51 protein-coding genes, 1 tRNA gene, 1 other RNA gene and 1 pseudogene (2 of these 54 running past the window's edge) are annotated in these 56,866 nt (G+C 64.7%); 41 read left to right on the top strand and 13 right to left on the bottom strand.

The annotated features are described in order from the left end of the window. Both P9228_RS04630 and ffs read right to left on the bottom strand, forming a co-directional pair. Positions 1-1,774: the 5' portion of a DNA polymerase III subunit gamma/tau gene (locus tag P9228_RS04630; RefSeq protein WP_278052524.1), read on the bottom strand. The gene continues 38 nt to the left of window position 1, outside the view; the window shows 1,774 of its 1,812 coding nt (coding positions 1-1,774); its start codon is at positions 1,772-1,774; the stop codon falls past the left edge of the window. Positions 1,775-1,880: 106 nt separating this feature from the next. Next, positions 1,881-1,977: signal recognition particle sRNA small type (gene ffs / locus P9228_RS04625), an RNA gene on the bottom strand. Between the two features lie 180 nt (positions 1,978-2,157). Here ffs and P9228_RS04620 point away from each other — a divergent pair. From P9228_RS04620 to P9228_RS04610, 3 genes are read left to right on the top strand one after another with little or no spacing between them, the layout of a single operon-like run. Then, the gene (locus tag P9228_RS04620) at positions 2,158-2,577 is read left to right on the top strand and encodes an HIT family protein (protein WP_066996253.1); all 420 of its coding nucleotides are present in this window, start codon (positions 2,158-2,160) and stop codon (positions 2,575-2,577) included. 39 nt (positions 2,578-2,616) lie between these two features. Beyond that, positions 2,617-3,558 (top strand): NAD(+) diphosphatase, encoded by a 942-nt coding sequence (nudC, locus tag P9228_RS04615; RefSeq protein WP_095824247.1) that lies wholly within the window; start codon positions 2,617-2,619, stop codon positions 3,556-3,558. Positions 3,559-3,568: 10 nt separating this feature from the next. Next, positions 3,569-3,871: a Dabb family protein gene (locus P9228_RS04610; RefSeq protein ID WP_095777526.1), complete on the top strand. Its 303-nt coding sequence runs from the start codon at positions 3,569-3,571 to the stop codon at positions 3,869-3,871. A gap of 269 nt (positions 3,872-4,140) precedes the next feature. Here P9228_RS04610 and P9228_RS04605 read toward each other — a convergent pair whose 3' ends face one another. Both P9228_RS04605 and P9228_RS04600 read right to left on the bottom strand, forming a co-directional pair. Beyond that, a complete protein-coding gene (locus P9228_RS04605; RefSeq protein WP_278052523.1) occupies positions 4,141-5,004 on the bottom strand; it encodes a prephenate dehydratase in 864 nt (287 codons plus the stop codon). Between the two features lie 26 nt (positions 5,005-5,030). Further along, entirely contained in the window at positions 5,031-5,759 is a 729-nt protein-coding gene (locus P9228_RS04600) for a 3-deoxy-manno-octulosonate cytidylyltransferase (protein WP_278052522.1), read from the bottom strand. 192 nt (positions 5,760-5,951) lie between these two features. Between P9228_RS04600 and P9228_RS04595 the strand changes: the two genes are divergently transcribed. The 8 genes from P9228_RS04595 (at position 5,952) to P9228_RS04560 (ending at position 15,673) form a co-directional block, all read left to right on the top strand. Continuing rightward, positions 5,952-6,653, top strand: a complete 702-nt coding sequence (locus P9228_RS04595) for a cytochrome c family protein (protein WP_278052521.1) — start codon at positions 5,952-5,954, stop codon at positions 6,651-6,653. A 156-nt stretch (positions 6,654-6,809) separates the two neighbouring features. After that, positions 6,810-8,687 (top strand): extracellular solute-binding protein, encoded by a 1,878-nt coding sequence (locus P9228_RS04590; RefSeq protein WP_067324474.1) that lies wholly within the window; start codon positions 6,810-6,812, stop codon positions 8,685-8,687. Beyond that, positions 8,687-10,564 carry an extracellular solute-binding protein gene (locus tag P9228_RS04585; protein WP_067324472.1) on the top strand — a complete coding sequence of 626 codons (1,878 nt, stop codon included), beginning with the start codon at positions 8,687-8,689 and terminating at the stop codon, positions 10,562-10,564. The genes P9228_RS04590 and P9228_RS04585 overlap by 1 nt, the downstream gene beginning before the upstream one ends. Continuing rightward, positions 10,551-10,844 (top strand): hypothetical protein, encoded by a 294-nt coding sequence (locus P9228_RS04580; protein WP_067324470.1) that lies wholly within the window; start codon positions 10,551-10,553, stop codon positions 10,842-10,844. Before P9228_RS04585 ends, P9228_RS04580 begins: the two co-directional genes overlap by 14 nt. Beyond that, positions 10,844-11,938 carry a microcin C ABC transporter permease YejB gene (locus P9228_RS04575; protein WP_066996227.1) on the top strand — a complete coding sequence of 365 codons (1,095 nt, stop codon included), beginning with the start codon at positions 10,844-10,846 and terminating at the stop codon, positions 11,936-11,938. Before P9228_RS04580 ends, P9228_RS04575 begins: the two co-directional genes overlap by 1 nt. Continuing rightward, positions 11,938-13,077: an ABC transporter permease gene (locus P9228_RS04570; RefSeq protein ID WP_095824249.1), complete on the top strand. Its 1,140-nt coding sequence runs from the start codon at positions 11,938-11,940 to the stop codon at positions 13,075-13,077. Before P9228_RS04575 ends, P9228_RS04570 begins: the two co-directional genes overlap by 1 nt. Continuing rightward, a complete protein-coding gene (locus P9228_RS04565; protein WP_278052520.1) occupies positions 13,074-14,702 on the top strand; it encodes an ABC transporter ATP-binding protein in 1,629 nt (542 codons plus the stop codon). The genes P9228_RS04570 and P9228_RS04565 overlap by 4 nt, the downstream gene beginning before the upstream one ends. Before the next feature lie 29 nt (positions 14,703-14,731). Next, a complete protein-coding gene (locus tag P9228_RS04560; protein WP_067324464.1) occupies positions 14,732-15,673 on the top strand; it encodes a glyoxylate/hydroxypyruvate reductase A in 942 nt (313 codons plus the stop codon). Here P9228_RS04560 and P9228_RS04555 read toward each other — a convergent pair. Continuing rightward, positions 15,667-16,050: a hypothetical protein gene (locus tag P9228_RS04555; RefSeq protein ID WP_067324462.1), complete on the bottom strand. Its 384-nt coding sequence runs from the start codon at positions 16,048-16,050 to the stop codon at positions 15,667-15,669. The two genes, P9228_RS04560 and P9228_RS04555, sit on opposite strands and share 7 nt — an antisense overlap. Before the next feature lie 75 nt (positions 16,051-16,125). Next, positions 16,126-17,043, bottom strand: a complete 918-nt coding sequence (locus P9228_RS04550; protein WP_278052519.1) for a methyltransferase domain-containing protein — start codon at positions 17,041-17,043, stop codon at positions 16,126-16,128. 108 nt (positions 17,044-17,151) lie between these two features. Here P9228_RS04550 and P9228_RS04545 point away from each other — a divergent pair, with 108 nt between their 5' ends. Further along, on the top strand, positions 17,152-18,162 hold the full coding sequence (locus P9228_RS04545; protein ID WP_278052884.1) for a ligase-associated DNA damage response exonuclease: 1,011 nt from the start codon (positions 17,152-17,154) through the stop codon (positions 18,160-18,162). 232 nt (positions 18,163-18,394) lie between these two features. Further along, a complete protein-coding gene (locus P9228_RS04540; RefSeq protein WP_278052518.1) occupies positions 18,395-19,996 on the top strand; it encodes a cisplatin damage response ATP-dependent DNA ligase in 1,602 nt (533 codons plus the stop codon). 104 nt (positions 19,997-20,100) lie between these two features. Here the strand turns inward: P9228_RS04540 and P9228_RS04535 are convergent, their stop codons facing one another. Beyond that, complete coding sequence (locus P9228_RS04535) at positions 20,101-21,303, bottom strand: hypothetical protein (protein ID WP_278052517.1); 1,203 nt, start codon at positions 21,301-21,303, stop codon at positions 20,101-20,103. 346 nt (positions 21,304-21,649) lie between these two features. Here P9228_RS04535 and P9228_RS04530 point away from each other — a divergent pair. The 10 genes and pseudogenes from P9228_RS04530 (at position 21,650) to P9228_RS04485 (ending at position 29,619) form a co-directional block, all read left to right on the top strand. Then, positions 21,650-21,725, top strand: a tRNA-Thr gene (locus P9228_RS04530). 389 nt (positions 21,726-22,114) lie between these two features. Further along, on the top strand, positions 22,115-23,947 hold the full coding sequence (locus tag P9228_RS04525) for an adenylate/guanylate cyclase domain-containing protein (RefSeq protein WP_278052516.1): 1,833 nt from the start codon (positions 22,115-22,117) through the stop codon (positions 23,945-23,947). Between the two features lie 172 nt (positions 23,948-24,119). Beyond that, the gene (locus P9228_RS04520) at positions 24,120-24,308 is read left to right on the top strand and encodes a DUF2158 domain-containing protein (RefSeq protein ID WP_067324751.1); all 189 of its coding nucleotides are present in this window, start codon (positions 24,120-24,122) and stop codon (positions 24,306-24,308) included. A gap of 155 nt (positions 24,309-24,463) precedes the next feature. Beyond that, positions 24,464-24,889 carry an acid-shock protein gene (locus tag P9228_RS04515; protein ID WP_278052515.1) on the top strand — a complete coding sequence of 142 codons (426 nt, stop codon included), beginning with the start codon at positions 24,464-24,466 and terminating at the stop codon, positions 24,887-24,889. Between the two features lie 45 nt (positions 24,890-24,934). Then, complete coding sequence (locus P9228_RS04510) at positions 24,935-25,468, top strand: RNA polymerase sigma factor (RefSeq protein WP_067324453.1); 534 nt, start codon at positions 24,935-24,937, stop codon at positions 25,466-25,468. 59 nt (positions 25,469-25,527) lie between these two features. Next, a complete protein-coding gene (locus P9228_RS04505) occupies positions 25,528-25,977 on the top strand; it encodes a hypothetical protein (protein ID WP_067324451.1) in 450 nt (149 codons plus the stop codon). Beyond that, positions 25,974-26,420, top strand: coding sequence for a periplasmic heavy metal sensor (locus tag P9228_RS04500; RefSeq protein ID WP_067003693.1), 447 nt, complete (start codon positions 25,974-25,976; stop codon positions 26,418-26,420). The genes P9228_RS04505 and P9228_RS04500 overlap by 4 nt, the downstream gene beginning before the upstream one ends. A gap of 109 nt (positions 26,421-26,529) precedes the next feature. After that, positions 26,530-26,814 carry a hypothetical protein gene (locus tag P9228_RS04495; RefSeq protein WP_067003691.1) on the top strand — a complete coding sequence of 95 codons (285 nt, stop codon included), beginning with the start codon at positions 26,530-26,532 and terminating at the stop codon, positions 26,812-26,814. A gap of 99 nt (positions 26,815-26,913) precedes the next feature. After that, a pseudogene (locus P9228_RS04490) lies at positions 26,914-28,364 on the top strand (DUF1800 family protein). Between the two features lie 16 nt (positions 28,365-28,380). After that, on the top strand, positions 28,381-29,619 hold the full coding sequence (locus P9228_RS04485) for a DUF1501 domain-containing protein (protein ID WP_278052513.1): 1,239 nt from the start codon (positions 28,381-28,383) through the stop codon (positions 29,617-29,619). A 154-nt stretch (positions 29,620-29,773) separates the two neighbouring features. Here the strand turns inward: P9228_RS04485 and P9228_RS04480 are convergent, their stop codons facing one another. The 5 genes from P9228_RS04480 to P9228_RS04460 form a co-directional block, all read right to left on the bottom strand. Beyond that, a complete protein-coding gene (locus P9228_RS04480) occupies positions 29,774-31,357 on the bottom strand; it encodes an indolepyruvate oxidoreductase subunit beta family protein (RefSeq protein WP_278052512.1) in 1,584 nt (527 codons plus the stop codon). After that, positions 31,350-33,503: an indolepyruvate ferredoxin oxidoreductase subunit alpha gene (locus tag P9228_RS04475; RefSeq protein ID WP_278052511.1), complete on the bottom strand. Its 2,154-nt coding sequence runs from the start codon at positions 33,501-33,503 to the stop codon at positions 31,350-31,352. The genes P9228_RS04480 and P9228_RS04475 overlap by 8 nt, the downstream gene beginning before the upstream one ends. Before the next feature lie 50 nt (positions 33,504-33,553). Further along, positions 33,554-34,036: a MarR family transcriptional regulator gene (locus tag P9228_RS04470; protein WP_278052510.1), complete on the bottom strand. Its 483-nt coding sequence runs from the start codon at positions 34,034-34,036 to the stop codon at positions 33,554-33,556. Continuing rightward, positions 34,036-35,607: an NAD(P)/FAD-dependent oxidoreductase gene (locus P9228_RS04465; protein WP_278052509.1), complete on the bottom strand. Its 1,572-nt coding sequence runs from the start codon at positions 35,605-35,607 to the stop codon at positions 34,036-34,038. The genes P9228_RS04470 and P9228_RS04465 overlap by 1 nt, the downstream gene beginning before the upstream one ends. A gap of 301 nt (positions 35,608-35,908) precedes the next feature. After that, on the bottom strand, positions 35,909-36,700 hold the full coding sequence (locus P9228_RS04460) for a cyclase family protein (RefSeq protein WP_278052507.1): 792 nt from the start codon (positions 36,698-36,700) through the stop codon (positions 35,909-35,911). A gap of 119 nt (positions 36,701-36,819) precedes the next feature. On the opposite strand from P9228_RS04460, the gene P9228_RS04455 reads away from it, so the two are divergent. The 18 genes from P9228_RS04455 to P9228_RS04370 all read left to right on the top strand — a co-directional run bounded on the left by P9228_RS04455 (position 36,820) and on the right by P9228_RS04370 (position 56,093). After that, on the top strand, positions 36,820-38,394 hold the full coding sequence (locus P9228_RS04455; RefSeq protein WP_278052506.1) for an NAD(P)/FAD-dependent oxidoreductase: 1,575 nt from the start codon (positions 36,820-36,822) through the stop codon (positions 38,392-38,394). 108 nt (positions 38,395-38,502) lie between these two features. After that, positions 38,503-40,029, top strand: a complete 1,527-nt coding sequence (locus P9228_RS04450; protein ID WP_278052504.1) for an ABC transporter substrate-binding protein — start codon at positions 38,503-38,505, stop codon at positions 40,027-40,029. Positions 40,030-40,128: 99 nt separating this feature from the next. After that, positions 40,129-41,136: an ABC transporter permease gene (locus P9228_RS04445; RefSeq protein ID WP_127241716.1), complete on the top strand. Its 1,008-nt coding sequence runs from the start codon at positions 40,129-40,131 to the stop codon at positions 41,134-41,136. Beyond that, complete coding sequence (locus P9228_RS04440; RefSeq protein WP_127241715.1) at positions 41,129-41,977, top strand: ABC transporter permease; 849 nt, start codon at positions 41,129-41,131, stop codon at positions 41,975-41,977. The genes P9228_RS04445 and P9228_RS04440 overlap by 8 nt, the downstream gene beginning before the upstream one ends. Positions 41,978-41,985: 8 nt before the next feature. Then, complete coding sequence (locus P9228_RS04435; protein ID WP_278052501.1) at positions 41,986-42,864, top strand: ABC transporter ATP-binding protein; 879 nt, start codon at positions 41,986-41,988, stop codon at positions 42,862-42,864. Next, on the top strand, positions 42,857-43,687 hold the full coding sequence (locus tag P9228_RS04430) for an ATP-binding cassette domain-containing protein (RefSeq protein WP_278052500.1): 831 nt from the start codon (positions 42,857-42,859) through the stop codon (positions 43,685-43,687). Before P9228_RS04435 ends, P9228_RS04430 begins: the two co-directional genes overlap by 8 nt. An 82-nt stretch (positions 43,688-43,769) precedes the next feature. Then, complete coding sequence (locus tag P9228_RS04425) at positions 43,770-44,369, top strand: VOC family protein (RefSeq protein ID WP_245460783.1); 600 nt, start codon at positions 43,770-43,772, stop codon at positions 44,367-44,369. 187 nt (positions 44,370-44,556) lie between these two features. After that, the gene (locus P9228_RS04420) at positions 44,557-46,851 is read left to right on the top strand and encodes a bifunctional salicylyl-CoA 5-hydroxylase/oxidoreductase (RefSeq protein WP_278052499.1); all 2,295 of its coding nucleotides are present in this window, start codon (positions 44,557-44,559) and stop codon (positions 46,849-46,851) included. Between the two features lie 169 nt (positions 46,852-47,020). Continuing rightward, a complete protein-coding gene (locus P9228_RS04415) occupies positions 47,021-47,779 on the top strand; it encodes an SDR family NAD(P)-dependent oxidoreductase (protein ID WP_278052498.1) in 759 nt (252 codons plus the stop codon). Beyond that, positions 47,773-48,237, top strand: coding sequence for a MarR family transcriptional regulator (locus P9228_RS04410; protein WP_278052497.1), 465 nt, complete (start codon positions 47,773-47,775; stop codon positions 48,235-48,237). The genes P9228_RS04415 and P9228_RS04410 overlap by 7 nt, the downstream gene beginning before the upstream one ends. Then, entirely contained in the window at positions 48,234-49,046 is an 813-nt protein-coding gene (locus P9228_RS04405) for an enoyl-CoA hydratase family protein (protein WP_278052496.1), read from the top strand. The genes P9228_RS04410 and P9228_RS04405 overlap by 4 nt, the downstream gene beginning before the upstream one ends. Positions 49,047-49,277: 231 nt before the next feature. Continuing rightward, the gene (locus P9228_RS04400; RefSeq protein WP_278052495.1) at positions 49,278-50,426 is read left to right on the top strand and encodes an acyl-CoA dehydrogenase family protein; all 1,149 of its coding nucleotides are present in this window, start codon (positions 49,278-49,280) and stop codon (positions 50,424-50,426) included. A 42-nt stretch (positions 50,427-50,468) separates the two neighbouring features. After that, on the top strand, positions 50,469-50,864 hold the full coding sequence (locus P9228_RS04395) for a RidA family protein (protein WP_067003651.1): 396 nt from the start codon (positions 50,469-50,471) through the stop codon (positions 50,862-50,864). 229 nt (positions 50,865-51,093) lie between these two features. Beyond that, a complete protein-coding gene (locus tag P9228_RS04390; protein ID WP_278052494.1) occupies positions 51,094-51,822 on the top strand; it encodes a GntR family transcriptional regulator in 729 nt (242 codons plus the stop codon). A gap of 159 nt (positions 51,823-51,981) precedes the next feature. Then, positions 51,982-53,121, top strand: a complete 1,140-nt coding sequence (locus tag P9228_RS04385) for an aminotransferase class V-fold PLP-dependent enzyme (protein ID WP_278052493.1) — start codon at positions 51,982-51,984, stop codon at positions 53,119-53,121. A gap of 83 nt (positions 53,122-53,204) precedes the next feature. Next, the gene (locus tag P9228_RS04380; protein ID WP_067003647.1) at positions 53,205-53,990 is read left to right on the top strand and encodes an ABC transporter substrate-binding protein; all 786 of its coding nucleotides are present in this window, start codon (positions 53,205-53,207) and stop codon (positions 53,988-53,990) included. Positions 53,991-54,098: 108 nt separating this feature from the next. Continuing rightward, complete coding sequence (locus tag P9228_RS04375) at positions 54,099-54,773, top strand: amino acid ABC transporter permease (protein ID WP_095824273.1); 675 nt, start codon at positions 54,099-54,101, stop codon at positions 54,771-54,773. A 39-nt stretch (positions 54,774-54,812) separates the two neighbouring features. Continuing rightward, positions 54,813-56,093: a cysteine desulfurase-like protein gene (locus P9228_RS04370; protein WP_278052492.1), complete on the top strand. Its 1,281-nt coding sequence runs from the start codon at positions 54,813-54,815 to the stop codon at positions 56,091-56,093. 21 nt (positions 56,094-56,114) lie between these two features. On the opposite strand, the gene P9228_RS04365 is transcribed toward P9228_RS04370, so the two are convergent. After that, positions 56,115-56,866: the 3' portion of a dipeptide ABC transporter ATP-binding protein gene (locus tag P9228_RS04365; protein ID WP_067003757.1), read on the bottom strand. Its footprint extends 73 nt past the window's final position; 752 of the gene's 825 nt are visible here — the last part of the coding sequence; its start codon lies beyond the right edge, outside the window; it ends in the stop codon at positions 56,115-56,117.

Raw genomic sequence — 56,866 nt, 5'->3', positions numbered from 1 at the left:
GGTCGGCGTCAGCGCCTTCCGCTTCCGGCACATCGGGAATGCGCACGTCGATGATCTTGGCGCCGGGAAAGCGGGCGAGGATGGCGGCGACGGTCGGATCGCTCCTGGCATCGGAGAAGGCGTTCTCGCGCTTTGTCGTCTCCATCTCGGCCAGCGTCTTGCTACCCTCTTCCTTCGACAGCGAGACCAGCCAGTTGCGGCCGGTCCAGGCACGCAGCTTGGAGGTCAGGTCGTTGAGCAGCATCTTGGGCGCATCGTCGGTCAGGCTGACGTCGATGCGGCCAGGCTCGATGCGCACCAGCCGCACGCAGCGCTTGACCAACACCTTGAAGGCGATGTCGCGGTTGGCATCGGCCAGGGCCGCGATGTCGGCCAGCGACTTCACCGGAACGGCCGGTGTTTCGATGACCGGTTCGGGCGCCGGGACGAAGGCGGCGGGCGCGGGCTGCATCTCGACCAGCCGCATGGTCTGCCCTCCGCCGTTAGAGGCCGGCATCCGCGCCGGCGCCACGGCATTTGTGCCGCCGCCACTGCTTGCCGGCGCTCCATTGGCGCGCGGAGCGCCATTCGGCACAGGGGCCGCCCCCTCGAGCGATTTCAGCGCTTCGTCCAGCGTCGGCAGGTCGGCGGCATGCGCCAGCCGGATCAGCACCATCTCGCCGGCGCTGACTGGACGGTTGGAGGACTGCACCTCGGGAATGCCTTTCAAGAGCATCTGCCAGGTTCGCGAGAGCACGCGCACCGACAGCGTGCTCGCAAATTCGGCGCCGCGCCGCCGCTCGTCCTCGGAGAGCGAGGCATCATTGGCCGCGGCCGGCACGAACCGCAGACGCGTAACGAGGTGGTTGAATTCCGCCAGGTCGGTGAGCACCGCGGCCGGATCGGCGCCGGTATCGTATTGCGCGCGGAATTCGGACAAAGCCGCTGCAACATCACCCTTCATGACGTGCTCGAACAGGTCGATGATACGGGCGCGGTCGGCCAAGCCCAGCATGGCGCGAACAGCGTCGGCGCTGACGGTGCCGCTGCCATGGGCGATCGCCTGATCGAGGATGGAGAGCGAATCGCGTGCCGAGCCCTCGGCGGCCCGCGCAATCATCGCCAAAGCCTCATCATCGACGGAAATACCTTCCTTCGCGGCAATCGAGGAAAGATGCGCGACGAGCGCGCTGGCATCGATGCGCCTCAGGTCGAAGCGCTGACAGCGCGATAGAACCGTGATCGGCACCTTGCGGATCTCGGTGGTGGCGAAGATGAATTTGACATGCGGCGGCGGCTCTTCCAGCGTCTTCAACAGGCCGTTGAAGGCCTGGGTGGAGAGCATGTGCACTTCGTCGATGATGTAGACCTTGTAGCGGGCCGAGACCGGCGCGTAGCGGACGCGGTCGATGATGTCCCTGATGTCGTCGATGCCGGTATGGGAAGCCGCGTCCATCTCGATGACGTCGACATGGCGGCCTTCCATGATCGCCTGGCAATGCTCGCCGGGGGTCGAAAGGTCGACGGAGGGCTGGTCGACAGTGGCGGTTTTATAGTTCAGGGCGCGTGCGAGAATGCGCGCCGTCGTCGTCTTGCCGACACCGCGCACGCCGGTCAGCATCCAGGCCTGGGCGATGCGGCCAGTGGCGAAGGCATTGGTGAGCGTGCGGACCATCGGCTCCTGGCCGATCAGTTCGGAGAAATTGGAGGGGCGGTATTTGCGCGCCAGCACGCGATAGGCGCCGGCCTTACCTGTCTCCAGGCTTTCTGGCCCCGAATTTCCGGCTTCGCTCATTCGCCGTCAAAAGCTCCAAGGACCGCGACGGAAGGCGGCCGATTCCTGCGCACAGTCTCGCCCGCACGGCTCGGCGCCGTCAATGTCGCGGGAGTAAGGCGAAGAGGCGGGAGGCTGGAACAATGACCCGTTCCGGGCTCGTTAGGGCTGCTTCCTTCCGGACCTGACCCGGTTGGCGAGTGGATCGTCCACCACCAACCTCCCAAGCTCCATATCGGCAATTCAGCGGCGAAATGCAAGGGTCGTTGTGGATCACCGGCCAGGCCATGCGGTGCAGACGACCTTCAAATCCGCAGGAGCGGTCAATGATTCGCTTGCAGCCACCTTGCCGTCGCTCTAGCGTTCAGGGTTTGAAGCATTCTCGAAAAGTGAGGGAAACGCCCATGCTGCCTGGCCTAAAGGCCGGTTTCACACTGGACGCCCGATTGGAGGCGGACAGTGAGCAGCTCATGTGGCTCGGCCTGTGCGAGCTCCGGCTGATGAACGATCGCCGCTGGCCGTGGCTGGTCCTGGTGCCGCAGCGGCCGGGCGTGGAGGAAATCCACGACCTGACGCCGCTCGACCAGACGATGCTGACCTTCGAGACCAATATGGTGGCGCACGCGCTGAAGCGGGTGACCGGCTGCACCAAGATCAACACCGGGGCGCTCGGCAACATCGTGCGCCAGCTGCACGTCCATGTCATCGCCCGCAGCGAGAGCGACCCCGGCTGGCCAGGGCCGGTCTGGGGGCATGGCATGCGCGAGCCGTATGAGCGCTCCGACATCCGCCGGTTTGCCGAAAAGATCAAGGCAGCGCTATAAAGCCATCAGTGTCCATTCCTGCCCCTCCTCGAGTCTCCTATGAACTTTCGTCTGTTTGACGCGCCTTTGCGCGAGCCGAGCCAATTCGTCGGTTTCGCCGGCAACCGGATCGACCGGCAATCGGAAAACCGCGCCGACGACGCGGTCGAGAAGGCGCTTGGCGAGCGATCGGCGCGGCTGATGCTGATGCATGGCGGCAGGCTTTATCTGAAGCTCGACGACGGCAAATTCGACCCATGGTTCGAAGCGGCGGAAAGCCAGGCCTTCGAGGTTTCGCTCGACGGCGGCGTGCTGCTCGGCCTTTCGGAGAGCGGCCCGGTGCTGGCCGTGCCCGCCGGCATCGAACCGGAAAATCTGCCGGAAACGGTGAAGGCGATCGACTACCGCTCCGTCTATATGCAGGGGCTGATAGACGAAGCGGCGGCCGGCGCGCTGGCGCAGGGCGCTGCGCTGCTCGCCTGGCATGCCAGCCACGCTTTCTGCAGCAAATGCGGCAATCGCTCGGAGATGCGCGCCGGCGGCTACAGGCGGCATTGCCCGGCCTGCGGCACCGACCATTTCCCGCGCACCGATCCGGTGGCGATCATGCTCACGGCGACGCGCGAGAAATGCCTGCTCGGGCGCGGCCGGCATTTCGGGCCCGGCATGTATTCGGCCCTTGCCGGCTTCATCGAGCCCGGCGAGACGATAGAGGCGGCGGTGCGCCGCGAGACGCTGGAGGAGGCCGGAATCCGGCTCGGCCGCGTCGTCTACCACGCCAGCCAGCCTTGGCCGTTCCCCTATTCGCTGATGATCGGCTGCTTCGGCGAGCCGCTCAACGAGGACATCCAGGCCGACCTGAACGAGCTCGAAGACTGCCGCTGGTTCTTCCGCGATGAGGTGCGCTCGATGCTGGAGAGGACGCACCCGGGCGGCCTGATCACGCCGCCGAAAGGGGCGATCGCCCACCACCTCATCCGCGCCTGGGTCGACAGCGAATAGGAGCCGAGAAATGATCCGTCATACCGTCGTGTTCACGCTGAAGCATCCGCCGCATTCGTTGGAGGCGAAGCGGTTCCTCCACGATGCCAAGAAGATCCTGACCGCGATCAAGGGTGTGACGCATTTCGAGCAGCTGCGCCAAGTGAGCCCCAAGAACGACTATCAGTTCGGCTTCTCGATGGAGTTCGCCGACCAGGCTGCCTACACCAGATACAACGAGCATCCCGACCACGTCGCGTTCGTGCGCGACCGCTGGCTGCCTGAGGTCGAGAAATTTCTCGAGATCGACTATGTCCCGCTCGGCTTTGGCTGAGATTGGATCGAGCGCCGGCGTCTAAGATTGACGCGGACCTCCATGAGGTCGTTATCCCAGGGCGGAGCGACGCGAAGCGGAGCGCAGACCCTGGGATCCATGCCGTTACCTCAGTCGAGGGGCGCAGCGGAGCAGAATCTGGACCGTCCTAACGCGTTGAAGTCCCGGCATGGATCCTCGGGTCTGCGCCGCGTCGCTTCGCTCCTTGCTTCGCCCGTGGATGACGAAGCATCAAGGCCTTTGCCAATCTCGAAGGTCCTAGGAACCACCTAATCGGCGACCTTCCACTGCTCGCGCGACGCGCTTGCCGGATAGACGCCGAGAATGCGCATTTCGCGCGAGAAGAAGCGCAATTCGTCGAGCGCCAGCTTGACCAGCGGATCATCGGGGTGGCCCTCGATGTCGGCATAGAACAGCGTCGCTGTGAAGGCGCCGAGCTGGTAGCTCTCGAGCTTGGTCATGTTGATGCCGTTGGTGGCGAAGCCGCCCATGGCCTTGTAGAGCGCGGCCGGCACGTTGCGGACACGGAAGATGAAGGTGGTCATCATCCTGGCTTCCAGCGACGGGCGCTCGGCCCATTGCTTGTTCTTGGTCAGCACGACGAAGCGGGTGACGTTCGAGTCGGTGTCCTCGACATTCTTCTCGATGATGTCGAGGCCGTAGAGCTCGGCGGCAAGCGCAGGCGCAAGCGCCGCCATCGTGCGGTCCTTGACCTCGGAGACCATCTTGGCCGATCCCGCCGTGTCGCCGGCGACCACCGGCTTCCAGCCATTCTTGCGGATGTATTTGCGGCATTGGCCAAGGGCATGGATATGGCTGTGCACGCTTCTGATCTCTTCGCGTTTCACGCCCGGCAGCACCATCAGCTGGAAATGGATGGGCAGGAAATACTCGCCGACGATGTGCAGGCGCGATTCCGGCAAAAGATGATGGATGTCGGCGACGCGCCCGGCAATCGTGTTCTCGATCGGGATCATGGCGAGCTCGGCCTTGCCGGTCTCGACCGCGTTGAAGGCGTCTTCGAAGGTGGGACAGGGCAACGGCTCCATCGAGGGGAACATGTTGCGGCAAGCGGTATCGGAATTGGCGCCCGGCTCGCCCTGGAAGGATATTCTGTTGGTCTTTTCAGGCATGCGCCAAGGTCTCGCTTACGGATGTCTCAGTTTGAAAGAATTTGCCTGGCGCGCTCGAGATCGTCGGGCGTGTCGACGCCGAGCGGCAGCGACCGGACGATCTCGGCATCGATGCGCATGCCGGCTTCCAGCGCCCGCAGCTGCTCCAGCCGCTCACGGCGTTCGAGCGGCGACGGCTTCAGCGCCACGAAGCGTTCCAGCGCTGTCCGGCGGTAGGCATAGAGGCCGATGTGGTGATAGAGCGGGCCCTCCCCCCACGGCGCCTTGGCGCGCGTGAAATAGAGCGCCTTCAGCCTTGTCGCCGAGAGCGGCGAGCCGACGATCTTGACCACGTTCGGATTGGTCCTTTCCTCGTCGCGCACAATCTCGACGCCGAGCGTGGCTATGTCGACCGACGGGTCGGCGAAGGGCCGCAGCGATGCGCCGATGATCTCAGGATCGATGGTCGGCAGATCGCCCTGGACGTTGACGATGGTTTCGACCTTTTTCTCCGGGTCCAGCAGGGTGAGGGCCTCGAAGATGCGGTCGGATCCCGATTCGTGGTCCGCGCGCGTCATCACCGCCTCGAAACCGTGATCCCTTACCGCCGAGGCGACCGCTTCGGTGTCGGTCGCCACCACCACACGGCCGAGCCCGGCCTCGGCGCCGCGGCGGGCGACATGGACGATCATCGGCGCGCCGGCGATGTCGGCCAGCGGCTTGCCCGGCAGGCGCGTCGAGGCCATGCGGGCGGGGATCAGGATCAATGTCGACATGGGACTTCTGGGACAGCCGGGGAAGCGGATGGAAAAGTGGCAAAACGTCTCACTGGAAGCGCCCTTATAGGTGTTGCAACGACGAAGCAAAAGACCTAGTTTCCGCGCGATTTAACGGGCCCGTTGGGGCCTTCGCTATACCGACGGACGGAGTGGACGGGACGGTCCGCCGGAAAAGGGAGCAAGGGGCGTATGGATTCCAACGAAGTCAACAAGCTGCTCGCCGGATTCCTCGGAACCTGTTTCGTCGTCTTTTCCGTGGGTATCGTTTCCGACGGGCTGTTTGCCTCCCCCGCTCCCGAGAAGCCGGGCTTCGCCATCGAGGCGGCCGAGCCGGCCGAAGGCGGCGGCGCTGCCGCGCCCGCGGCCGAAGCCAAGCCGATCGCCGACCTGCTCGCAGCCGCCAATGCCGAGACGGGCGCCGCCATTTTCAAGAAGTGCCAGGCCTGCCATTCCGGCGAAAAGGGCGGCCCCAACAAGGTCGGTCCGGACCTCTGGGACATCATCGATCGCCCCGTCGCCGAGCATGAGGGCTTCGCCTATTCGGCCGGCATGAAGGATTTCTCCAAGGGCGGCGCCGAGAAGTGGACCTACGACAACCTCAACCACTTCATCAACGCGCCGAAGAAGTTCGTGAAGGGCACGGCGATGGGCTTTGCCGGCCTGCCGAAGGATGAGGACCGCGCCAACGTGATCGCCTATCTGCGCACGCTGTCGGACAATCCGAAGCCGCTGCCGCAGCCGGGCGCTTCGGCGGAAGCCAAGCCCGCCGAAGGCGCCGCCGCGGCGAAGCCGGCCGCAGGTGCGGCACCCGCCAAGCCGGCCGAAGGTGCGGCTCCGGCAAAGCCGGCCGAAGGTGCCGCCCCGGCCAAGCCGGTCGCGCCCGCGCAATAAACATTTCGTCATAAAGACACCTTGGAAAAGCCGGGTTCGTCCCGGCTTTTTTGTTAGGAAAGCCGCATATGCTGAGACAAAAGCCGGCGCTTGCGGTTTTCACCGGCGTCAAATGATCTAGATTGCCGGTGGGTACTGTTGCGACGAGGAGAACGCATGACGGTCGGCCGCTCCCGGACGTTTTTCGCATCGATGCTGGCGATCGCCTTCGCCGCCAGCCTGCAGGCCAGCCTCGCTGATGAGTGGCACACCACGTCCTCGCTGACCGGCCCGTCCAAATACGGCGAAAATTTCCAACGCTACGACTATGTCAATCCGGACGCTCCCAAGGGTGGCGCCCACGACTCCGTCGTTGTCGGCACTTTCGACAGCTTCAATCCCTATATCGTGCCGGGGTCGCCGGCCGCGGGGCTCGCCGGGTTCGGCGGCGGCCTGCTCTACGACACGCTGATGGACCAGGCGACCGACGAGGGCAGCGTCAGCCACCCGCTGGTTGCCGAGGCCTATAAATACCCGCCCGACTATTCCTCTGCGACCTACCGGCTCGACCGGCGAGCGAAATGGCATGACGGCCAGCCGATCACGGTCGACGATGTGGTCTGGTCGTTCCAGGTGCTGAAGGCCAACGCCCCCCAATACAACCGCTATTTCGAGAACGTTACCGACGCGGTGGCGATTTCCGACCGCGAGGTCGAGTTTCATTTCAACCAGAAGGGCAACCGCGAGCTGCCCAAGATTATCGGCGATCTGGTCGTCCTGCCGAAGCACTGGTGGGAGGGCACCGATGCCAGCGGCAAGAAGCGCGACATCACCAGGCCGACTCTCGAGCCGCCGCTGGGATCAGCCGCCTACAAGATCGCCAGCTTCAAGCCGGGTTCCGAGATCGTCTGGCAGCGCGTGGCTGATTACTGGGGCGCCAAGCTGCCGGTGAAGATCGGCCGGGAGAACTTCGACACTCAGCGCTTCACCTACATACTGGACGAGAATGCTGCGTGGCAGGCCTTTACCAAGGGCGGGCTAGACGACATCAAGGCCGAAAACAGCTCGCGGCGGTGGGCGACGGCTTACAACTTTCCGGCGGTGAACGCCGGCGACGTGATCAAAAAGGAATTCAAGACCACTTCGCCGGAGCCGATGCAAGCCTTCATGCTGAACCAGCGCCGGCCGCTGTTCCAGGATCGCCGGGTCCGCGAGGCGCTAACCTATCCCTATGACTTCGAGACGATGAACCGAACGCTGTTCTTCAATTCCAACACGCGCACCCAAAGCTATTTCCAAGGTACGGAACTCGCGTCGAGCGGATTGCCGCAAGGCAAGGAACTCGAAATCCTCGAGAAGTATCGCGACAAGCTGCCGCCTGAACTGTTCACCCAGGAATTCAAGCTGCCGGTCTACGACTCACCGCAAGCGGAGCGGAAATATCTGAAGCAGGCTGTCGACCTCTTCGCCCAGGCCGGCTGGGTGATCAAGGGCGGCAAGATGATGAACGCCAAGAGCGGCGCGCCGTTCAAATTCGAGATCCTCGGCACGTCCGACACGGATCAGATCCTCTCCGGCAACTATATCGCCAATCTGCGCAAGATCGGCGTCGATGCGACGCTGCGCATCATCGACCCCAGCCAGTACGTCAACCGCGTCAACAATTTCGACTACGACGTCATCACCAACGTGCTGCAGCAGTCGGATTCGCCCGGCAACGAACAGCGCGATTTCTGGAGTTCGAAGTCCGCCGATTCACCCGGCTCGCGCAATTACTCCGGCATCAAGGACCCGGTCGTCGACGCGCTGGTGGACCGCGTCATCTTCGCCACCGACCGCGACGATCTCGTCGCCGCCACTCATGCGCTCGATCGCGTGCTGTTGTGGAACTACTATACCGTGCCGCAATACTACCGGGCGGTGGTCTGGCTTGCCTACTGGAACAAGTTCGGCATGCCCGAAAAGCAGCCCAGCTACCGTGGCGCCGATATCGACTCCTGGTGGATCGATACGGCGAAGGAAAAGGCATTGACCGCCAAATACAGGGGCAACTGATGAGGCGGCAGACATTGCTTCCTCGTCGCGACTTCCTGGCGCTCGGCGCGGCGGCGACTGCCGCAGTGCTGCTGCCGGGTCGGGCTTTCGCTCAGACCCCGACCGGTGTCAAATTGCATGGGCTGTCGGCGTTCGGCGATTTGAAATACAAGCCTGACTTCGCGCATTTCGATTATGTCAATGTCGATGCGCCGCAAGGCGGCACCTTCAATTTCCAGCCTTTCAACTGGGTCGCGAACCAGACCCCGCTGACCTTCAGCACCCTGAATTCATTCGTCCCCAAGGGCGATGCGCCGCAGCGCACGGAAATGTGCTTCGATGCGCTGATGGTGCGGGCGCTTGACGAGCCCGACGCCGTCTATGGGCTGATCGCCGACGGGGTCACGATTTCCGACGACCGCAACGGCTTCACCTTCTCGCTGCGCCCGCAGGCCCGTTTCCACGACGGCACGCCGCTGACGGCCGAGGATGCCGCCTTCACCTTCAAGCTGCTGAAGGACAAGGGGCACCCAGACTATTCGCTGTCGCTGACGCATCTGGAGGACGCCGTAGCGGTGGACGCCCACACGCTTGAACTCAAATTCTCAGGCAAGCAGGCCTCCCGCACGATTCTCAACGTCGTCCAGATGCCGATCCTGTCGAAAGCCTTCTATACGGCCAATCCGTTCGATTCCTCGCAGATGAATCCTCCGTTGGGTTCAAGCGCCTACAAGATCGGCCGCTGGTCGGCCGGGGCCTGGATCGAATATGAGCGGGTGGCCGACTATTGGGGCAACGATCTTCCGGTCAATCGCGGCCAGAACAATTTCCAGCGCATTCGCATCGAATCCTACCAGAACCGCAACGCCGCGTTCGAAGCGTTCAAGAAGGGCGAGATCCTCTACAGGGAAGAATCCGTTTCGCGTGTCTGGGCCACGGGTTACGATTTTCCGGCTGTCACGGCCGGCAAGGTGGTGAAGCACGAATTCCCGGCGGAAAAGGTGCCTTCCATGCAGGCCACCGCCGTCAATCAAAGGCGGGAACAGTTCCGGGACTCCCGCGTTCGGCAGGCGATCGCACTCTGCTTCGACTTCGAATGGACCCGACGCAATTTCTTCTACGGCTCATATGAGCGCTCGCAGTCTTGCTTCGAGAAATCGGATTTTCGCGCCGAAGGCGTGCCGTCGCCGCAGGAACTGACTTTGCTGGAGCCGCTGCGGGATCAGATTCCGCCCGAGACTTTCGGCGAAGCCGTGACCCAGGCTGTATCGAACGGCTCAGGCCGCGACCGCCAATTGCTGGGCAAGGCGGCGAAGCTTCTCGCCGAGGCCGGCTGGAAGCGATCCGGCGCGTTTGTCGTGAACGACAAGGGCGGACGGCTATCAGCCGAAATCCTCGTCGACGACGACGCGTTCGTGCAGATTTACTCGCCCTGGGTCGACAATATGAAGGCTGTCGGCATCGATGCCTCAATCCGGCTGGTCGATGCCGCGCAGTATCAATTGCGACAGAACACATTCGACTACGACATGATCTCCGCCGCCTTCTCCTTTAGCGCAACCCCGACCCGTGATGACCTCGAGACCTTCTTCCATTCGCGAAGCGCGTCGGTCTCAGGCTCTCGGAACCTGCCGGGCATAGCGAGTCCGGCTATAGACGCGCTGATCGACGCCGTCGGCGCGGCCAAGGACCGTGAGAGCCTCACCGTCGCCATGCGGGCGCTCGATCGGGCCTTGCGCGCTCGGCGCGATTGGATTCCAAGTTGGTATCTGGCGAATCACCGAAGCGCCTATTGGGACATGTTCGGCTTTCCCGAGCAGAAGCCCGATTTCGGCTTTCCGGTCGAAGCGCTGTGGTGGGTCGACAAGGGCAAGGCGGCGAAAATTGGCAAAGGGTGAATTTCTTGCGGGCGTCGGTGCCGCCCCTCACCTGCCTGCCGGCATCCTCTCCCCGTATAGTGACGGGGAGCGGGAAGCCTTCATCTATGGTTTCGCCAATCACAAGCGCCGTGGCGAACGTGCCGAGATCGCGGCCAGCCCCTTTCTCCCCGTCACTTTACGGGGAGAAATGTCCGGCAGGACGATGAGCGGCGGCGCCGACGCCGACAATTGGTCTGAAGCGATTGCCTCGGGGACGCCTCCAGATACAGTGGTCTTCCCCAAGGAGGGCAACATCTGATGGGCGCCTATATCCTGCGCCGCATCCTGCTGATGATCCCGACGCTGTTCGGCATCATGGCGATCTCCTTCGCCGTCATCCAGTTCGCGCCGGGCGGCCCGGTCGAGCAGGTCATCGCCAAGCTCACCAACCAGGGCGGCACCGATCGCCTCGGCGGCGGCGGTGGCGACGCGGGCGCCACCAATTTCGACGTCGCCGGCGATGTCGGCTCGAAATATCGCGGGGCCCAAGGGTTGGACCCCGAATTCATCAAGAAGCTCGAAAAGCAGTTCGGCTTCGACAAGCCGCCGCTCGAGCGCTTCGGCATGATGCTGTGGAACTATGCCCGCTTCGACTTCGGCGACAGTTATTTTCGCGACATCTCGGTGCTCGACCTGATCCTGGAAAAGATGCCAGTGTCGATCTCGATCGGGCTCTGGATCACGCTGCTCTCCTACCTGATCTCGATCCCGCTCGGCATCCGCAAGGCGGTGCAGGACGGCTCGACCTTCGATGTCTGGACGAGCGGCGTGGTGATCGTCGGCTATGCCATCCCCGGCTTCCTGTTCGGCATCCTTTTGATGGTGCTGTTTGCCGGCGGCTCGTTCTGGGATTGGTTCCCGCTCCGCGGCATCGTTTCCGACAATTGGGACCAGCTGTCCTGGCCGGACAAGATCATCGACTATTTCTGGCACATGACGCTGCCGCTGACCGCACTTGTGCTGTCGGCCTTCGCCACGACGACGCTTTTGACCAAGAACTCGTTCCTCGAGGAGATCCGCAAGCAATATGTGGTGACGGCGCGCGCCAAGGGTCTGTCGGAGCGCAAGGTGCTTTATGGCCATGTCTTCCGCAACGCCATGCTGATCGTCATCGCAGGCTTCCCGGGCGCCTTCATCTCGGCCTTCTTCACCGGCTCGCTGCTGATCGAGAACATCTTCTCGCTCGACGGGCTCGGCCTGCTCGGCTTCAAGTCGGTGATCGACCGCGACTATCCGGTGGTCTTCGCCAATCTCTACATCTTCTCGCTGCTCGGCCTGTTCGTCGCCCTGCTCTCGGACCTGATCTACACCTGGGTCGATCCGCGCATCGATTTCGAGCGGAGAGACGTCTGATGACGGCAGCTTCGGCAGAAACCAAGCCGGCCCGCGCCGCCCGGCCGTGGTTGTCGCCGCTCAATCAGCGGCGGCTGCAAAACTTCAAGGCGAACCGGCGCGGCTACTGGTCGCTGTGGATCTTCCTGTTGCTGTTCGTGCTGTCGCTGTTTTCCGAATTGATCGCCAACGACAAGCCCATCATCGCCTCCTACAAGGGCGAGATCCTGTTTCCGGTTCTGGTCGCCTACCCGGAAGAGAAATTCGGCGGCTTTTATGCCGTCACGGACTATCGCGATCCGGTGATTCAGGACGAGATCAATGCCAATGGCTGGATGATCTGGCCGCCGGTCCGCTACTCCTATCAAACGGTCAACAACGCCATCCCAGAAGCCGCACCCGCCAAGCCGTCCTGGCTTTACGACAGGAAGACGCGCTGCAGCCAGTATCCGCAGGGCGAAGCCGATCCGAACTGCGTCGTCGGCAACTGGAATTGGCTGGGCACCGACGATCAGGCGCGCGACGTGCTGGCACGCGTGCTTTACGGCTTCCGCATCTCGGTGCTCTTCGGGCTGATCCTGACGCTCGGCTCCTCGCTGATCGGCGTCGCGGCCGGCGCGGTGCAAGGCTATTTCGGCGGCTGGACGGACCTTCTCTTTCAGCGCTTCATCGAGATCTGGTCGGCGATCCCGGTGCTTTATCTGCTGCTCATCGTCTCCGCGATCCTGCCGCCCGGCTTCTTCATCCTGCTCGGCCTGATGCTGCTGTTCTCCTGGGTGGCGCTGGTCGGCGTGGTGCGGGCCGAGTTCCTGCGCGCGCGCAACTTCGAATATGTCAACGCGGCGCGCGCGCTTGGCGTGCCCAACCTCACCATCATGTTCCGCCATCTCCTGCCCAACGCCATGGTGGCGACGCTGACCTTCCTGCCCTTCCTGCTCTCGGGCTCGATCTCGACGCTGACCTCGCTCGACTATCTCGGCTTCGGCCTGCCGCCGGGTTCGGCCTCGCTCGGCGAATTGCTGAAGCAGGCGCAACGCAATCTCAACGCGCCCTGGCTCGGCATCTCCGGCTTCATCGTGATTTCGCTGATGCTGTCGCTGCTGGTCTTCATCGGCGAGGCGACGCGCGATGCCTTCGATCCGCGCAAGACGTTCAAATGAGCGACCCTCTGCTTTCCGTCCGCGATTTGAGTGTCGCCTTCGCGCAAGGCGGCAAGCAGTCGATCGCCGTCGACCACGTCTCCTTCGACATCGGCAAGGGCGAGACGGTGGCGCTGGTCGGCGAATCCGGATCCGGCAAATCGGTCTCGGCGCTCTCGGTGCTGAAGCTGTTGCCCTACCCGTCGGCCAGCCACCCCTCGGGAAAGATCCTGTTCCACGGCGCCGACCTGCTCCACGCCAACGAAAGGACGCTGCGCGGCGTGCGCGGCAACAAGATCACCATGATCTTCCAGGAGCCGATGACCTCGCTCAATCCGCTGCACACGATCGAGCAGCAGATCGTCGAGGTGCTGAAGCTGCATCAGGGGCTGGGCGATCGCCAGGCCCACGCTCGCACGTTGGAGCTGCTCACCGAGGTCGGGATACGCGACCCGCAGAAGCGGCTCGATGCCTATCCGCACCAGCTCTCCGGCGGCCAGCGCCAGCGCGTCATGATCGCCATGGCCTTGGCCAACGAGCCGGAACTCTTGATTGCCGACGAGCCGACGACGGCGCTCGACGTGACCGTGCAGGCGCAGATCCTCGAACTGCTCGCCGGCCTGAAAAGCCGCAAGCGCATGTCGATGCTATTCATCACCCATGACCTCGGCATCGTCAGAAAGATCGCCGACCGCGTCTGCGTCATGACGAAGGGCAAAATAGTCGAGACCGGGCCGACCAAGGAGATCTTCGCCAACCCGCAACACGCCTATACCAAGCACCTCTTGGCCGCCGAGCCGAAGGGCAAACCGCCGGCGGCGAATGCCGATGCCACGGCCGTCATGACCGGCAAGGACATCAAGGTCTGGTTCCCGATCAAGCGGGGCTTCTTCCGCCGCACCGTCGACCATGTGAAGGCGGTGGACGGCATCGACGTTACCGTACGCGCCGGCCAGACGCTCGGCGTGGTCGGTGAATCCGGCTCCGGCAAGACGACGCTCGGCCTGGCGCTTGCGCGGATGATCTCGTCCACGGGCGCGATCAACTTCAACGGGCGCGACATCAACCAGCTTTCCTTCAGCGCCATGCGGCCGCTGCGGCGCGAGCTGCAGATCGTGTTCCAGGACCCGTTCGGATCCTTGAGCCCGCGCATGTCGGTCGCGGAGATCATTGAGGAAGGGCTGAAGATCCACGCGCCGAAACTCTCGCCCGATGAGCGCGACGACAAGGTCGTCGAGGTGTTGAAGGAAGTCGGTCTCGACCCGGAGACGCGTCACCGCTATCCGCATGAATTCTCGGGCGGCCAGCGCCAGCGTGTCGCCATCGCCCGCGCCATGGTGCTCAACCCGCGCTTCGTCATGCTCGACGAGCCGACCTCGGCGCTCGACATGAGCGTGCAGGCGCAGGTGGTCGATCTGTTGCGCAACCTGCAGGCCAGGCACAACCTCGCTTATCTCTTCATCAGCCACGACCTGAAGGTCATCCGCGCCCTTGCCAATGACGTGATCGTCATGCGCAATGGTCAGATCGTCGAAGCCGGGCCGTCCGAACAGATTTTCGACCGCCCGCAAACCGACTATACGAGGGCGCTGATCTCGGCCGCGTTCCGGATCGAAACGGCACCGACCGGGGTCGTCAGCGAGTAGGCTGGAAATACAGGAAAGACACTCCACGAATGGAAAAAGGCAAAGTTCTGCTTGCCCTCACCGGCTTTCACCCGCAGCGCTGGCGCGAACTGCTCGCGGCCGAGCGCGAGGTGGTGCTGGAGCCCGATGGTCCGAGCGATCCCTCGATCGCTTATGCAGTGGTGTGGAAGCAGAAACCGAATCTGTTGTCGTCGCTGCCCAATTTGCGCGCCATCTTCTCGATCGGCGCAGGCGTCGACCATATCTTCGCCGACCCCGGCCTGCCCGAGGTGCCGATCGTCCGGGTCGTTGCCGACAATCTCACGCAATACATGACCGAGTATGTCGTCTGGCGCGTGCTCGACCACCATCGCCAGGGCATGCTCTACCGAGCGCAACAGCAGAAGAAGACCTGGCACGAGCCGCCGCAACGCCCGGCCGGCGACATCTCGGTCGGCATCATGGGTCTCGGCAACCTTGGCCGCGCCGCGGCATCGGTGCTTTTGGCGCTAGGCTTCGCCGTGAACGGCTGGTCGCGCACCGAGCACCCGATGCAGGGCGTGTCGACCTATTCCGGCGAAGGCGGGCTGATCCCCTTCCTCAACGCCACCGACATCCTGGTGGTGCTGTTGCCGCTGACGCCGCGCACGCAAGGCATCGTCAATTACGCCGTTCTGAAGGAATTGCGCAAACGCAACGGCCTCGGCGGCTCGGTGCTGATCAACGCCGGGCGCGGGCGGCTGCAGAAGGATGCCGACATCCTGCGCGCGCTGGACGACGGCACGCTGAAGGAAGCGAGCCTCGACGTGTTCGAGGTCGAGCCGCTGCCGAAGACGAGCCCGTTGTGGAGCCATCCGAAAGTGTTCGTGACGCCGCATGCGGCGGCGACCTCGGACCCGGCCCATCTGGTGCCGATCATGCTTCGGCAAATGGCCGCCTTCGAGCGCGGCGAAAAGCTCGAAAACGTCGTCGATCGCGAAGCGGGTTACTGAGTAGACGCCGGCTTCGAGCCCGGCAGCGCGAACTTGTCCTTCTTCTTCGGCTTGCCGCAATCGCGCCGTTCGATCGAACGGTTCATTGCGTCGATCTCGCCGCTCGCCTTGTCGCTGTCGCGCTGCGCCCTGGAGCGCATGTCCGGCGTAAACGGGCCAAAACCCATCGCCGGATTGGAGAAAGCCGGTTTTGCGGTGACCGGCAGGTTGTATTGCTGCGCCAGCGCGTTGCGATTGGCTAGCAGCTGGTCGCAGGGCACGCTGTCATATTGCAGCGAGGATTGGACGTTTTCGTCCTGGCGCTCCGCCATCGAAGTGCCGCCAACGCAGCCGGCCGTCATCAGGCAAGATGCCAACACAGCCATGGTCCAGCGCATGGTAATTCTCCGTGCCGTATCGCCACGCCCTAAGCCGACACGCGATTCGGGCTTTTTCGCGAGCAGCCGTCGCCCTCATTCCGCCGGCCTGCGACGGGCTATCACCGCAAGGCCTCCTACTGGCTCGCCGCGGTCATGCCGGATGGTCGTGCTTTCCAGCGACAGGATCGCAAACCCGCTGTCGGCGAGAACGCGCCGCACATAGGCCACGGAATGCGCGGAGCGCCGCGAGGGCAGCAATGCAAAGTCATCGCCACAGGCAAGTGTCTCGACCGAGAACGCAAAGAGGCCTTCATCGACCAGACTGTTGGCAACTGCTCCAACAATGCGTTCGAGCGCCCCGACATAGATGAACACGTCGGCGGCGACCACGAGGTCGGCTTTCGAGCCAGGTCGAGAGAAATGCTGGAGATCGGACTTGGAGAGCTTGTCGTAGATGCCTTTGGCGCGCGCCTTCCGCAACATGCTGCTCGAAATGTCATAGCCTTCCAGCCGGTCGACGATCGGGCGCAGCCTTTCGCCCATCAGGCCGGTGCCGCAGCCGAGGTCGAGCGCCAGCCGGAACCGGCCCGGGCTCGCCGCGCGAATGGCGCGATCGAGAAACTCTGGCATTCGATAACCGAGTTTCCCGACCAGCGATTGCTCGAAATTGTCGGCATAGTGATCGAACAGGGTCTCGACGAAAGCACTGGGCGGAGCCGCTGCCACCGGCGCATGGCCGATCAGCTGCAGCTTGAGCGCGGAACCCAGCCGGTCCGCGGGATCGAGCTTCAAGGCCATCGCCCATGCCTGGGCTGCCTGGTCGGGAAAACGTGCGGCCTCCTGCATCTCGCCGAGCCGGAACCAGCCCGCCGCCCATTGCGGCGCCAGCTCCAGCGCGCCAAGCAAAAGCTCCGCCGCCTGCGCAGGCTCGCCGGAGGCCAGCAGCATCTCGGCAAAGTCGGCGCGACGGTCGGCGGTCAAATAGCCGGACGAGGCCTGAAGTGGTTTCATGGTTCCATTGGTCCCGCCGGTGTGCGAACCGGCGGCCGGCTGTAGGACGAGTCAGCAGTCTGTTGCAACAGGCTTCCCGCGTCGAATTCAGCCACTATGTTCAAGGCCATGCGCGCCAGCGACCTGCTCAAGCCACGACCCGAAGGGCTCTACTGCCCGCCAGGCGATTTCTTCATCGATCCGGTTCGGCCGGTCAGCCGCGCGCTGATCACGCACGGCCATTCCGATCATGCGCGCTCAGGCCACCGCTCGGTGCTTGCCACACAGCAAACGCTCGACATCATGGGCCTGCGCTATGGCGAGGATTTCGCCGAAACCACGCAGGCAGCAGTCATTGGCGAGACGATTGATATCAACGGCGTCTCCGTCACTTTCCATCCGGCCGGGCATGTGCTGGGTTCGGTGCAGATCGTCGTCGAGCATCAGGGCCTGCGCATCGTCGCCTCCGGCGACTACAAGCGCCAGAAGGACGCTACCTGCCTGCCGTTCGAGCCGGTGCCTTGCGATGTCTTCATCACCGAGGCGACCTTCGGGCTGCCGGTGTTCCGGCACCCGCCGGACCATGTGGAGATCGCGCGCCTGCTCAAATCGGCGATGCAATTTCCCGAGCGTTCGCACCTGATCGGCGCCTATGCGCTGGGCAAGGCGCAGCGCATCATGCGGCTGCTGCGCGAGGCCGGTTACGACAGGCCGATCTACATCCACGGCGCGCTCGCCAAGCTCAGCGAGTATTACCAGAGCCAGGGCATCGATCTGGGGCAGATCGAACCGGCGACGGTGGAAAGCGGCGGCAAGGCCGATTTCGAAGGCACCGTCGTCGTCGGGCCGCCGGCCGCCTTCGCCGACCGCTGGGCGCGGCGCTTCCCCGACCCGATCGCCTGCTTCGCTTCAGGTTGGATGCGCATCCGTCAGCGCGCCAAGCAGGGCGGCGTCGAGCTGCCGCTGATCATTTCCGACCATGCCGACTGGGACGAGCTCATCGCCACGATCAAGGAAACGGGCGCCGAGGAGGTCTGGGTGACGCATGGCCGCGAGGAAGCGCTGGTGCGCTGGTGCGAGCTGGAGGGCATCGCCGCGCGGCCGCTGCATCTTGTTGGGTATGAGGACGAGGGCGATTGATGGAACAGTGTTCGCCAATCGCCGCCGCCGAGTTCTACGGCGCCACCCTCTGTCCTGCCGGACATCTATCCCTCAAGGGGGGAGATTGGCAGTTTCAGCGCCGACGCATCTCCCGCGACGCGAGAGATTGGCGAAAGCCGGCGCGGCATCTGATCTCCCCCCTTGAGGGGGAGATGGCCGGCAGGACAGAGAGGGGTGCCTCGCGCCGGCTTTCGTCATTGGCGTGTCGCGCATGAACCGCTTCGCCGAGCTCCTCGACCGGCTGGTGCTGACGCCTTCGCGCAACGGCAAGCTGACGCTGCTCACCGACTATTTCCGTAGCGTCGAGGATCCCGACCGCGGACTGGCGCTGGCGGCGATCACCGGCGATCTGTCGATCGCGGCGGTGAAGCCGGCGATGCTGCGCGGGCTGGTGGTCGAGCGGATGGACCCCGTGCTGTTCGGCTATTCCTACGATTATGTTGGCGATCTCGCCGAGACGGTGTCGCTGGTCTGGCCGCAGCCGGCCGGCCACATACCGAACCACGCGCCAACGCTCGCCGAAGTGGTCGGCAAGCTGCAGGCGGCGAGCCGCTCCGACGGGCCGCAGGTGCTCGCTAGGCTTCTCGACAGCGCCAGCATCTCTGCGCGCTTTGCCATCATCAAGCTGGTTACCGGCGGGTTGCGCATCGGCGTGTCGGCGCGGCTTGCCAAGCAGGCGTTGGCCGATCTCGGCCAAGTCGATGTCGTCGAGATCGAGGAGCTCTGGCACGGGCTGACGCCACCCTACACGGCGCTCTTTGCGTGGCTGGAAGGCCGGGCGGAAAAACCGAGGAGCGCGGCGCTCGCATTGTTCCGGCCGGTGATGCTGTCCAATGCGGTCGACGACGGCGACTTGGAGAAGCTCGATCCGGCCGATTATGCGGCGGAGTGGAAGTGGGACGGCATCCGGGTCCAGGCGGTGTGCGAGGGCGGCATCCGCCGGCTCTATTCGCGCACCGGCGACGATGTTTCCGGCGCTTTCCCGGACCTCGCCGCGACGATGGATTTCGAGGCGGCGCTCGACGGCGAATTGCTGGTCGGCGACCCGCGCGAGGCGACCGGAACCTTCTCCGACCTGCAGCAGCGGCTGAACCGCAAGAGCGTCTCGCCAAAAATCCAGCAGCAATATCCGGCCTTCATGCGCTGCTACGACGCGCTGCAAATCAACGGCGAGGATTTGCGCAGCCTCCCCTTCGCCGAGCGCCGCACCCGGCTCGGAGCCTTCGTCCAGACGCTCGATCCCAGCCGCTTCGACCTTTCGCCGCTGGTCGAATTTTCGGATTGGGAGACGCTGGAGCGGCTGCGCCAGGCGCCGCCGCATCCGATCATCGAAGGGGTGATGCTGAAGCGCTGGGATTCGCCCTATCTTGCCGGCCGGCCGAAAGGCCCCTGGTTCAAGTGGAAGCGCGATCCGCACACGATCGATGCGGTGCTGATGTATGCGCAGCGCGGCCACGGCAAGCGCTCGAGCTTCTATTCCGACTACACTTTCGGGGTCTGGTCCGGCCCGGAGGGATCGGAAGAGCTGGTGCCGGTCGGCAAGGCCTATTTCGGCTTCACCGACGAGGAGCTGCGGCAAATCGACAAATATGTGCGCGACCATACGATCGAGCGGTTCGGGCCGGTGCGCTCGGTGCGCGCCGATCGCAAGAATGGGCTGGTGCTGGAAGTGGCCTTCGAAGGCCTTAACCGCTCGACGCGCCATAAATCGGGCGTCGCGATGCGTTTCCCGCGCATCTCACGGCTGCGCTGGGACAAGCCGGCCGCCGAGGCCGACCGGATCGAGACGCTGCAGGCGTTGCTCGACAGCTAGAAATCTGCCGGCGCTTCACCCCACCCGGCGCTTCGCGCCGACCTCTCCATCAAGGGGAGGTCGGTCGCATCCCTGGAGATAGCCACTCGCTGCCGATGCCGAGGTCACTCCGCGATCGATACGCGGATCTCGTAGATGTCGACGGACTTGCCCTGCTTGTCGAAATCGGAATTGACGGCGATGGTGCCGGCCGCACCCGGGTGCTTGTTCGGGAACTGCACGTCGAACAGGTATTCGTTGCGCTCGTGGCCGACGGCATAGCGCTTGCGGCCGCAATCGCCGAGCTCGCCGAAATTGCAGTCGACCGAGATCTGCGTCTCCTTGCCTTCTTCCGAGCGGGCGATGATATCGAACATGGCATGCTTGCCGGCGAGCTTTTCCAGCACGCCCTGGCCGACATCGAAGGCGATGGCCGAGCCGGATGCGCCCGAGCGGACGCGCAGGAACTGGCCGGTGTCGTCCTTCATGACATCGGCGGCGGCGTCGGACGGTGTGCTGACATGGGTCGGATCGCTGGGCGAGAAGACGTTGATCCAGTTCTTCGACTGATCCGCCTCGCCGGGCTTCTGCGGCGAACCGGTGTCGGCTGGCTGCGAGGAGTCTTCGTCTTCCAGCGTCGGGGTCGGCTCTGGCGGACCGGTGTTGAGTTCAGCCGCCGTCTTGAAGACGCCGGTCTGCTTGGCGAAATAGAGGCCGATGCCGGCAGCCGCCAGCAGGGTCGCCGCGACAAAGATGGCGGTGAGCGGCAGGCGCCGGCCACGGATACGCCGTTCATCGCGATCCGGCGCCACTTCGGCGCCGTTGCCGATGGACGCTCCGGGAGAGTCATCAAGCGTCGGCGCGTTCGGAAGCGCCTCGTCCGGCATGATGTCGGGCACGCGGGGCAGCACGCGCGAGCGCGGCGCATCCGATGTGTCGGCCTGCACCGGACCGTCGACGGTGATCGACGGCGACGGTGCCGCCTGGTCGGGGCCCCGCGGGGCATCCACCGGCGGCGCGGGAGACTGGCTCGGCGTGTCGACCGCCGGCCCCGGCGCGGCGTTGCCGACGAATGGACCGCTGTCCAGCGGAAGCGTCACGTCAGGAACGGCCTGGACAGCCGGCAGGAATTCGGATTCGATCTCGGTGATCTTGGCCTGCACCGCCTTGCGGCGGTTGATGGCGGCTTCCACCGTCACGTTGGGGTTGGCCTGCAGCACGCGATCGAGCGCGGCAAAAGCCGAGCGATAGACCTTCTCGCGAAACGCCCGGTCCTCGGGATTGCCTTTCTCGAAGGCGTTGCGGATCGCTTTCTCGATGGCGTCCAAGCGAGCTCCCTCTGCGCGTTCGCTCACAGTTATCGATCGTTAGCCGCAGGCGACCAGTCAATCAACGGGCGGGCGGCTGCCTTGCCGACGCATCCAATGCCCATTTCGGCGTTTTTTGTTGAAGAATCAACATTTTTGTCGCCGCCGCCGGATCGGCCTGCAACGGAATCGGACGCCTGCCGGCGCGGGCCCGCAAGCCCTGCTGGCGCGGCGCTTAAGGCTGACGCGCAGCGGCAAGCGACGGAATTGCCGCGCATGAGCGCAGGATTTCGCCGCCAGCCATCTTGAATTAGCTGGCGGTTGAGTCTATTAACCGGCGCATCTTGGAAGCCCAGCGGCTTCCCGGGCCGCTTTAGCTCAGTTGGTAGAGCACATCATTCGTAATGATGGGGTCGCGTGTTCGAGTCACGCAAGCGGCACCAGTTTCCTAAAAGCGTCTAATTCCAATACCATACCTGTCGGGTGGATTTGGGTTCGCCCATAAACCCACCCAAGATCGCCCTAAGCCGAAACGCTGCGGCGTCGTACGGCAGCATTTCGCCGCTTGCCGACCTCAGCACCTCCAAGCGTGAGTGTTCGGTGTGATGCCGATACAAAAGCGCCGCCACGGTGGCGTCAACCGGTTACACAAGCCAGCCAACATCCCCGGCCTTCTGGAAGTGGCGTCAGCGTCCCCAGAGGCTGCGTGGGCGGGTCGTTGGTTGACTGTAGCGCGACTGAACGCTCCACGCTTCGCAAGCTGGATAGCGGAATCTCGTGAGGGCAAGGTCAAGTTGCTCTCCGTTCCAGCGACGGGCGGAGATTGGGAAAGATGGATAGCGTGCAGGTGAGGCGCATGGAAGCCGGCAGGACATGGACGCGGGACGGCCCGCGTGCAGGCGCCTGGCTGAGCCGTGTAATGAGCACGCAGCGCCACCTCGCAGCGATCCTGGCTTGCGACGTGGTTGGCTATTCGCGCCTGACGGAGCGCGACGAACGCGGCACGCTCGAGCGGCTGAAGGCCTACCGCAAGGACCTCCTCGAGCCGCTGGTATCCGAGAACCAGGGACGCATCGTCAAGCTCACCGGCGACGGCATGCTCTGCGAATTCGCGAGCGTCGTCAATGCGGTGACATCGGCGGTGGCGATCCAGCAGGCTGTGGCGGAACACGAGGCGAAGACGCCGGAGGAAGAGCGGATTCGCTTGCGCATCGGCGTCAATCTCGGCGACGTGGTCTGCGAGGAGGACGGCGACCTCTACGGCGACGGGGTCAACATCGCCGCCCGCCTCGAAAGCGCCGCCGATCCCGGGACCGTGGTCGTCTCGGGCACCGCCTACGACCACCTCCAGGGCAAGCTCGACTGCGGCTTCACCCCGCTCGGCAACCTGCGCCTCAAGAACATCGAGCGGCCCGTGCGCGCCTACCGCGTCGAGACCGACGCCAGCGCCTCGGTGGCTGCACCGCCTCCCCTGCCCGAGAAGCCCTCGATCGCGGTTTTGCCTTTCACCAACATGAGCGGCGACCCTGACCAGGAATACTTCGCCGACGGGCTGGTCGAGGACATCATCACGGGATTGAGCCGGGTGAACTCCTTCTTCGTGATCGCCCGCAACTCGTCCTTCACCTACAAGGGCCGGGCGGTCGACCTGCGCCAGGTCGGGCGCGAGCTGGGCGTCCGCTACGTGCTCGAAGGCAGCATCCGCAGAGCCGGATCGCGCGTGCGCATCAGCGGGCAGTTGGTAGACGCGATCAGCGGTCACCATGTCTGGACCGGCCGCTTCGAGGGCGACGTTAGCGACATCTTCGACCTGCAGGACAAGGTGACCGAGAGCGTCGTCGGCGCTGTCGAGCCGAGCATCCGGCTGGAGGAGATCAAGCAGGCGCGCATGAAGCCGACCGACTACATCAGCGCCTACGACCTCTATCTTCGCGCACTGCCGCGCTTCTACAGCATGACGCGCGAAGGCTTTGCCGATGTGCGCCGGCTCACCAACGAGGCGCTCAGCATCGACCCTGGCTTCACCTTGGCGAAGGCACTCGGCGCCTATATCCGCAGCTTATCCGTGAGCCAGTGCTGGCACGAGCCCGACGATGTGCGAGTCGCCGCGCGTATGGCGCGCGAGGTGCTGGCGGAAGCACGCGACGACCCCACCAGCCTGCGCTTCGCGGCGCAGGTGATCGCCTACAGCGCGAAGGAATACGAGATGGCGCTGGGCACGATCGAACGGTCCCTGCTGCTCAACCCCAATTCGGCGCAGGGCCATACCGGCAGCGGCTGGGTGAACGCGCATTCCAGCCGCCCGCTCGTGGCGATCGAGCACTTTCACAGGGCGATGCGGCTAAGTCCGGTCGACCCCGAGAAAGGCATCGCGCTCTCCGGCATCGGGATGAGCTATCTGATGCTCGAGCGCTACGAGGAAGCACTGGCATGGGGAGAACGCGCGCTCCACGAGATGCCGAACTACGGCTCCTCGCACCGTGTGGTGATCATGGCGCTGGTCAAGCTCAACCGGCTGGACGAGGCGCAGGCCGCGGCGCGCCGCCTGATGGAGGCGTTCCCGACCTTCACGCTCACCCTGCAGAGACAGATCAACCCGTGGCTGGACAAGGTGTTCGCCGAGCGCTACGTCGAGGCGCTGGGCATCGCCGGCGTGCCGGAGTGATCGTCGCGACTGCAACGATGCCCTCTCCTGCGCGCCGCGTGCGGCCAGGCGACCTCCTTTACCCAGGGGCCGAAAGCGGAACGCACGCTCTTCCGGGCTTTGCAGCGAATCTCGGGCATTGTCGAGAATCGCTGTTGGTGGGAAACTCCCGGTCTCTAGCAAGGAGGCCAAAATGCCCAACACTTTCAAGACCGGTGACATCGTCAGGCTAAAATCCGGAGGCCCGGAGATGACGGTGAGTGATGGCGCTGCCTCGGGCACGTATCTGTGCCACTGGTTCAACCGTGATGGCGACGTGTGGACCCCGCAACATGCCGGCTTCAAGCCGGATCAGCTGATGGTGGTCGACGAACGGAAATAGTTTCGCTCACCCTCGTTCCCGATCGGCTCCGGCCCGGCTTCTTGCCGGACTCTTGCTAATTGTCTCGTCAGAAACGACCGACGGATTTTCCCTGTTGCCGCGTTTAACGGCTGAAGCGTGGCCGCCAATGGCCATGCGCAACCGGAGACGAGAGCATGATCCGCCGTTCGATATTTGTCGTTGCCCTTGGCCTGCAGGCCGCCGCCGCGGCCGCCCAGACAGCGACGCCTGCCACCGCGCCGGCGCAGCCGGCGCCAATCGCATCCGCCTCCGCCAGGCCGGGCATCACCCTGGAAAAGTTCGAGGCGCGCCGGGAAAAGGCTTTCATGCGGGCCGACACCGACGGCGACGGCAAGGTCAGCCTCGCCGAGTGGACGGCGTTCCAGACCCAGCGCAAGGCCAAGGGCGATCCTGCCAAATCCTTCGCGCGCATGGACGCCAACAAGGACGGCTTCGTCGACAAATCCGAGCTCGACGCCTTCTTGGCCAAGCGCTTCGCCAGGCTCGACAAGAACGGCGACGGCGTTATGCGCGCCGAGGAACGGCCGGGCCACAAAACCGCTCCCAATCAGGAGCAATGACCGAGAGGTCATGCAGCACCATGATCATTGGGAGCGCCCCGCTTGATGGGCGCCGATCCGGACGAGGAACTGGTACGGCGCATCGGTGCCGGCGATCAAGCCGCCGTGCAGGCGATGGTGGCGCGCAAGCTGCCGCGCCTGCTTTCGCTCGCCACCCGCATGCTCGGCGATGCCGCCGAGGCCGAGGACGTCGCCCAGGAGACCTTCGTGCGCATCTGGCGTCATGCCTCTGGCTGGCGCCAAGGTCATGCGCGTTTCGACACCTGGGTCCACCGGGTGGCGCTCAATCTCTGCTACGACCGGCTGCGGCGGCGCCGCGAATGGGTGACGGACGAACTGCCGGAGGCTGCGGACGAGGCACCGCTTCCCGACGCCGGAGACGAAGGCCGGCGCGTCCAGCAGGCGCTGCTGCGCATCGCGCCGCGCCAGCGCGAGGCGATCGTGCTCGTCTATTATCAGGAGATGTCCAACATCGAGGCCGCCGGCGCCATGCAGGTCAGCGTCGATGCGCTGGAAAGCCTGCTCGCGCGGGGTCGACGCTCGCTGCAAGCCATGCTCATCGGAGATGGCGATGACTGAGCAGCTGGCGGCGGTTGGGACTTGGGCGGCCACGTCAAACCCGTGGAAGGGGAAACGAGATGGCTGACGAAAGAAAGGCCGCTGACGGGGCGATGAGTGCCCAACGCTTCGCTGCACTTGCGGACGCCTATGGCAGCGCCCTGCATCGCTGGCCGCGGGCCGACCAGGCTGCCGCCACGCTGTTTGCGGAGAGCGAAGAGGGTCGCGCCATTCTGGCGACCGCCGGCAGGCTCGATGCCATTCTCGACCGTCATCACGTCGAAGCCCCAAGCCGGACGCTGCATGGCGAGATTGTCGCACGGGCCACCACGCAGCTCAGCCAGGGGCGGCGCCGCCGGTTTTGGTGGCTGGGCTTTGGACTTGCCGGCGTCGGCCTTGCCGGCGCCGTGGTCGGGCTGGCGCTGGTCACCGTTGTCACGCCAGATGCCACGTCCGACCATTATGTGATGGATGCCAACGCAACGTCGTTCGGCGATGCCGGTCCCGACGCCGACACGGAGGACCTATGAGCGCTCGTCTTTTCGCGGCATCGCTGGTGCTGAACGTCTTCCTGATCGGTGCCGTCGCCGGCGGTGCAGGCTGGCTGATCGGCCGTTCCGGAGGCGGCTATTCGCTGGAATCGGCCGGCGGTCAGCTTCCCGCCAGCGACCGCAAGGTATTCCGCCAGGCGTTGCGCGAGGTTCGGCGCGAGTCGCGCGCAGTCATCCTCGACGGACAGCAGGCGCGGCGTGAGGCGGCCAACCTCTTGCAGCAGCCGACGCTCGACGCCAACGCTCTGGCCGCAGCCCTGGAGCGGGCGCGCAATGCCGACGCCACCATCCGCAGCCGGCTGGAACAGCGCATCGTCGAATTCGCCGCGTCGAGCCCGCTAGATGACCGTAAGCTGCTGGCCGACGCCCTATTGCGTCATGTCGGCAGGCAGCGGCCGATCCCGGCAAAAAATACGCCATAAGAGCGACGGAAAGCGCCGGCCGTCTCCGTTCAAAGAAAAAGAGGGACACGCCTGCCGCCACGCGAACGCGACGTGGCCGGTTCAACCTCGAGAAACTTCGGAGTATCCCATGAATGGTCTGACGAAATATTCTGTTGCGGCTGCGCTTGCCATCGGCGGGACTGCCGCGGCAAGTGCAGCCTCGGCAATGCCGCTTGCGGCGCCTGCGGCGCCTGCGATTGTCGAGCATGTGGCCTGGGGCTGCGGCCCCGGCTGGCACCCCAACCGGTGGGGTCGCTGCGTGCCCAACCGCCGCGTGATCTATCCGGGCTATTACTACTGGGGTGGCCCAAGCGTCTATATCGGCCCGGCCTGGCGTCCGTGGCACGGCGATCGTTACTGGCGCCGCTGGTAAGCCCTGCCGGCCTCATCATGCCGACTCCGGCATCATAAGGCTTTTCGACCGTGGAGATACCGCCGACGCGACCTGCGTCGGTCCGCGACGGAGGCTCTGTTGGCTCTATCCGTTCCAAATGCCGTTCCGCCCGATCCAGCCTTGGTCGCGCTCAACCGCTTCGGGCTTGGCGCGAAACCTGGTGACGATCTCGGCAAGATTGCGGCCGATGCGCGCGGTTATCTGAAGGCCGAGCTCGAGCTGTTGGATGTCGCGCTTGTCTCGGCCGACGATTCAAAAAATGCCGGCTTGTTGGACAGCACCGCCGCGATCCAGGCCAGCATGGCTGCCGCCGCGGAGCGCAAGGCAGCGCGGGAGAAGCCAGCGCCCGCCATGCAGCCTGCGGCAGACACTTCGGACGGCTCAGCCGAGGCAAAACGCAAGTCAGGCGTGCCGCCGGTCGAGGCCGATATCTATCGGGATGAAGCGCAAGCCCGTTTCGACAAGGCGCTCGGTGCCGCACCGGGCTTTGTCGAAAGACTGGTCGGTTTCTGGTCGAACCATTTCTGCGTCTCGACCGCCAAGGGCCAACTCGTGCGGGCCTGCGCCGGCGCTTTCGAGCGCGAGGCTGTCCGCCCCTTCGTGCTCGGCCGCTTCGCCGACATGCTGCTGGCCGTCGAGCATCACCCGGCGATGCTGTTCTACCTCGACAACCGACAATCGACCGGACCGGATTCGCGCGCCGGAAAAAGGCGCGGCCGCGGCCTCAACGAGAACCTCGCCCGCGAGATCCTGGAATTGCACACACTGGGCGTCGACGGCGGCTATAGCCAGGCGGATGTCACGAGTTTCGCGGGAGCGCTCACCGGCTGGACGATGGCCGGACGGAAGGGCCGCCTGGGCGAGCCCGGCACATTTGTGTTCGACGCCAATGCGCATCAGCCTGGCGAGGCGGTGCTGCTCGGCAAGACCTACCCGGCCGGCGGCATGGGCCAGGCCGAGGCCGCGCTCAACGACATCGCCCGCCAGCGGGCGACCGCGCGCCACATCGCTACCAAGCTTGCCCGCCATTTCATTGCCGACGATCCGCCGGCGGCTGTAGTCGACCGCCTTGCCGAGATCTTCACCAAGACGGACGGCGACCTGCGCGCGCTCGCGCTTGCACTGGTCGATCTGCCTGAAGCCTGGTCGCTGCCGCTGACAAAATTGCGCTCGCCGTTGGACTATGCCGTAGCGGTCCGGCGGGCGATCGGCTCCACCGCCGGGAAAGAGCCGCAACGAACGCTGCGCTGGCTAAGGGCGCTGGGCGAGCCGCTCTGGCAACCCCCGGGCCGAACGGCTTTTCCGACCGGACGGATAGCTGGGCGTCCGCCGAAGGCCTCAAGACGCGCCTCGACATCGCCTGGCAAGCGGCTCGTCAGGCGAGCGACATCGGCAATCCCGATGACATGCTTTCCACCGTGATCGGCGCCTCCGCCTCGGCCGAGACGCGCCAAGCGATCGCGCGCGCCGAGTCCAAACAGCAAGGCCTGGCGCTGCTGCTGATGGCGCCGGAATTTCAACGGCGGTGAACAATGGAGAAGCGGCATGAGTCTTCTTTGTGAAACGCCGAATCCATCTCGGCGCGCCGTGCTGACGACAGGCGGCGCGCTGTTTGCCTGGGCCTGTCTGCCACGCTTCGCCCGCGCCGCCGACCATCGCGATCCGCGCCTGATCGTCATCATATTGCGCGGCGCGCTGGATGGGCTGTCGACGATCGGCCCGCTCGGTGACCCCGACTATGCCGGCCTGCATGGCGACATCGCGCTGTCGCTCTCCGGCGCCAATGCGGCGCTGCCGCTCGACAGCTTCTTCGCGATCAATCCCGCGATGCCAGTGTTCGCGCGGCTGTTCAAGGCAGGTCAGGCGGCCGCGGTGCACGCGGCCGCGACCGGCTACCGCGACCGCTCGCATTTCGACGGCCAGGATGTGCTGGAGAGCGGCCTGCCGGGCCCTGGCAACGCCACAACCGGTTGGCTAAATCGGGCGATAGCCAGCCTCCCGGCAGGTGAAAGAGTGGCCAAGCTCGGCGGGCTGGCGGTGGGCCCATCGATGCCGCTGGTGATCCGTGGCGCAGCACCCGTGCTCGGCTGGGCGCCGCAGGCGCTGCCGACGCCCAGCGATGCGCTGGCGGAGCGTGTGCTCGACCTCTACAACCATCGCGACCCGGTGCTGGCAGCGGTGCTGCAGAAGGGCCTCGACGCCGACCGCATGGCGATGAGCGACCAGCTCGATGGCAATACGATGAAACCCCGCGGCGGCCTCGCCAACGCCGCCGGCATGCGCCAGTCCGCGCAAGGCGCGGCGAAACTGATGGCGGCCGACGACGGGCCGCGCATTGCGGCGCTGGCCTTCGACGGCTGGGACACGCATGTCAACGAGGGCGGCGCCACGGGGCGGCTCGCCAACCTGCTCGGCGGCCTCGATGGCGCCTTCGAGGAATTCGAGAAAGGGCTCGGCGAGCGCTGGAAGGACACCGCGATCGTCGCCATCACCGAATTCGGCCGCACCGCCCGCGTCAACGGCACCGTCGGCACGGACCACGGCACCGGCACGGTGGTGCTGCTCGCCGGCGGCGCGATCAAAGGTGGCCGCGTCATCGCCGACTGGCCGGGGCTGAAGCCGGCTCAGCTCTACCAAGGCCGCGACCTCGCGCCGACCAGCGATGTGCGCGCGGTGCTGAAGGGGTTGCTTGCCGGGCAGTTCGGGCTCTCCGCCGCCGTGCTCGGCGACAAGGTGTTTCCGGACTCAGGAGAGGTGAAGCCGATGCGGGATTTGGTGGCGTGAGCCTCGACTTTGCCCATCGGTGACAGGTGCGGCGTCTGCTGTCATTCGTCATTGTCGGGCGGAGCAAGGAAGCGAAGCGACGCATGCAGATCCTAGCGCCGTGAAACGGACGACAGGGTCGAAATCCGTCGGAGGAGGATTGATCACATCCTCGTTATCGGGCGGCGTCGTCGAGCGTCGCCACGGTCTTCAGCGCGCCGTCGAGCATGTCGCCCTTTTCGTCCTTCAGCGCCGCTTCGCGCAGGCGGCGGATCCAGTCGGCGGCGTCTTCGCGGCCCTCGAGCATGGCAAGCGCCGAGAGCACGCGGTCGAATTTCGACTGGGCACGGGCGTGGGTGTCGCTGTAGCCCTTGATCAAGCGGCGGCAATTCAGGATCTCCAGCCCAAGCGCATAGTTTTCGCGCGCACGGGCAAGCGCCAGTTCGTACCAGCGCTCCAGATGCTCGACCTCGACCTTGTGGCGCAGCAGGCGGCGGCGCCAGCGGCGCAGGCCGCCGATGAACCAGAGCATGGCGAAGCCGGTGAAACTGTCGGTGCGGATATGGCGGCCGCGGTTGATGCGTCGGTCAAGGAAGGCGGCGAGCTTCGGGCGATTCTCGATGTAACTGCCGATTGCTAGCGGCAGCGTGCCGCAGAATTCCTCGATGCGCGGATGGAAATATTCGGTGACCTGCAGGACCAAGCCTTCCCTGACACCGACTTCCTTGCGCACGCGCCTGTCGCGGGTCGAACGCGTCTTGAGGTCGGCGACGCGGATCATGTCGTCGTAGCACATGGCGTTGGCCAGATGTTTCGCGGCCGCGACCGACAGCGCATGGCCACGCTCCGCATTGTCCAGCGCGATCGCCTTGTCCAGCCGGTCGAGATATTCGCCGCCATAGGCGATGTCCTGGAAGTCGACGACCTTCCTCAGGCCGCGTTCAGCCATGTCGCGCACAGGCTCCGGGAGCGCCGCGACGCGGGCGACGAGTTCCTGCCAGCCCTTCAGCAGCGTTTCGGGACCGCTGATCTTCGCCGTTGGTGTGGTGTCGGGAGCGGCAGGCTTCCCGGTTGCGTTATCCCCGGCTGTCGCGACCGCGATGCTGCGCGCCCGGTCATAGGCGGCGCCGAAGGCGCCAAGGCTGGCCTTCACGCCACGGTCACCGGCGCCGATCGCCTGCTCGTAGTTTTCGCGCGCGAAGGGCAGCGCGTCGGAACCGGCCAGCGCGCCGAGCAGGCTGGCCGAGATCATCGTGCCGTGCTCGGCGGCGATCTTTTCCATGTCGAAGGCGATGAAGCGCTTGGCGGCCGCCTCGGCCGTCGCATGCACCTTTTCCGACGAGGCGCGGCCGTCGCCCGGCTCGATCTTTTCCGAGACGGCGTCGATGCGGTGCGAGGAGGCGATCAGCGTCGTGCGCTCGGGCGTGACGAAACCGCGGATGATGGCGCGGCCGGCTTCCATCAGCTCGGCGGCGATCAAGATGTCGACGTCGCCCTGCGATGGCGACAGCGCGAAGACCGGCAACCGGCCGGTGTGGCGGGCCATCTCGATGTAATAGATCGTGGCCCCCGTGCGCTGGGCGACTCCCGCCACCGACGTCGATTGCGCAATGTAGCCGCTGCGCTCGGCGACGTCGGTGATCCAATCGGCGAGCACGCCGCCGCCCTGGCCGCCGACGGCAAGCACGGCGAGTTTTATCACCCGCTCGTCATCAGAGGCGCCCGGCTTCGGGTTCAGCGGTGAAACCTGCTCAAGCATCGGCGAACATCAAACGGCGACTCTCGCGGCGGCGCTGCAACCGGCCGATCACTGCGCGGCGAGCGCTTTCCAGGAAACGGTCCCAGCGGCTCGGATTGTGCACGACATCGGCGCGGTAGAAGGAGGGGCAGAGCACGGCCGCATCCGCCACCTCGCCGCAATTGCCGCAGCCGACACAGTTTTGGTCGATCGAGGCGACCGGATCGTCGCGCAGCGGATCGTCGAGCGACTTCACCGAGAGCGACGGGCAGCCGGAGAGCCGCATGCAGGCGTGGTCGCCGGTGCAGACGTCCTCGTCGACGCCGAATTTCGGCTTGACGACCCGCTCGCCGCCCTTGACCGCCTTGTCGACCAGCGGCCTCTCGCGGCGCTGGCGGTTCAGCATGCATTCGGACGAGGCGACGATGACCTTCGGCCCCTTCTCCTCGGTGGTTAGCGCCTCGCGCAGCGTGTCGCGCATTTTGCCGACGTCATAGGTGCGGTCGATGTGGCGCAGCCATTTGACGCCCATGCCTTTCACCGCTTCGGTGATCGGATGTTTTGTGGACTTGGTGCGGTTCGAGGCGCGCGAGGACAGGATGTCCTGGCCGCCGGTGGCGGCCGAGTAAAAATTGTCGACGATGACGATGACGCCGTCATTCTTGTTGAAGACGGCGTTGCCGATCGAGGAGGTAAGACCGTTGTGCCAGAAGCCGCCATCGCCGACGAAGGAGATCGACCGGCGTTTCGCTTCCGGCGAATTGAAGGCGGAAGCCGAGGCCGGCCCGAGGCCGTAGCCCATGGTGGTGGCACCGAGCTCGAAGGGCGGCATGATCGAGAACAGGTGGCAGCCGATGTCGGAAGCGATGTGGTGCTTGCCAAGCTCCTGCTCGACCAGCTTGGTGGCTGCGAAGATCGGCCGCTCCGGACAGCCGACGCAGAAGCCCGGCGGGCGGCCGGGAACGACATTGATGAGATCGGCCGTGTCGACGCCCTCGCCCAACTTGTTCGGCGCGCGAACCTCGCCGGGCAGCAGATGCGCGGCATAGGCGCGCAGGAAGGAGCCAATGCCGTCCAGCATCACCTGCCCGGTATATTCGCCGGCCATCGGCAGATGCTCCTTGCCGACCAGCTTGGTGCCGCGCCCTGCCTTGTGCAGCATCGCGGCAAAGGCCTGCTCGATATAGTTGGGCTGGCCTTCTTCGACGACCAGCACCGCCTGTTTGCCCTCGCAGAAGGAAAGGAACTCGTCATCGACGAGTGGATAGACGGCGTTCAGCACATAAAGCGGCACGTCGGTGTCGCCATAGGTGTCGGCAAGGCCGAGCCGCTGCAGCGCGCGGACGACCGAATTGTACATGCCGCCCTGCATGACGATGCCGATCGAGCCATTGTCCGGCCCAAAGACCTCGTTGATCTTGCGGCTCTTGATGAAATCGACCGCCGCCGGCCAGCGCTTTGCGACCTTCTCCTTCTCGTGCAGGAAGGAGGCAGGCGGCAGCACGATGCGGCCGGTGTCGCGGCGCGGGGCCGACAGCGCATCGGCAACCGACATAGGCGGCCGCTTGTTATCCTTGGCGATGAAGTGGCCATGGACGTGGCAGCAGCGGATGCGCACCTGCAGCATGACCGGCGTGTTGGAGGCCTCCGACAGCTCGAAGCCATCCTCGACCGCCTTGACGATCGAGGGCAGGTTCGGGCGCGGATCGAGCAGCCAGACCTGGCTCTTCATGGCGAAGGCGTGGCTGCGCTCCTGCATGATGGAGGAGCCCTCGCCATAGTCCTCGCCGACGATGATCAGCGCGCCGCCGGTGACGCCGCCCGAGGCGAGGTTCGCCAAAGCGTCCGAGGCGACATTGGTGCCCACCGTCGACTTGAAGGTGGCGGCACCGCGGATCGGGTAGTGCACGGATGCGGCAAGCATGGCGGTGGCGGTTGCTTCCGAGGCGCTCGCCTCGAAGTGCACGCCGAGCTCGCCCAGAATGTCCTGCGCGTCGGCGAGCACATCCATCAGATGGCTGATCGGCGCGCCCTGGTAGCCGCCGACATAGCCGACGCCGCATTGCAGCACTGCCTTGGTGATGGCGAGGATGCCCTCGCCCGCGAATTCCTGGCCGGCGCCAAGCCTCAGCTTTTCAACTTCCTTGGCAAAAGACCGTTCGGCCATCTCTGCCTCCTTCCGTTACCGCCGTTTGGACGGCGGCGCGTACGTCAAACTCAAATGTCGTGCTTGCGGATGTTCTTCAGCATCTTCTGCAGGGTCGCGATCAGCGCGGCATATTCGGCATCGTCGACGCCGTCGAACATCGCTTCGAAGGCATCATGCATGGCCGGCCAGGCGCGGGTGAAAAGCGCCCGGCCGTCATCGGTCAGGAACACATGGCGGAAGCGGCTGTCGGCGACGCCCTGCTCGCGCCGCACGAGGCCCTGGCCTTCCAGCGCGTCGAGCGTGCGACTCAAGGTCGATTGCTCGATCACCGTATAGACCGAGAGGTCGTTGACGGTGATGCCGTCGGTGACCGAGAGCACGGCCAACGTGCGCACCTGCGGAATGGTCAGGCCCTGCTTGCGAAAGTCTTCTCGCAGGGTGGCGTTGTAGCGGCCCATGATGCGGTTCATCAAATAGGGCGCGAATTGCTGCAGGCCGATCTGGCCGAGGGTCGAGATGCGCTCGCGCTTTTCCGGAAGCTTCTGTTCCATCAGAGCCTCCCCGCCAGCAGGAAGCCGGAGCCGCCGCCGAGCCCCGCGCCCGGGTGCGTCGACGCGCCGATATGGTAGAGGCCCTTAATGCCGGTCTCGTGATTGCGGCTGGCCTTGAACGGCCGCCACAAGAAGGACTGGTCGATGGTGGACGAGCCGCCATAGGGATCGCCGCCGACCAGATTGATGTTCATCGCTTCCAGATCGGCAGGCGAATAGGCGCGGCGCGCGATGATGGTGTCGCGAAAACCATCGATGTGATGAGCGAGGATCGCCTCGACGCGGTCGGCGTAGGCCTCGCGCAGCGCCTCGCTCCAGCGGCCATCGGCTGGGGCCTCGAGCTTGCCGGCGGCATCGCCCTTGATGTGGCGCGGCGCTTCCGGAAGCTGCAGCCACAGGATTGCCTTGCCCAGCGGACAGCGCGACGGATCGAGCGCGTGGGGCTGGCCGACGCAGATCGTCGGCACTTCCGGCAACAGGCCGCGCACCGCTTCGTTGCAGGCTTTCGACACACCATCGAGTCCCGGCGTCAGATGCAGCAGCGCCACCTTGCCGAGGCCCTCGCCGCGCCAGGCCGGCGGCTTGTTCAGCGCGTAGTGGAGCTGGAAGTTGCCCTTGCCGTAGCGGTAGGACTGCGTGGCCTTGGTTGCTGCGTCGGGCGCATCGTTGCCGAGCAGACGGCCATAGAGCTGCGTCGGCGTGACCGAGCAGATGATGCCCTTTGCCGCCGTCAGCGTCTCGCCGGAGGCGAGCCAAACCCCGGTGGCACGGCCGCCGGCCTGGACGATCGAGGCGACGTCGGCGTTGACGCGGATTTCGCCGCCGCGCTCCTTGATCAGCGCTTCGAAGGCGGCGAGCAGGGTCTTCGCCCCGCCCTTGACGATCGGTGCGCCGGCCGCCTCCAGCGCGAAGGCGATGACCTTGGCGATCTGGCCGGAGAAGGCGTCTTCCGGCCCAAGCCCGGCATGCAGCACCCAGGGCGCCCAGAGCGCGCGGACGGTATCGGACTTGTACGCGGTCTCCAGCCAGCCCCGCGCCGGCACCAGCGCCTCGCCCAGGACGGCGGCAAGCTCGCGCGGACCGCGCCGCCACGCCTCGCCGGCCATGAGCTTCGTCGTCGGATAGGACCAGAGCGCGCCACCGAGCAGGCCGAAGAGCAGTCCGGCATTGCGTTCGATGTCGCCGACATCGCCGCCATGACGGTCGCCATCGCCGGAGGCAAATGCGTTCAGCGCCGCGATATTGGCGGCCCGGTCGGTGGTGAGCACGGCATGGCTGCCATCGGGCCGAAGCACGCCGGTGGGTGTGGTCGTGTGACAGAATTCCAGCCCGTGCCGCGCAAGATCCTTGCCGAGCGCGGCATAGGCCGGCGAGGTGATGAAGAGGACGAAGGTCGTCGCCATCACGTCATGGACGAAGCCGGGCGCCGTGATCTCATCGGTGCGCATGCAGCCGCCGATGCGGTCGTTGCGTTCGAGCACGAGCACCTTGGCGCCCTTGGCGCCAAGCATCGCCGCGCAGACCAGGGCGTTGATGCCGCTGCCGACGATGATGTGATCGGCAGCGGTCATTGCGCACTCGCAATCGAGAAGTGAACGTCAATCGCACTAAGGCGAGTTCCTTCGCGCCCCCCTCTGTCCTGCCGGACATCTCCCCCACTTGGGGGGAGATTGGCAGTTTCGGCGCCCTGCTCAATCCTAGGACGTCGGAGATTGGCGAAAGCGGAGGTGACGTGCAATCTCCCCCCTTGTGGGGGAGATGTCCGGCAGGACAGAGGGGGGCGCCGTAGAGCGCCAGCGTCGCTCCGATCCCACCTCTCCACTACTCCATTGCGCGCGAGCATGATCTTCTCCCGAAGACCGCCACCTCGCCCTATTTGCCCGGCACGAGCGCCAGGGCGCGGATCGGGCTGCCGGTGCCGTGCTCGATCTTGAGCGGGGCGGCGATCAGGATCGCGCCTTTCGGCGGCAGCTGGTCGAGGTTGCAGAGGCTGGCGAGGCCATAGCGATTGGCTTTGTGCATCAGCGTGTGCGCCGGGAAAGGCGGCTCCATGCCGCCGGCCTTGCCGGCATCGGTGCCGATCGTCTCCGAGCCCCAGCCCTTGATGTCCTTGCTGATCAGGAACTGGATGGCTTCCGCCGTCGGGCCGGGCGTGTGCGGGCCGGTCTCGTTGGCATTAAGGAACTCGGCTTCCGAACCGTTGCGCTTGTACCAGTCGGTGCGCATCACCACCCATTCGCCGGCATTGATGGCGCCGTGCTCGGCCTCCCACGCCTTGATGTGGTCGACGGTGAGAAGGAAATCGTGATCGGCGGCGGCTTCCACTGAACAGTCGATGACATTGACCGGACCGACGAAATTCTGCGCCGGAATGGTGTCGGTGGCGCCGTCTGGATAGTCCTTGCCGGTGATCCAGTGCTGCGGCGCGTCGAAATGCGTGCCCGAATGCTCGCCGAGCTTCAGCCAGTTCCAGGCCCACCACGGACCGTTCTTGTCATACTTTGAAATGGGGTGGATCTCGACCTTCGGCGTGTCGACGGCGAGTTCCGGCGGCAGCTTGATCAGTGGCGTGTTGGGCCCGAGCGGCGCCGACAAGTCGACCACCTTGATGGCGCCCGAAAGCAGCTGGCCGGCGACCTCGCCGAGGAGTTTCTGCGTATCCATTGTCTTCGTTCCCTCTTGTTCCGTGCTCATCAAGGCTCGTTGCGGCCCTTAATATCCTACTAGACGAAAACATATGCATCTGCAATTATCTTTAAGCATAAAGCATTTTGGGGCAGGGCGTGAGCGAGTTCGACGCCATCTTTGTTGGGGCGGGCCACAACAGTCTGGCCTGCGCCGCGCATCTGTCGCTCAAAGGCTGGAAAACCGCAGTTTTCGAGCGCAACACAACTATCGGCGGCGCGGTCCGGACCGCGGAATACACGCTTCCCGGTTTCAAGCACGACTTCGGCGCGATGAACCTGAGCCTGTTCGCTGGCTCTCCCTTCCATCGGAAATATGCAAATGAATTGAAAAGCCACGGGCTGGAATTTTCGCCCGTCGCCGACTGTTTCGCCAGCGCTTTCCCGGATGGAAGATGGTTTGGCGTCAGCAACGATCTCGAGAAGACGACATCGCGGCTCGGCACCTTCTCCGCGGCCGATGCCGCTACATGGCGCCGGCTGGTCGAGGCCTTTCCAGGCGAGGCGGAGCATCTGTTCCCGCTGCTCGGATCGCCGATGAGCCCGCGTGCGCTTGCCGGCACGGCCTGGAATCTTTGGCGCAAGAAAGGCATTGGCGGTGCGCTCGATACCGGCCGCTTGTTGCTGTCTTCACCCCGCGCGTGGCTCGAGGACAATTTCGAGACGCCGCATGTGCAAACCACGCTCGCCGCCTGGGGCATGCATCTCGACTTCGCCCCAGACATCGCTGGCGGCGCCGTGTTCCCCTATCTGGAATCAATGGCCAACCAGAGTTTTGGCATGGTGCTCGGCAAGGGCGGCGCCGACACCATCATCCGCGCGCTTGTCGGCATGGTCAAAGCGGCCGGCGGCAAGATCATGGGCGGCGCGGAGGTGGCGGAGATCACCGTCGCCGGCGGCCGCGCGACCGGCGTGCGGCTCGCCTCCGGCGATTTCCATGTCGCCAGCAAGGCCGTCATTGCCGGCGTCGCGCCCAAGGCGCTGACTGGCAAGCTGTTGCCGAACGGATCCGGCGATGCCGGGTTCGACGCGGCGATGAAAAAGTTCCGCCATGCGCCGGGCACGATGATGATCCATTTGGCACTGGACGATCTGCCGGACTGGAGCGCCTGCGCCAAGCTTCGCCACTTCGCCTATGTGCATCTGGCGCCGTCGCTCGATGCCATGTCGCGCACCTATCAGCAGGCGATTGCCGGCGTGCTGCCCGATCAGCCGGTGCTCGTCGTCGGACAGCCGACTGCCGTCGATCCGTCGCGGGCGCCAGAAGGCAAGCACGTTCTCTGGGTCCAGGTGCGCGTGCTGCCGGCAGAAATCCTTGGCGATGCCGCCGGCAAGATCGCGCGCGGTTCCTGGGACGCGGTCAAGGACGCCTATGCCGAGCGCGTGCTCGACATCATCGAGAGCTACGCGCCTGGTTTGCGCCAGAAGATCCTCGGCCGCGCGATCTTCTCGCCGCTCGACCTCGAGCGCGAGAATCCGAACCTCGTCGGCGGCGACCAGATTTGCGGCAGCCACCATTTGGCGCAGAACTTTCTCTTCCGTCCGGCGCGCGGCTTCGCGCGCTGGAACACGCCGGTGTCGAACCTCTACCTCACCGGCGCCGCGACATGGCCCGGCGCCGGCACCGGTGCCGGATCCGGCTTCATGCTGGCGCAACAGCTGGGAGGGCACTAGCAGCAGAATTCGAGGATGGACAAGGCGCGGTTGCCCACCAGACCTTGCGAATGAACAACGCCGCGCGACAATGAAAGTCAAAAACCGACACCAACAAGGGGAACGACCATGACCATCAACAGACGCGATTTGCTTGGGTTTGGCGCGGCAGCGCTTGGCGCGGCGACACTCGGACTGCCGAAGGCAGCCAAGGCGGCGGACGATCTCACCGTTGCCTACAACGTCAACCTGCCATCCTGGGACCCGACGACCGGGCCTTCGGCGGTGAACCCGACCATCCAAGGCCTCTACCAGTCGGTCTTCGACCAGTTCATCCCGCAGAAGCCGGACCTTTCCTTCACACCCGGCCTGCTCACCGAATGGGGTTGGAACGACGATCGCAGCAAGGTGACGATGACGGTCCGCGACGGCGTGAAATGGCATGACGGCTCGCCCTTCACCGCCGAGGACGTTGTCTGGTCGCTGCAGCGGGCGGGCGACGAGAAGACCGGCAATCCGATCCAGTTCGTCTGGAAGAACGTCAACAACTTCAAGATCGACGGCAACAAGATCACCGGCGACGTCGTGCAGTTCGATCCGGTCTATTTCAAATGGATGTCTTTCCTGACCGGCTACATCATGCCGAAGGCCTATTACGAGAAGGTAGGCGCGGAAGGCTTCGAGAAGGCGCCGATCGGCACCGGGCCCTATATGGTCGACAAATTCGAGCGCAACGCCTTCCTGCGGCTGAAGGCCAATCCGAATTACTGGGGTGCCAAGCCAGCCTTCGAGAACGTGACGATCAAGTTCGTCACCGACGCGGCAAGCCGCGTCGCCGAGGTCGAGTCCGGCTCCTCGCAGGTGACGCTCGAAATCCCCTATGAAGAATATGACCGGCTGATCGCCAAGGACGGACTCGCCGGCTCGATCAAGAATGTCTCCGACATCGGCATGATCTTCTTCAACGACATCGAGGCGATGCTCGACAAGAACGTCCGCCAAGCGGCTGTGATGGCGGTGGACAAGGAGCTCTTGGTCAAGCGGCTGCTGCGCGGCTACGGCCAGCCGATCGCCACGCTGGAGACGCCGGAATACACGGCCTTCGACGCGTCGATCAAAGTCGAGCACAATCCGGAAAAGGCCAAGGAACTGCTCGCCGCTTCAGGGTATTCGCCCAAGAAGCCGGTCAAGTTCACCATCCAAACGACCAAGGGCTTCAAGCCCAAGGATTATGAGATGATCCAGGCGATCGTCGGCATGTGGCGCAAGGTCGGCATCGAGGCCAATATCGAGGTCTACGAGATCGCCAAGCATTACGAGCTGCGGGCCGCCGACAAGCTGGCGCCGGCCGCCTTCTACAACTGGGGGAATGCGATCGGCGATCCGACCACCTCGACCGGCTTTGCCATGTATGGACCTAGCCCGCATTCGGTGTGGGACAGCCAGGACCTGATCGACATGATCAATCCGCTGTGGGGCGAGAAGGACGAGGCCAAGCGCATCGCCGGCTGGAAGGCCGTCGACAAATACATCGCCGAGCAGGCCTATGTGCTGCCGCTGATGCAGTATGCTCAGCCGATCGTGCACTCGAAGAAGGTCAATGTCGTGCAGCATGTATCGGGCGCGCTGCTGCCGGCGCTGATGACCCCGGCCTGATGACATCTGAGAAGCTGCGCTGGCGCAGCGCACCTTCTCCAACGACGCAGGCCCCCTCATCCGGCCGGTGAGGGGCCGAATGCATTAGGCTCAGCGAGCATGCTGCTGCAGAGATTTCTTGTTCGTCTGATGACGATGCTGGTCACACTGTTCGGCGTCGCCGTCGTCGTCTTCGTCGTCATCCGCGTGGCGCCCGGCGACCCGATCGCGATGATGCTGCCACCCGGCGCCAGCAATGACGACATAGCGCGTCTGCGCGCGCTCTATGGGCTGGACAAGAGTATTGCGCAGCAGTTCTTCATCTGGCTCGCCGGCGTGCTGCATGGCGATTTCGGCACTTCGATCTCGCTGCGCCAGGATGTGCTCGGCCTCGTCTTCAACCGGCTGCCGGCGACGTTGGAATTGGCCACCGTCGCGCTGTTGATGGCGGTGGCGATCGGCGTCTCCGCTGCGATCCTCGGTGCGCGTTCGCGTGGCACGGCCGTCGAAGCCGGCATCGACATCGCCAGCGGCGCGACGCTCTCCATCCCCGATTTCCTGTGGGGCCTGGTGCTGATCCTGCTGTTCGGCGTGCTCATCCCGGTGTTCGACATTTCCGGTCGAGTGTCACCGCAACTCGACCTGCCCTTCGTCACCCAGTTCTATCTCGCCGAGAGCATTCTCAGGCTCCGCTTCGACCTCACCCGGGACCTGCTCAAGCACATGCTGATGCCGGCGATCGCGCTGGCGTTGCCGCTGGCGGCGATCATCGCGCAACTCCTGAAACAGTCGCTGAAGGAAGTGCTCGACCTCGACTATGTCGTGCTCGCGCGGGTCAAAGGCTTTTCCGAAACGCAGGTTATCCTGCGCGAGGCGTTGAAGAACGCGGCGCTGCCAACGCTGACGCTGGTGGGCGTGCAGTTCACCTTCCTGATCGGCGGCACGGTCATCGTCGAGCGGCTGTTCTCCTATGAGGGTCTCGGCAATATGGCGATCGATGCCGTCATCAACCGCGACCTGCCGCTGATCCAGGGCATCGTGCTGGTCTTCGCGCTGCTCTTCGTGCTGATCAACCTTGCCGTCGACATGATGTATGCGCTGCTCAATCCGAGGCTGCGTCATGGATGAGGCGCGCATTTCGCGACGGCGCTTCAGCCCGCGGCTATGGCTGGCCGGCGGCTGGCTTCTGCTGGCGCTGCTTGCGGCCATCTTGGCGCCGCTGATCGTACCGCAAGATCCGCTGGCGCAGGACCTGATGCTCGAGCGTCTGCCGCCCTTCTGGCTCGATGGCGCCGAGCCCGGTTATTGGCTGGGCACCGACAGCCTCGGCAGGGATCTCCTGTCACGACTGATCTTCGGCGGCCGCATCGCCTTCATCGTCGCCTTCGCCGCGGCGGCGTCCGCCTGCATCATCGGCTCGGCGCTCGGGCTCATTGCCGGCTATTTCGGCGGTTGGGCCGACCGCGTCATCTCGCGCATCGTCGATGTCTGGATGGCGTTCCCGCCGGTGCTGTTCGCGATCCTCCTGGTCGCGGTGCTGGGCACCGGCTTGAGCTCCGTCATCATCGCCATCGCCGTCATCGACTGGACGCGCTTCTGCCGCGTGATCCGCGCCGAGGCGATGGGTCAGGCGCGCATGGACTATGTCGAGAGCGCGCGCATCGCCGGCTATGGCCGCATCGGCATCATGCTGCGCGAAGTCCTGCCCAATGTGCTGCCGTCGGTGGTGGCGCTCTTGTCGCTTGAGATGGGCATCGCCGTCATCGTCGAGGCAATCCTCTCCTTCGTCAATCTGTCGATCTCGAGCGACGATCCGACCTGGGGCGGCATCATCGCCGAGGGCCGGCTGTCGATCCACCAGGCTTGGTGGGTGCTGGTGTTCCCGCTGATCACATTGATCCTCACCGTGCTGTCCTTCAGCCAGTTCGGCGAAGGATTGAAGGCGCGATTCGATCCGGTGCTGCGATGAGCGCCAATATGGAACCATGCCTCGAAATCCGCTCCTTGAGCGCCGTGCTGTCCAACGGCCAGCGCGTGCTGCGCTCGGTGTCGCTCACCGTGCAGCCGGGCGAAGTCCGCGCGCTGGTCGGCGAGAGCGGCGCCGGCAAGACGATGATTGGCAAGGCGGTGCTCGGCGTGCTGCCGAAGAGCGTGCGCATCGTCGAGGGCGAGATGCTGATCGAGGGCGAGGATCTCGGCCGCCTCGATGCGAAGGCGCGGCGGACGCTGATCGGCGCGCGTACCGCGCTGATCCCACAGGACCCGCTCACCGCGCTCAACCCGTCGCGCCGCATCGGCCCGCAGATGATCGACCGGCTGGTGCGCATCCTCGGCTGGAGCGGCGAGAAGGCAGACAAGCGTATCCGGCAGTTGCTCGACGAGGTGCAGATCCGCGAGCCCGAGCGTGTTCTGAAATGCTATCCGCACGAACTCTCCGGCGGCATGCGCCAGCGCGTGCTGATCGCGGCCGCTTTCGCCGCCGAGCCCAGGCTGATGGTCGCCGACGAGCCGACGACGGCGCTGGACGTGACCGTGCAGAAGCAGATCCTGCGCCTCATCGCGCAATTGCAGCGCAACCACGGCACGGCGCTTCTGTTCGTCACGCACGATCTCGGTGTCGTCGCCAAGATCAGCCAGAAAGTGTCGGTGCTCTATGCCGGCAAGGTGGTCGAAGAAGCCGCGACCCCCGACCTGTTCGCATCGCCGCAGCACTCCTACACGCGGGCGCTGATCGCGGCGACGCCGCGCTATACCGATCCCTACGCATCGCTGAAGCCGGTGAACGAAACCGTGCTGGCCGGGCTCGCGGACGAGATCGCGGGCGCCGACAGGGCGTGGAGGCCAAGCCATGGCTGAGCCACTGTTTTCCGTCCGCGGGCTGAAGGTGGCGCTGCCCGACATGACGCGCAAGCCGCTGATCGGCCGGGCGCCACTGGCCGAGATCCTCAAAGGACTGGACTTCGACCTGCCCAAGGGATCGGTGACCGGCATCGTCGGCGAATCCGGTTCCGGCAAGTCGACGCTCGGCCGCGCGCTGGTGCGGCTGATCGAGCCGAGCGCCGGCTCGATCTGCTTCGAAGGGCGAGACATCGGCCATCTTTCGGAAGCGGAGCTCAGACCACTGCGTCGCGACCTGCAGATGATCTTCCAGGACCCGATGTCCTCGCTCAACCCGCGGCACACCATCTTCAACATCATCGCGGCACCCTTGAGGCAGAACGGGCTTGGCGACCGGCTGAAGGAGCGCGTGGCGGAAGCCCTGCAGCGCGTCGGCCTGCCGCAGAGTTTTGTCGGCCGCTACCGCCACGAGCTGTCCGGCGGGCAACGCCAGCGCGTCGGCATCGCACGGGCGCTGGCGCTGTCGCCGAAATTCGTTCTGGCCGACGAGATCGTCTCCGGCCTCGACGTCTCGACGCAGGCACAGATCCTGACGCTGCTGGAAAAGCTCGCGGCCGAGATGGGGCTGACGGTCGCCTTCATCAGCCATGATCTGTCGGTGATCCGGCGGCTCTGCCGGCAAGTCATCGTCATGCGCGAGGGAAGGATCGTCGAAGCCAGCGCAACCGACGTGCTCTTCGACAATCCGAAGGAGACTTACACGCGCGACCTGCTCGCTGCCATCCCGCTGCCTGAGATCGATGCGGACTGGCTGCAGCCGCCTGCAAAGGCGCCGGCATGAGAAAGTCAAACCTTGTCCGCACACCGAACAGCGGGCCTCGGATGTGCATGGGAGCAAAGTCAGCCCGCCAATGGAGGTTGACATGAAATACGCAAGAAGCGGCGCAATGCTCGGCGCAATCCTGTTCGGCTCAATGGGAACGGCTTCGGCCGACTCGATCCCCGGCATGCGCGGCCACGACCATACCGGCGTCACCGTGCCCGACATGAAGCAGGCCGTCGACTTCTTCACCAATGTGGTCGGTTGCAAGAAGGCGATGTCCTTCGGCCCGTTCGCCGACGACAAGGGCACCTTCATGCAGGACCTGCTCGGCGTCGATCCAAAAGCGGTAATCGAGGAGATCACCCTGGTGCGCTGCGGCTATGGATCGAACATCGAATTGTTCAAATACACCGCGCCCGACCAGAAGGACCTGACGCCGAAGAACAGCGACATCGGCGGCTTCCATATCGCCTTCTATGTCGACGATGTCGCCGCCGCGAAGGCCTATCTCGACGCCAAGGGCGTGAAGACCAGGATGGGTCCTCTGCCGGTCAAAGAAGGACCGGCCGCCGGTCAAACCATCCTCTACTTCCAGGCGCCCTGGGGACTGCAGCTGGAAGCGATCAGCTATCCCGACGGCATGGCTTACGAGAAAGGCGCCGAGACTGTGCTGTGGAGTCCCAAAGATCCAGCCAAGTGAGCTGATCGCGCCGCAATTGTTCAATTATGAAACTTTAAGCTTGAAATAATTGCCGGCAGGCGCGATACTGATGTTGGAACCGCCGGCCCCTCGGCGGTCCCTGATGCCCATTGAGCGTTTGACGCAATTCCGGACGGGAAACCGCTACGCACTTTCCCTGGAATTGCTCTAGAGGAGATCGCAAGACATGAAGGTTGCGGTTCTCGGCGGCGGACCGGCCGGCCTCTATTTTGCCATCTCGCTGAAGCTGCGCGACGCCGCGCATGACGTGACGGTCTACGAGCGCAACCGCCCCGACGATACGTTCGGCTGGGGTGTGGTGCTGTCGGCCGAAACGCTGGAGAACCTGACCAGGAACGACCCTGTCAGCGCGGTCTGGATCAGGAAGCATTTTGCCTACTGGGACGACATCGCCGTCATTCATGACGGCGTGCGCACGGTGTCGACCGGCCACGGCTTCTGCGGCATCGGCCGCAAGCGGCTTTTAATTCTGCTCCAGCGCAGAGCGCGCGAGCTCGGCATCAAGATGATGTTCGAGACCGAGATTTCCGATCCCAGGCCGTTCATGGAAAGGCACGACCTTGTCGTTGCGGCCGACGGATTGAATTCGAAGTCGCGCGCCACCTTCGCCAACGTTTTCAAGCCCGACATCGACACGCGCAAATGCAAGTTCGTGTGGCTCGGCACCACGCAGAAATTCGACGACGCGTTCACCTTCATCTTCGAAAGGACGCAGCATGGCTGGGTGTGGGCGCATGCCTACCAGTTCGACAGCGAGACCGCGACCTTCATCGTCGAATGCAGCGAACAGACCTGGGCTGCCTTCGGTTTCGGCGCGATGACGCAGCAGGAATCGATCGCTGTCTGCGAGCGCATTTTCGAAAAGCATCTCGGCGGCCATTCGCTGATGACCAATGCCAATCACATCAGAGGTTCGGCCTGGATCAACTTCCCGCGCGTGCTTTGCGAGCGCTGGTCTTACAAGAATCTGGCGCTGATGGGCGACGCGGCGGCATCGGCGCATTTCTCGATCGGCTCCGGCACGAAGCTGGCCCTGGAGAGCGCCGTCGCGCTCGCCGACTATGTCGAGTCCGAGTCCGACCTCGAAGCGGCCTTCCGCAAATACGAAGATGCTCGCCGCACCGAGGTGCTGAAACTGCAATCGGCGGCGCGCAACTCGCTCGAATGGTTCGAGGAAGTCGAACGTTATCTCGGGTTGGATCCAGTTCAATTCAACTATTCGCTGCTCACCCGCTCGCAGCGCATCAGCCACGAGAACCTTCGTCTGCGCGATGCCGACTGGCTGGCGGGCGCGGAGGAATGGTTCCAGCGCAAGGCCGGCGCCGGCGGCAACATGCTGCGCCGCGCGCCGATGTTCGCGCCATTCAGACTGCGCGAGATGGCGCTCACGAACCGCATCGTCGTCTCGCCGATGGCCCAGTACAAGGCGGTCGACGGCTGCCCGACCGACTGGCATTTCGCCCACTATGCCGAGCGCGCCAAGGGCGGGGCCGGGCTCGTTTATATCGAGATGACTTGCGTCAGCCCGGAGGGACGCATCACCCCTGGCTGCACCGGCTTCTACAAGCCCGAGCATGAGGTCGCCTGGAAGCGGCTGGTCGATTTCGTCCACGCCGAGACCGAAGCCAAGATCTGCGCCCAGATCGGCCATTCAGGCCCGAAGGGCTCGACTCGCCTCGGCTGGGAAGGAACGGACGAGCCGCTGCCCTCCGGCAACTGGCCGGTGATAGCGCCTTCAGCCGTGCCGTGGTCGCCACAGAATCAGGTGCCGAAGGCGATGAACCGCGCCGACATGGACCTTGTGCGCGACCAGTTCGTCGCCTCGGCGGAGATGGCCGAGCGCTGCGGCTTCGACATGCTGGAGATCCATGCCGCGCATGGCTATCTGCTCTCCGCCTTCATCACGCCGCTGACCAACAGGCGCACCGACGACTATGGCGGCTCGCTGGAGAACCGCATGCGCTATCCGCTGGAGATCTTCCACGCGGTGCGCGCCGTGTGGCCGGCCGAAAAGCCTATCTCGGTGCGCATCTCCGCCAATGACTGGGTAGGGATCGAAGGCGTCACGCCGGCCGATGCGGTCGAGATCGCCAAGCTTCTGCATCAAACCGGCGTCGATCTCTGCGACGTCTCGGCCGGCCAGACCACGATCGCCGCGAAGCCGGTCTATGGCCGCATGTTCCAGACGCCGTTCTCCGACCGCATCCGCAACGAGGTCGGCATGGCGACGATGGCGGTCGGCAACATCTACGAGCCGGACCACGCCAACTCGATCCTGATGGCCGGACGCGCCGATCTGGTGGCGCTGGCTAGGCCGCATCTCAGCGATCCCTATTGGACGCTGCATGCGGCGGTCGCCCTCGGCGATCGCGGCGTCAAATGGCCGGATCCTTATCTACGCGGACGCGACCAGATCTACCGGCTGGCCGAACGCGAAGCGGCGGCGGGGCTGAAGGTATGAGCGCATTTATGTTTTCACGTCGGCGCTGCCCCTCATCCGCTTGCCGGCACCTTCTCCCCGTGAAGGACGGGGAGAAGGCACAAGCTCAAACGCTGGCGGCCCCCTCTCCCCGTCCTTCACGGGGAGAGGGTAAGGGTGAGTGGCAGCGCCTTGCCTGGAGGACTGGCGCATGATCGCCGGCAAGCATGCGCTGGTCACCGGCGGCGGCTCCGGCGTCGGCCGTGCCATCGCACTGGCGCTGGCGGAAGCCGGCGTCGAGGTCACCATCTGCGGGCGCCGCAAGGCCGCGCTGAATGAAGTCACGAAGGCAAACGACCGCATCTTCGGCATCGGCGCCGATGCCACCGACGAAGCCGACATGACGGCGCTGTACGAGAAGGCCGAGGCGGCGCGCGGTCCCTTCGAGATCGTCGTCGCCAATGCCGGGATGGCTGCCAGTGCGCCGGCTTACAAGACCTCGCTCGCCGACTGGCGGCGCACGCTTGACGTCAACCTCACCGGCGCTTTCCTGACCGTGAAGCCAGCGCTTAACGGCATGCTGGCGCGGAAGACAGGCCGTGTCGTTTTCATTGCCTCGACCGCCGGACTGAAGGGCTACGCGTATGTCGCGCCCTACGTAGCGGCCAAGCATGGCGTCGTCGGGCTGATGCGGGCGCTCGCAGCCGAGACCGCCAAGTCCGGCATCACCGTCAACGCCATCTGCCCGGGTTTCGTCGAAACCGACATGCTGGAGGACTCCATCCAGCGCATCATCGAGAAGACCGGCCGTTCCGCCGATGAGGCACGCGCGAGCCTTTCGGCTGCGAACCCGCAGGCACGTTTCATCCAGCCGGAAGAGGTCGCCGCGACGGTGCTCTGGCTCTGCAGCGATGCTGCGCGGTCGATCACCGGACAGGCGATCTCGGTCTCGGGAGGCGAGACATGGTAGCGGGACCGACGTCTATCGGGCCGGGCAAGGACAGGTTGCGGCTGTGGATCCGCCTGCTGCGTGCTTCGCGCACGATCGAGGCCGAGCTGCGCGAGCGGCTGAAGAAGGAGTTCGACACCACGCTGCCGCGCTTCGACGTGATGGCGGCGCTCTACCGCTCGCCGGAGGGCATGCTGATGAGCGACCTGTCGCGATTCCTGCTGGTGTCGAACGGCAATATCACCGGCATCGTCGACAGGCTGGCCTCCGAAGGGCTGGTGACGCGCGCGCGCCGCAACGGCGACCGCCGCACCTCGATGGTGCGGCTGACCGAGGAAGGCGCAAAGTCCTTCGCGGCAATCGCCGCGGCGCATGAGAACTGGGTCGGCGAGCTGCTCGGCACTGTCAGCGAGGACGAAGCGCGCCGGCTGACCGGCATGCTGAAATCGTTCCGCAGCAATTGGGAGGGACGCGAATGAGCGCCATGACCAAGCTCAAGCCGAAGCACTTCCTCTGGGAGGTGGAAGGCAGGGTCGCGAAGGTCCGGCTCGACCGGCCTGAGCGCAAGAACCCGCTGACCTTCGACAGTTATGCCGAGCTGCGCGACACTTTTCGCGATCTCGTCTACGCCGATGATGTCGACGCCGTGGCGTTCCTGCCCAATGGCGGCAGTTTCTGCTCGGGCGGCGATGTCCACGACATCATCGGACCCTTGGTCAAGATGGACATGAAGGCGCTGCTCTCCTTCACGCGCATGACCGGCGACTTCGTCAAGGCGATGCTGAATTGCGGCAAGCCGATCATCGCGGCGGTGGATGGTGTCGCCGTCGGCGCCGGCGCGATCATCGCCATGGCCTCCGACATCCGCATCGCGACGCCGGAAGCAAAGACCGCCTTCCTGTTCACCCGCGTCGGCCTTGCCGGGTGCGACATGGGCGCCTGCGCGATCTTGCCCCGCATCATCGGCCAGGGCCGCGCCGCCGAACTGCTTTACACCGGCCGCACGATGAGCGCGGCCGAAGGCGAGCGTTGGGGGTTCTACAATCGGCTGGTCGATGCGGCGGGGCTCGAGGCCGACGCGCTCGAGATGGCAGCGCGCATCGTCTCCGGCCCGACCTTCGCGCACGGCATCACCAAGACGCAGTTGAACCAGGAATGGTCGATGGGTCTCGACCAGGCGATCGAGGCGGAAGCGCAGGCACAGGCGATCTGCATGCAGACCGGCGATTTCGAGCGCGCCTACAAGGCGTTCGTGGCCAAGGAAAAGCCGGTGTTCGAGGGGAATTGAGGATGGCTCTTTTAACGGAGACGTTGGCGGGACAGCGCCCCCCTCTGTCCTGCCGGACATCTCCTGCACAAGGGGGGAGATTAGCTGTCATCTCTGCCTTCGCCAATCGCCAAGGTCGCAACAATGAGCGGGGCGCCAAAACTGCCAATCTCCCCCCTTGTGGGGGAGATGTCCGGCAGGACAGAGGGGGGCGCCGTAGAGCAGAGGCCTTGAAGAGTAGCGGAGGCACCGATGCCTGACCGTTCCTTCCTTAACTGGCCCTTCTTCGAAGACCGCCACCGCCAGCTCGCCGAGCAACTCGACGCCTGGTGTGCCAAGAACCTGCCCGTCGATCACCACGATGTCGACGCGGCCTGCCGCAACCTCGTCTCCATGTTCGGCCGCGACGGCTGGCTGAAGCCGACGGCGCTCGACCCCGACAAGCCGGGGCCGCTCGACGTGCGTACGCTCTGCATCACGCGCGAGACGCTGGCGCGCCATGACGGGCTCGCCGACTTCGCCTTCGCCATGCAGGGACTTGGCACCGGCGCGATCTCGCTGTTCGGCACACCGGAGCAGCAGCGCTGGCTGCAAAAGACGCGGGCGGGCCAGGCGATCGCAGCCTTTGCGCTGTCGGAGCCGCGCTCGGGATCGGATGTCGCCAACATGGAGATGGCGGCTGTCCGCGACGGCGATTGCTATGTGCTTTCGGGCGAGAAGACCTGGATCTCCAATGGCGGCATTGCCGACGTCTATATCGTCTTCGCCCGCACCGGCGAGGCGCCCGGCGCCAAGGGAATTTCCGCTTTGATCGTGCCTGCGGACATCAAAGGCCTTGGCATCGCCGAACGATTGGAAGTTATCGCCCCGCATCCACTCGCGCGGCTCTCGTTCGACAATGTGCGCGTTCCGGCTTCCGCCCTGATCGGCAAACCCGGCGACGGTTTTCGGATCGCCATGTCGGTGCTCGACGTCTTCCGCTCGACGGTGGGCGCCGCAGCGCTCGGCTTTGCTCGAAGAGCGTTGGACGAAAGCATCAAAAGGGTGTCCGAGCGAAAACTGTTCGGCGCGCCGATGGCCGAACTGCAGATGGTGCAGGGCCACATCGCCGACATGGCGCTGGATGTCGACGCCGCTGCCCTGCTCGTCTATCGCGCCGCCTGGACCAAGGATATGGGCGCCGCTCGCGTCACTCGCGAGGCGGCAATGGCCAAGCTGTTCGCCACGGACACCGCGCAGGAAGTGATCGACAAGGCGGTGCAGCTGCATGGCGGCGACGGCGTGCGCAAGGGCCACATCGTCGAGAGCCTCTATCGCGAGATACGCGCGCTGCGCATTTATGAGGGCGCTTCCGACGTGCAGAAAGTGGTGATCGCCAGGCAAGTGATGGGAGCGGCGTGAGATCATGCTTGCGGACCGCATTTCACTTAAGGGAGGCTAGACATGCACACGATCCTGCAGCCGGAAGGCTGGGCCAAACCGATCGGCTATGCCAACGGCGTTGCCGCGCGTGGCCGGCTGGTCTTCATCGGCGGCCAGGTCGGCTGGAATGCCGAGTGCCGGTTCGAGACCGACGATTTCGTCGATCAGGTGCGCCAGACCCTCACCAATGTCGTCGCCGTTCTCGCCGAGGCCGGCGGGGAGCCGCAACACATCACCTCGATGACCTGGTATTTTACCGACAAGGCCGAGTACCTCGCTAACCTCAAAGGGATCGGCGAAGCCTACCGCGCCGTCATCGGCCGGCATTTTCCGGCGATGGCCGCCATGCAGGTGGTGGCGCTGGTCGAGGACCGGGCGAAGGTGGAGATACAGGCAATCGCAATTATTCCGGAGTGAGCCGGAGGCGCTACGGGCTTCTATTTCGCAATGGCCTGAAGCCGCGAAGGCGGCTACGCCAACTCGGCGCTGACGCTCGAGGGATCGTATCTGCCTTCCGTCCGTCAGCATTGCCGTGACAGTACGGCAACGGCCGCTTGGCTGCCGGCACAATTTGTGATCAGATGATCATACCCGCGTTGGCGGATATTCGCACATAAACTTTGCCGGCACCAAGGAAAGCAAAAGCGTGGCTCTGGGCTTCGAACCCGTATCGGGACGCATCACCGTCCAGGATGGCGTCTACCAGCAGCTTCGCCATGCCCTCATGGTCGGCAGCTTCGATCCCGGGCAGGTGCTGACCATCGCCTCGCTGGCGGAGGCTTTCGGCACCTCAAACATGCCGGTGCGCGAGGCGTTGCGGCGGCTGGCGGCAGAGAACGCGCTGGAAATCTCGCAGAACGGCTCAGCCTGCGTGCCGGTGGTGACGCGGGCGCGGCTCGACGACCTCTGCCGGGCCCGGCTCGCCGTCGAGGGGCTGGCCGCCGAGCTTGGCGCGCCGCGCCTGACCGCAGCCGAGATCGGCTTGCTGCAAAGGGTTACTGACGACCAGCAGGCGATCGGCCGCGACGGCAGCATCTACGAGCTGATCGCCAAGAACCAGCAGTTCCACTTCACCATCTACCGCGCCTCCGGTTCCGATGTGCTGTTTCAGCTGATCGAGACGCTGTGGCTGCGCTTCGGTCCGTACATGCGGCTGTTGTCCAACTATGTCGCGCCGCTGATGCGCGCCGGCACCATGGAGCCTTCGGGCCGGCACGTCGCGATCATAGCGGCCATCAAGGACAAGGATTTCACCCGCGCGCGCGACGAGGTGGTGGCCGATATCACGGCGACACAAGCGACTTTGCGGGCGATCTGTCCTGACGTGCCGGAGCCCAGACCGGTCGATTTTGCCGCTTTCGGAAGGGCGCCTTGATAGGCGGCCGCCGCAGAGTGGCTTTGAAGCCGCCTGGGCCAAGCTCCTGGACCAAGAGAACAGCCGGATTTTGAGGCGCTGACCCGCATTTCTTCAGCCGCGGCGCATTGATCCCTGTCCGTATTTGTGATCACATGATCACAGGGAGCGAGACAGCGAATGTCCGGCTATTTTCTCTATCATTCGATCGGCACCTTTCCCGGCAAGGCCGAGCGAATGGCCGCCTCGCTGACGGATTTCTCCAACATCTGGTCGGCGGAAGACGACGGTCAGTGGCCTGCCGCGCTTGCGGCGCGGCAACGCTTCATCGATGCCTGGAGGCGGCTGATCGAGGCGCCGCAAGGCACGCTGACCACGGCCGAGAATGTCACCGCCGCGCTCTATAGCCTGATCGGTGGCTTGCCGACGGAGCGGCTGGCGGGAAAGCGGCTGCTGGTCGCCGCCGACTGTTTTCCTAGCCTGCATTTCCTGCTGGCGGGCTTGGGAGAGCGTTTCGGCTTCACCCTCGACACCGTCCCATTGCGGCCTGGCGAGACCTGGGTTCGCGACCAGGATTTCATCGACCGCTGGCAGGCGGATGTCGGGCTCGCGCTCATTACCTTCGTCACCTCGACGGCCTCGCACCGCTGCGATGTCGGCCGCCTCGCCGCGCATGGCCGCGCCGTGGGCAGCATAGTCGGCGTTGATGTCACACAAGGCATCGGCGTGGCGCCGTTTTCGGTTGCCGCGACGCCGGTCGATTTCGTCGTCTCGACTTCGCTCAAATGGCTGTGTGGATCCTCCGGCGCCGGCATTTTGCAGGTCGCGCCTGACCTTCTGGCGTCCTGCCGGCCGGAGTTGCGGGGCTGGTTCAGTCAGCCGAACCCGTTCTCCTGGGACCTCGACGCTTTCACTTACGCCGACGATGCGCGCCGCTTCGATCATGGCACGCCGGCGATCCTGGCAAGCGTCGCCTCGCTGCCCGGGCTGGAGTGGGTGGAACAGACCGGCATCGACATCATCCGCGCGCAGAATGCCGGGCTCGTCGAGCGTATCATCGGCGCCGCGCTGGAGAATGGCTGGGAGATCCGCTCGCCGCTCGATGCCAGTGAACGTGGCGGCAGCGTGATGCTCGGCCTGCCGCAAGGTACCGAGCCGGCGAAGATCATAGCTGCGCTTCGCGACGAGCGGCTTTACTGCGATGCGCGCGGCACGACGCTGCGGCTGTCTCCCGGCATGGTCACCACAGAGACGGCGGTCGATGCGCTGATCGCGCAGATCACGGAGCATATCGGTTCGCGGCGACGCCGTCCGTCGTGAATTCAGGTACCGCCTCGCCTGCGGCGCCCGGGAGTTTGGCGCCGGAAAGGGGCGGATCAGGAACCGAACCAGAGGGAAGCAAGATGTTGAAACGTCTAGGACTGATTGGGATGGCCGTCGCTGCCGGCCTCGCCTTTGCGGCGCCCGCCTTTGCCGACAAGATCATGGTGGGCGCCTATCCGGCCAACCCGCCATGGGAATACAAGACCGATTCGGGTGCCTTCGAGGGGTTTGAGATCGACGTCGCCAATGATGTCGCCAAGCGCATCGGCGCAGAGGTCGAGTTCCAGGATCTCGGCTTCCAGGCGCTGTTCGCAGCGACCGCTTCGGGCCGCATCGACTTTGCCGTGTCCTCGATCTCGGTCACCAAGGAGCGGCTGCAGAACCAGGGCTTCACGCAAGCCTATTACGACAGCGACGGTACCATCGTCGGCAAGGCGGATTCCGCCATCAAATCGCTCGACGATCTGAAGGGCAAGACCATCGGGGTCATCGCCGGCTCGACGGGCGAAGCCTACATGAAGGAGAACGCCGCCAAGCTCGGCGTTGCAGAAACCAAGAGCTACAACGCCCAGCAGGACCTTCTGCTCGACGTGCAGAACGGCCGCATCGACGGCGGCGCGGGCGAGCTCGCCGGCTTCCTGTTCGCCATCAAGCAGATGCCAGCGCTCAAGATCCTGGTGCGCATCCCGACCGGCGAGCGCTTCGCCATGATGACCAAGAAGGGCCATCCGCTGCTTGAAAAGGTCAACGACGCCATCAGCGAAATGAAGAAGGATGGCACCATGGCCGCGATCCACAAAAAGTGGTTCGGCGTCGATCCGGAAGCCGGCACCAGCACGGTGACCCCTGGCCCGATCCCGCAATAAGCCGGCTAATCAGAAATTCCGGCGAGAGCGGCAGCAGCCGCTGGCGCTCTCGCCTCGACCATTTGGGTTTCGCCAAACACGGCGAACCTTGTCTCACGGTGAGCGCCGATGGAACTGATCGACACCTTCTTCAACTGGGGCATCCTGGTTCGATCGTTTCCGATCCTGATCCGCGGTCTTGGCAACACCATTCTGCTCGGCTGCGCGGCGATCGTCTTCGGCACGATCGGCGGGCTGGCGATCTGCCTGGTGCGACTCTACGCGCCAAAGCCGCTCAGGCGGCTGGCGACGCTCTACATCGACATGTTCCGCGCGCTTCCGATCCTGGTGGTGCTGATCCTGATCTATTACGCCCTGCCCTTCATCGGCATCCGCTTGTCGTCCTTCGTCTCGGCAGCACTTGCGCTGTCACTGGTGTTGGCGGCCTTCACGGCGGAAGTCTGCCGCGCCGGCATCGAGAACATTCCGAAGGGCCAGTTCGAGGCGGCCTCGGCGCTCGGCCTGCCCTTTTGGGTCGCCATGCGCAAGGTGATCCTGCCGCAAGCAATCCGTGTCGTCATTCCGCCGCTCACCAGCAACTGCGTCTCGGTGTTCAAGGACACCGCGCTCGCCTCGGTGGTGGCGATGCCGGACCTCTTGAAGCAGGCGACCGACGCGCAGGCGCTGATGGCCAATCCGACGCCGCTGATCGGCGCGGCGATCATCTATCTCGCCTTCCTGTGGCCGCTGGTGCGGCTGGTCGGCTACCTCGAAGAGCGCGGCAAAGCTCGGTCCGCGCACTGATCCCCTTAGAATGACCTCGATTAGCTGAAGGAGACTCCCGTGAACCAGCACCATGTTTCGAAAGCGCAGGAGAGCGCCGCTTCGTTCCCGGTCGAGAAGATCCGCGCCATGTTCCCGGCGCTCCGGCAGGCCGGCGACTTCATCTTCATGGACAACGCCGCCGGTGCGCAGATCCCGCAAAGCGTGCTCGACGCGGTGACCAGCCATCTGGTGGATCACAACGTGCAGCGCGGCGGCCGCTACGGCCGCAGCGTCACCGTCGACCAGTCCGTCGCCGAAGCGCGTGAAAGCGTGGCGGTTTTGATCAACGCCTACAGCCCGTCCGAAATCTGCTTCGGCATGAACGCCACCTCGTTCATCCGCCTGGTCAGCCTCGGCATCGGCCAGATGCTTTCGGAACGCGACGAGATCGTCGTCACCGACATGGATCATGACGCCAACATCGCGACATGGCTGGCGCTGGAGCAGGCCGGCGCCAGGTTCAAATGGTGGCGCATGCGCGAGGACGGCAATCTGCATGTCGACGACCTCAAGCCGCTGATGTCGGACCGCACCCGGCTCGTCGCCTGCACGGTGACCGCGCACTCGATCGGCTCGATTGTCGATGTCGCTTCGGTCGCCAAGATCGCGCATGCGGCAGGCGCGGAAGTGTTCCTCGACTGCGTGCACTACGGGCCGCACGGGCTGATCGACGTGCAGGCCTGGGACTGCGACTATCTCGTCTGCTCAGGCTACAAGAATTTCTCGCCGCATATGGGTTTTCTCTGGGGCCGCTTCGAAACGCTGAAGCGGCTGCCGACCTTCCGCGAGGACTTCATCCCGGATGAGCCGCCCTACAAGGTCGAGGCCGGCACCTTCATCTACGAGAATGTCTCCGGCATGGACGCAGCGGTGCGCTACCTGGAGTCGATCGGCCGCAATTTCTTGGCCGAGAACAACCGCTCGCGCCGCGACAACATCGCCGCCGGCATGAACGCCATCCGCGAGTACGAGCTGACGCTGGCGCGCGAGATGATGAAGGTGCTGAAGGCCTGCGGCGCGACAATTTACGGCGTCGCCGACGAGGCGCGCATCCATGAGCGCGTGCCGACCTTCTGCTTCAACATCGGCACACTGTCGCCGCAGAGGATCGTCGAGGAGATGGCGGCCTTGCAGATCGGCATCCGCGACGGTCATATGTACGCGCCGCGGCTGATGAAGCGGCTCCACCTGTCGATGGACAGCGGCGCGATCCGCGCCTCGCTGGTGCACTACAACACGGTCGAGGAAGTGCACCGTTTCGGCGAAGCGCTGCGGGCAATCATTGCGAAGCTGTCGTGACGCCCGGACGTCTGGTCGAGCCTACGCCGCCTTCTTCGCCAGCCTCGCCTTGATGCTTGCCACGTCGGCGCGCGGCGTCGCGGCGAAAAGCGTCTTGGTGTAGCTGTGCTTGGGGTCCGAGAAGACCTCGTCGCGCGAGCCGTATTCGACCGCCTCGCCGAAATACATCACCATCACGTCGTCGGCGATATAACGCACCACCGACAGATCGTGGCTGATGAAGACATAGGTCAGCTTGAACTCGTCCTGCAGGTCGGCGAGCAGGTTGAGCACCTGCGCCTGCACCGAAAGATCGAGCGCCGAGACCGGCTCGTCCAGCACCAGCAGGCTCGGGTTCAGCATCAGTGCGCGGGCAATGGCGATGCGCTGGCGCTGACCGCCGGAGAACATATGCGGATAGCGGTTGTAGTGCTCGGGGCCGAGGCCGACCTTCTTCAACATCTTCATCGCTAGGTCGCGGCGTTCCTCGGCCGGCTTGTCGGTATTGATCAGCAGCGGCTCGCCGAGCACGTCGCCGATCTTTTGACGCGGGTTGAGCGACCCGTAGGGATTCTGAAAGACGATCTGCACCTTGCGGCGCATTTCCTTGGTCAATCCGTCCTTGGCGATGTCGACCTTGTTGCCGTCGATGAACAAATCGCCGGCGGTCGCAGGATCGATCAGCGTGATGATGCGGGCGAGCGTGGACTTGCCGCAGCCGCTTTCGCCAACGATGGCGAGCGTCTTGCCCTTATCGACGCTGAAGGAGACGCCCTTCACCGCATGCACCGTGC

The organism is Mesorhizobium sp. WSM4898 (assembly GCF_029625845.1).
Classification (GTDB): Bacteria; Pseudomonadota; Alphaproteobacteria; order Rhizobiales; family Rhizobiaceae; genus Mesorhizobium.
Note: the sequence above shows the minus strand (reverse complement) of the source record. Positions and strands in the feature narration are given on the sequence as shown.

Bases quoted from the DNA above. Each gene is read 5' to 3' on its own strand.
- P9228_RS04590 (WP_067324474.1), top strand. From the start codon at position 6,810: ATGACGGTCGGCCGCTCCCGGACGTTTTTCGCATCGATGCTGGCGATC.
- P9228_RS04605 (WP_278052523.1), bottom strand. From the start codon at position 5,004: ATGCCTGAAAAGACCAACAGAATATCCTTCCAGGGCGAGCCGGGCGCC.
- P9228_RS04460 (WP_278052507.1), bottom strand. From the start codon at position 36,700: ATGGATACGCAGAAACTCCTCGGCGAGGTCGCCGGCCAGCTGCTTTCG.
- P9228_RS04475 (WP_278052511.1), bottom strand. From the start codon at position 33,503: ATGGCCGAACGGTCTTTTGCCAAGGAAGTTGAAAAGCTGAGGCTTGGC.
- P9228_RS04425 (WP_245460783.1), top strand. From the start codon at position 43,770: ATGAAATACGCAAGAAGCGGCGCAATGCTCGGCGCAATCCTGTTCGGC.
- P9228_RS04485 (WP_278052513.1), top strand. From the start codon at position 28,381: ATGAGTCTTCTTTGTGAAACGCCGAATCCATCTCGGCGCGCCGTGCTG.
- P9228_RS04555 (WP_067324462.1), bottom strand. From the start codon at position 16,050: ATGCGCTGGACCATGGCTGTGTTGGCATCTTGCCTGATGACGGCCGGC.
- P9228_RS04550 (WP_278052519.1), bottom strand. From the start codon at position 17,043: ATGAAACCACTTCAGGCCTCGTCCGGCTATTTGACCGCCGACCGTCGC.
- P9228_RS04570 (WP_095824249.1), top strand. From the start codon at position 11,938: ATGACGGCAGCTTCGGCAGAAACCAAGCCGGCCCGCGCCGCCCGGCCG.
- P9228_RS04420 (WP_278052499.1), top strand. From the start codon at position 44,557: ATGAAGGTTGCGGTTCTCGGCGGCGGACCGGCCGGCCTCTATTTTGCC.
- P9228_RS04560 (WP_067324464.1), top strand. From the start codon at position 14,732: ATGGAAAAAGGCAAAGTTCTGCTTGCCCTCACCGGCTTTCACCCGCAG.
- P9228_RS04505 (WP_067324451.1), top strand. From the start codon at position 25,528: ATGGCTGACGAAAGAAAGGCCGCTGACGGGGCGATGAGTGCCCAACGC.
- P9228_RS04445 (WP_127241716.1), top strand. From the start codon at position 40,129: ATGCTGCTGCAGAGATTTCTTGTTCGTCTGATGACGATGCTGGTCACA.
- P9228_RS04575 (WP_066996227.1), top strand. From the start codon at position 10,844: ATGGGCGCCTATATCCTGCGCCGCATCCTGCTGATGATCCCGACGCTG.
- P9228_RS04565 (WP_278052520.1), top strand. From the start codon at position 13,074: ATGAGCGACCCTCTGCTTTCCGTCCGCGATTTGAGTGTCGCCTTCGCG.
- P9228_RS04405 (WP_278052496.1), top strand. From the start codon at position 48,234: ATGAGCGCCATGACCAAGCTCAAGCCGAAGCACTTCCTCTGGGAGGTG.
- P9228_RS04510 (WP_067324453.1), top strand. From the start codon at position 24,935: ATGGGCGCCGATCCGGACGAGGAACTGGTACGGCGCATCGGTGCCGGC.
- P9228_RS04430 (WP_278052500.1), top strand. From the start codon at position 42,857: ATGGCTGAGCCACTGTTTTCCGTCCGCGGGCTGAAGGTGGCGCTGCCC.
- nudC (WP_095824247.1), top strand. From the start codon at position 2,617: ATGAACTTTCGTCTGTTTGACGCGCCTTTGCGCGAGCCGAGCCAATTC.
- P9228_RS04450 (WP_278052504.1), top strand. From the start codon at position 38,503: ATGACCATCAACAGACGCGATTTGCTTGGGTTTGGCGCGGCAGCGCTT.
- P9228_RS04595 (WP_278052521.1), top strand. From the start codon at position 5,952: ATGGATTCCAACGAAGTCAACAAGCTGCTCGCCGGATTCCTCGGAACC.
- P9228_RS04435 (WP_278052501.1), top strand. From the start codon at position 41,986: ATGGAACCATGCCTCGAAATCCGCTCCTTGAGCGCCGTGCTGTCCAAC.
- P9228_RS04600 (WP_278052522.1), bottom strand. From the start codon at position 5,759: ATGTCGACATTGATCCTGATCCCCGCCCGCATGGCCTCGACGCGCCTG.
- P9228_RS04470 (WP_278052510.1), bottom strand. From the start codon at position 34,036: ATGGAACAGAAGCTTCCGGAAAAGCGCGAGCGCATCTCGACCCTCGGC.
- P9228_RS04465 (WP_278052509.1), bottom strand. From the start codon at position 35,607: ATGACCGCTGCCGATCACATCATCGTCGGCAGCGGCATCAACGCCCTG.
- P9228_RS04440 (WP_127241715.1), top strand. From the start codon at position 41,129: ATGGATGAGGCGCGCATTTCGCGACGGCGCTTCAGCCCGCGGCTATGG.
- P9228_RS04520 (WP_067324751.1), top strand. From the start codon at position 24,120: ATGCCCAACACTTTCAAGACCGGTGACATCGTCAGGCTAAAATCCGGA.
- P9228_RS04480 (WP_278052512.1), bottom strand. From the start codon at position 31,357: ATGCTTGAGCAGGTTTCACCGCTGAACCCGAAGCCGGGCGCCTCTGAT.
- P9228_RS04545 (WP_278052884.1), top strand. From the start codon at position 17,152: ATGCGCGCCAGCGACCTGCTCAAGCCACGACCCGAAGGGCTCTACTGC.
- P9228_RS04495 (WP_067003691.1), top strand. From the start codon at position 26,530: ATGAATGGTCTGACGAAATATTCTGTTGCGGCTGCGCTTGCCATCGGC.
- P9228_RS04540 (WP_278052518.1), top strand. From the start codon at position 18,395: ATGAACCGCTTCGCCGAGCTCCTCGACCGGCTGGTGCTGACGCCTTCG.
- P9228_RS04395 (WP_067003651.1), top strand. From the start codon at position 50,469: ATGCACACGATCCTGCAGCCGGAAGGCTGGGCCAAACCGATCGGCTAT.
- P9228_RS04385 (WP_278052493.1), top strand. From the start codon at position 51,982: ATGTCCGGCTATTTTCTCTATCATTCGATCGGCACCTTTCCCGGCAAG.
- P9228_RS04375 (WP_095824273.1), top strand. From the start codon at position 54,099: ATGGAACTGATCGACACCTTCTTCAACTGGGGCATCCTGGTTCGATCG.
- P9228_RS04610 (WP_095777526.1), top strand. From the start codon at position 3,569: ATGATCCGTCATACCGTCGTGTTCACGCTGAAGCATCCGCCGCATTCG.
- P9228_RS04515 (WP_278052515.1), top strand. From the start codon at position 24,464: ATGATCCGCCGTTCGATATTTGTCGTTGCCCTTGGCCTGCAGGCCGCC.
- P9228_RS04400 (WP_278052495.1), top strand. From the start codon at position 49,278: ATGCCTGACCGTTCCTTCCTTAACTGGCCCTTCTTCGAAGACCGCCAC.
- P9228_RS04585 (WP_067324472.1), top strand. From the start codon at position 8,687: ATGAGGCGGCAGACATTGCTTCCTCGTCGCGACTTCCTGGCGCTCGGC.
- P9228_RS04500 (WP_067003693.1), top strand. From the start codon at position 25,974: ATGAGCGCTCGTCTTTTCGCGGCATCGCTGGTGCTGAACGTCTTCCTG.
- P9228_RS04380 (WP_067003647.1), top strand. From the start codon at position 53,205: ATGTTGAAACGTCTAGGACTGATTGGGATGGCCGTCGCTGCCGGCCTC.
- P9228_RS04410 (WP_278052497.1), top strand. From the start codon at position 47,773: ATGGTAGCGGGACCGACGTCTATCGGGCCGGGCAAGGACAGGTTGCGG.
- P9228_RS04620 (WP_066996253.1), top strand. From the start codon at position 2,158: ATGCTGCCTGGCCTAAAGGCCGGTTTCACACTGGACGCCCGATTGGAG.
- P9228_RS04525 (WP_278052516.1), top strand. From the start codon at position 22,115: ATGGATAGCGTGCAGGTGAGGCGCATGGAAGCCGGCAGGACATGGACG.
- P9228_RS04415 (WP_278052498.1), top strand. From the start codon at position 47,021: ATGATCGCCGGCAAGCATGCGCTGGTCACCGGCGGCGGCTCCGGCGTC.